This is a genomic window from Ruegeria sp. BB5 (assembly GCF_056539405.1).
The window spans coordinates 57,116-112,854 of record NZ_JBQFUX010000002.1; the positions used below are offsets into that span (position 1 = coordinate 57,116).

The 55,739-nt window shown below is 57.6% G+C and carries 58 protein-coding genes (1 of these 58 cut by a window edge); 34 read left to right on the forward strand and 24 right to left on the reverse strand.

Annotated elements, in window-relative coordinates; translation table 11 throughout:
- Positions 1–524, reverse strand: partial view of a COG4223 family protein gene (locus ACR0DL_RS08255; RefSeq protein WP_480688545.1) — the beginning only. The gene continues 727 nt to the left of window position 1, outside the view; the window shows 524 of its 1,251 coding nt (coding positions 1–524); the start codon lies at positions 522–524; its stop codon lies off the left edge, out of view.
- A gap of 54 nt (positions 525–578) precedes the next feature.
- Complete coding sequence (locus ACR0DL_RS08260; RefSeq protein ID WP_170396910.1) at positions 579–1,292, reverse strand: uroporphyrinogen-III synthase; 714 nt, start codon at positions 1,290–1,292, stop codon at positions 579–581.
- Between the two features lie 97 nt (positions 1,293–1,389).
- Here ACR0DL_RS08260 and tsaD point away from each other — a divergent pair, with 97 nt between their 5' ends.
- From tsaD to ACR0DL_RS08285, 5 genes are all read left to right on the forward strand, one after another.
- Complete coding sequence (gene tsaD, locus ACR0DL_RS08265) at positions 1,390–2,487, forward strand: tRNA (adenosine(37)-N6)-threonylcarbamoyltransferase complex transferase subunit TsaD (RefSeq protein ID WP_480688547.1); 1,098 nt, start codon at positions 1,390–1,392, stop codon at positions 2,485–2,487.
- Entirely contained in the window at positions 2,484–3,446 is a 963-nt protein-coding gene (locus ACR0DL_RS08270; RefSeq protein WP_480688549.1) for an NAD(P)H-dependent glycerol-3-phosphate dehydrogenase, read from the forward strand. The genes tsaD and ACR0DL_RS08270 overlap by 4 nt, the downstream gene beginning before the upstream one ends.
- Before the next feature lies 1 nt (position 3,447).
- Positions 3,448–3,717, forward strand: a complete 270-nt coding sequence (locus ACR0DL_RS08275) for a YciI family protein (RefSeq protein ID WP_170349518.1) — start codon at positions 3,448–3,450, stop codon at positions 3,715–3,717.
- Positions 3,717–4,139 (forward strand): EVE domain-containing protein, encoded by a 423-nt coding sequence (locus ACR0DL_RS08280; RefSeq protein ID WP_480688551.1) that lies wholly within the window; start codon positions 3,717–3,719, stop codon positions 4,137–4,139. The genes ACR0DL_RS08275 and ACR0DL_RS08280 overlap by 1 nt, the downstream gene beginning before the upstream one ends.
- Before the next feature lie 160 nt (positions 4,140–4,299).
- Entirely contained in the window at positions 4,300–5,421 is a 1,122-nt protein-coding gene (locus tag ACR0DL_RS08285) for a hypothetical protein (protein WP_480688553.1), read from the forward strand.
- Between the two features lie 194 nt (positions 5,422–5,615).
- On the opposite strand, the gene ACR0DL_RS08290 is transcribed toward ACR0DL_RS08285, so the two are convergent.
- From ACR0DL_RS08290 to ACR0DL_RS08305, 4 genes are all read right to left on the reverse strand, one after another.
- Positions 5,616–5,957, reverse strand: a complete 342-nt coding sequence (locus ACR0DL_RS08290) for a DUF2853 family protein (protein ID WP_170349521.1) — start codon at positions 5,955–5,957, stop codon at positions 5,616–5,618.
- Between the two features lie 142 nt (positions 5,958–6,099).
- The gene (locus tag ACR0DL_RS08295) at positions 6,100–6,849 is read right to left on the reverse strand and encodes an extensin-like domain-containing protein (RefSeq protein ID WP_480688554.1); all 750 of its coding nucleotides are present in this window, start codon (positions 6,847–6,849) and stop codon (positions 6,100–6,102) included.
- Between the two features lie 13 nt (positions 6,850–6,862).
- Positions 6,863–8,251 (reverse strand): adenosylhomocysteinase, encoded by a 1,389-nt coding sequence (gene ahcY / locus ACR0DL_RS08300; protein WP_170396897.1) that lies wholly within the window; start codon positions 8,249–8,251, stop codon positions 6,863–6,865.
- Between the two features lie 101 nt (positions 8,252–8,352).
- On the reverse strand, positions 8,353–8,667 hold the full coding sequence (locus ACR0DL_RS08305; protein ID WP_170349524.1) for a hypothetical protein: 315 nt from the start codon (positions 8,665–8,667) through the stop codon (positions 8,353–8,355).
- Positions 8,668–8,871: 204 nt separating this feature from the next.
- On the opposite strand from ACR0DL_RS08305, the gene ACR0DL_RS08310 reads away from it, so the two are divergent.
- Entirely contained in the window at positions 8,872–9,465 is a 594-nt protein-coding gene (locus tag ACR0DL_RS08310; protein ID WP_480688556.1) for an HD domain-containing protein, read from the forward strand.
- 57 nt (positions 9,466–9,522) lie between these two features.
- On the forward strand, positions 9,523–10,005 hold the full coding sequence (locus ACR0DL_RS08315) for a hypothetical protein (RefSeq protein ID WP_480688558.1): 483 nt from the start codon (positions 9,523–9,525) through the stop codon (positions 10,003–10,005).
- Between the two features lie 30 nt (positions 10,006–10,035).
- Here ACR0DL_RS08315 and ACR0DL_RS08320 read toward each other — a convergent pair whose 3' ends face one another.
- Positions 10,036–10,590 (reverse strand): ActR/PrrA/RegA family redox response regulator transcription factor, encoded by a 555-nt coding sequence (locus ACR0DL_RS08320; protein ID WP_142637470.1) that lies wholly within the window; start codon positions 10,588–10,590, stop codon positions 10,036–10,038.
- Positions 10,591–10,675: 85 nt separating this feature from the next.
- Positions 10,676–11,296 (reverse strand): SCO family protein, encoded by a 621-nt coding sequence (locus ACR0DL_RS08325; protein ID WP_480688560.1) that lies wholly within the window; start codon positions 11,294–11,296, stop codon positions 10,676–10,678.
- Between the two features lie 92 nt (positions 11,297–11,388).
- Here ACR0DL_RS08325 and regB point away from each other — a divergent pair, with 92 nt between their 5' ends.
- From regB to ACR0DL_RS08375, 10 genes are all read left to right on the forward strand, one after another.
- Positions 11,389–12,786, forward strand: coding sequence for a sensor histidine kinase RegB (gene regB, locus ACR0DL_RS08330; RefSeq protein ID WP_480688562.1), 1,398 nt, complete (start codon positions 11,389–11,391; stop codon positions 12,784–12,786).
- A 64-nt stretch (positions 12,787–12,850) separates the two neighbouring features.
- On the forward strand, positions 12,851–14,356 hold the full coding sequence (locus ACR0DL_RS08335) for a PAS-domain containing protein (protein ID WP_480688564.1): 1,506 nt from the start codon (positions 12,851–12,853) through the stop codon (positions 14,354–14,356).
- Between the two features lie 41 nt (positions 14,357–14,397).
- Positions 14,398–14,871 (forward strand): tRNA (adenosine(37)-N6)-threonylcarbamoyltransferase complex ATPase subunit type 1 TsaE, encoded by a 474-nt coding sequence (gene tsaE / locus ACR0DL_RS08340; RefSeq protein ID WP_170349530.1) that lies wholly within the window; start codon positions 14,398–14,400, stop codon positions 14,869–14,871.
- Positions 14,868–15,872 (forward strand): aminoglycoside phosphotransferase family protein, encoded by a 1,005-nt coding sequence (locus ACR0DL_RS08345; RefSeq protein ID WP_480688566.1) that lies wholly within the window; start codon positions 14,868–14,870, stop codon positions 15,870–15,872. Before tsaE ends, ACR0DL_RS08345 begins: the two co-directional genes overlap by 4 nt.
- Complete coding sequence (locus ACR0DL_RS08350; RefSeq protein ID WP_480688568.1) at positions 15,869–16,555, forward strand: nucleotidyltransferase family protein; 687 nt, start codon at positions 15,869–15,871, stop codon at positions 16,553–16,555. Before ACR0DL_RS08345 ends, ACR0DL_RS08350 begins: the two co-directional genes overlap by 4 nt.
- Positions 16,548–19,475: a double-strand break repair protein AddB gene (addB, locus tag ACR0DL_RS08355; RefSeq protein WP_480688570.1), complete on the forward strand. Its 2,928-nt coding sequence runs from the start codon at positions 16,548–16,550 to the stop codon at positions 19,473–19,475. The genes ACR0DL_RS08350 and addB overlap by 8 nt, the downstream gene beginning before the upstream one ends.
- Complete coding sequence (gene addA, locus ACR0DL_RS08360) at positions 19,472–22,831, forward strand: double-strand break repair helicase AddA (RefSeq protein ID WP_480688572.1); 3,360 nt, start codon at positions 19,472–19,474, stop codon at positions 22,829–22,831. Before addB ends, addA begins: the two co-directional genes overlap by 4 nt.
- 60 nt (positions 22,832–22,891) lie before the next feature.
- Positions 22,892–23,212: a thioredoxin gene (gene trxA / locus ACR0DL_RS08365; protein ID WP_058283354.1), complete on the forward strand. Its 321-nt coding sequence runs from the start codon at positions 22,892–22,894 to the stop codon at positions 23,210–23,212.
- Positions 23,213–23,281: 69 nt separating this feature from the next.
- Positions 23,282–23,632 carry a Lin0512 family protein gene (locus ACR0DL_RS08370; protein ID WP_170376567.1) on the forward strand — a complete coding sequence of 117 codons (351 nt, stop codon included), beginning with the start codon at positions 23,282–23,284 and terminating at the stop codon, positions 23,630–23,632.
- Positions 23,629–23,991, forward strand: coding sequence for a Lin0512 family protein (locus ACR0DL_RS08375; RefSeq protein ID WP_480688574.1), 363 nt, complete (start codon positions 23,629–23,631; stop codon positions 23,989–23,991). Before ACR0DL_RS08370 ends, ACR0DL_RS08375 begins: the two co-directional genes overlap by 4 nt.
- Before the next feature lie 55 nt (positions 23,992–24,046).
- Here the strand turns inward: ACR0DL_RS08375 and ACR0DL_RS08380 are convergent, their stop codons facing one another.
- Positions 24,047–24,241: a DUF1127 domain-containing protein gene (locus ACR0DL_RS08380; RefSeq protein ID WP_170349537.1), complete on the reverse strand. Its 195-nt coding sequence runs from the start codon at positions 24,239–24,241 to the stop codon at positions 24,047–24,049.
- 197 nt (positions 24,242–24,438) lie between these two features.
- On the opposite strand from ACR0DL_RS08380, the gene hslV reads away from it, so the two are divergent.
- Positions 24,439–24,996, forward strand: a complete 558-nt coding sequence (gene hslV / locus ACR0DL_RS08385) for an ATP-dependent protease subunit HslV (protein WP_058283350.1) — start codon at positions 24,439–24,441, stop codon at positions 24,994–24,996.
- Here the strand turns inward: hslV and ACR0DL_RS08390 are convergent.
- Positions 24,988–26,229: an MFS transporter gene (locus tag ACR0DL_RS08390; RefSeq protein WP_480688576.1), complete on the reverse strand. Its 1,242-nt coding sequence runs from the start codon at positions 26,227–26,229 to the stop codon at positions 24,988–24,990. The two genes, hslV and ACR0DL_RS08390, sit on opposite strands and share 9 nt — an antisense overlap.
- A gap of 192 nt (positions 26,230–26,421) precedes the next feature.
- On the opposite strand from ACR0DL_RS08390, the gene hslU reads away from it, so the two are divergent.
- The 3 genes from hslU (at position 26,422) to ACR0DL_RS08405 (ending at position 30,143) form a co-directional block, all read left to right on the forward strand.
- The gene (gene hslU, locus ACR0DL_RS08395; protein ID WP_170349539.1) at positions 26,422–27,729 is read left to right on the forward strand and encodes an ATP-dependent protease ATPase subunit HslU; all 1,308 of its coding nucleotides are present in this window, start codon (positions 26,422–26,424) and stop codon (positions 27,727–27,729) included.
- 99 nt (positions 27,730–27,828) lie between these two features.
- Positions 27,829–28,926: an alpha/beta hydrolase gene (locus tag ACR0DL_RS08400; protein ID WP_254443161.1), complete on the forward strand. Its 1,098-nt coding sequence runs from the start codon at positions 27,829–27,831 to the stop codon at positions 28,924–28,926.
- Positions 28,923–30,143: an MFS transporter gene (locus tag ACR0DL_RS08405; RefSeq protein WP_480688578.1), complete on the forward strand. Its 1,221-nt coding sequence runs from the start codon at positions 28,923–28,925 to the stop codon at positions 30,141–30,143. The genes ACR0DL_RS08400 and ACR0DL_RS08405 overlap by 4 nt, the downstream gene beginning before the upstream one ends.
- On the opposite strand, the gene ACR0DL_RS08410 is transcribed toward ACR0DL_RS08405, so the two are convergent.
- From ACR0DL_RS08410 to ACR0DL_RS08420, 3 genes are read right to left on the reverse strand one after another with little or no spacing between them, the layout of a single operon-like run.
- Positions 30,140–30,727, reverse strand: a complete 588-nt coding sequence (locus ACR0DL_RS08410) for a Smr/MutS family protein (protein WP_170349542.1) — start codon at positions 30,725–30,727, stop codon at positions 30,140–30,142. The two genes, ACR0DL_RS08405 and ACR0DL_RS08410, sit on opposite strands and share 4 nt — an antisense overlap.
- On the reverse strand, positions 30,727–31,767 hold the full coding sequence (mltA, locus tag ACR0DL_RS08415) for a murein transglycosylase A (protein ID WP_170376551.1): 1,041 nt from the start codon (positions 31,765–31,767) through the stop codon (positions 30,727–30,729). Before mltA ends, ACR0DL_RS08410 begins: the two co-directional genes overlap by 1 nt.
- On the reverse strand, positions 31,764–32,423 hold the full coding sequence (locus tag ACR0DL_RS08420) for a Tim44/TimA family putative adaptor protein (protein WP_480688581.1): 660 nt from the start codon (positions 32,421–32,423) through the stop codon (positions 31,764–31,766). Before ACR0DL_RS08420 ends, mltA begins: the two co-directional genes overlap by 4 nt.
- Positions 32,424–32,530: 107 nt before the next feature.
- On the opposite strand from ACR0DL_RS08420, the gene ACR0DL_RS08425 reads away from it, so the two are divergent.
- Positions 32,531–33,022, forward strand: a complete 492-nt coding sequence (locus ACR0DL_RS08425; protein ID WP_480688583.1) for an FxsA family protein — start codon at positions 32,531–32,533, stop codon at positions 33,020–33,022.
- 64 nt (positions 33,023–33,086) lie between these two features.
- Positions 33,087–33,584 carry a protein-export chaperone SecB gene (gene secB, locus ACR0DL_RS08430; protein ID WP_170349546.1) on the forward strand — a complete coding sequence of 166 codons (498 nt, stop codon included), beginning with the start codon at positions 33,087–33,089 and terminating at the stop codon, positions 33,582–33,584.
- A 27-nt stretch (positions 33,585–33,611) separates the two neighbouring features.
- Here secB and dnaQ read toward each other — a convergent pair whose 3' ends face one another.
- Genes dnaQ through ACR0DL_RS08450 form a run of 4 tightly spaced genes read right to left on the reverse strand, consistent with a single transcriptional unit; the run spans position 33,612 to position 36,346 of the window.
- Positions 33,612–34,334, reverse strand: a complete 723-nt coding sequence (dnaQ, locus tag ACR0DL_RS08435) for a DNA polymerase III subunit epsilon (protein ID WP_170550329.1) — start codon at positions 34,332–34,334, stop codon at positions 33,612–33,614.
- Positions 34,327–34,920, reverse strand: coding sequence for a dephospho-CoA kinase (coaE, locus tag ACR0DL_RS08440; protein WP_480688585.1), 594 nt, complete (start codon positions 34,918–34,920; stop codon positions 34,327–34,329). Before coaE ends, dnaQ begins: the two co-directional genes overlap by 8 nt.
- On the reverse strand, positions 34,917–35,750 hold the full coding sequence (locus ACR0DL_RS08445) for a shikimate dehydrogenase (RefSeq protein ID WP_480688587.1): 834 nt from the start codon (positions 35,748–35,750) through the stop codon (positions 34,917–34,919). Before ACR0DL_RS08445 ends, coaE begins: the two co-directional genes overlap by 4 nt.
- Entirely contained in the window at positions 35,747–36,346 is a 600-nt protein-coding gene (locus ACR0DL_RS08450) for a Maf family protein (protein ID WP_170550320.1), read from the reverse strand. Before ACR0DL_RS08450 ends, ACR0DL_RS08445 begins: the two co-directional genes overlap by 4 nt.
- A 404-nt stretch (positions 36,347–36,750) precedes the next feature.
- On the opposite strand from ACR0DL_RS08450, the gene ACR0DL_RS08455 reads away from it, so the two are divergent.
- The 7 genes from ACR0DL_RS08455 (at position 36,751) to ACR0DL_RS08485 (ending at position 44,113) form a co-directional block, all read left to right on the forward strand.
- Positions 36,751–37,200: a CopD family protein gene (locus ACR0DL_RS08455; RefSeq protein ID WP_170349551.1), complete on the forward strand. Its 450-nt coding sequence runs from the start codon at positions 36,751–36,753 to the stop codon at positions 37,198–37,200.
- A gap of 122 nt (positions 37,201–37,322) precedes the next feature.
- Positions 37,323–38,594, forward strand: a complete 1,272-nt coding sequence (rho, locus tag ACR0DL_RS08460; protein ID WP_170349552.1) for a transcription termination factor Rho — start codon at positions 37,323–37,325, stop codon at positions 38,592–38,594.
- A 30-nt stretch (positions 38,595–38,624) separates the two neighbouring features.
- Positions 38,625–39,911 (forward strand): tRNA uridine-5-carboxymethylaminomethyl(34) synthesis GTPase MnmE, encoded by a 1,287-nt coding sequence (gene mnmE / locus ACR0DL_RS08465; protein ID WP_480688589.1) that lies wholly within the window; start codon positions 38,625–38,627, stop codon positions 39,909–39,911.
- Positions 39,912–39,923: 12 nt separating this feature from the next.
- Positions 39,924–41,792, forward strand: coding sequence for a tRNA uridine-5-carboxymethylaminomethyl(34) synthesis enzyme MnmG (gene mnmG, locus ACR0DL_RS08470; RefSeq protein ID WP_480688591.1), 1,869 nt, complete (start codon positions 39,924–39,926; stop codon positions 41,790–41,792).
- Positions 41,789–42,403, forward strand: coding sequence for a 16S rRNA (guanine(527)-N(7))-methyltransferase RsmG (rsmG, locus tag ACR0DL_RS08475; protein WP_480688593.1), 615 nt, complete (start codon positions 41,789–41,791; stop codon positions 42,401–42,403). The genes mnmG and rsmG overlap by 4 nt, the downstream gene beginning before the upstream one ends.
- Positions 42,396–43,199, forward strand: a complete 804-nt coding sequence (locus tag ACR0DL_RS08480) for a ParA family protein (RefSeq protein ID WP_170349556.1) — start codon at positions 42,396–42,398, stop codon at positions 43,197–43,199. Before rsmG ends, ACR0DL_RS08480 begins: the two co-directional genes overlap by 8 nt.
- A 20-nt stretch (positions 43,200–43,219) precedes the next feature.
- The gene (locus tag ACR0DL_RS08485; protein ID WP_480688595.1) at positions 43,220–44,113 is read left to right on the forward strand and encodes a ParB/RepB/Spo0J family partition protein; all 894 of its coding nucleotides are present in this window, start codon (positions 43,220–43,222) and stop codon (positions 44,111–44,113) included.
- Here ACR0DL_RS08485 and ACR0DL_RS08490 read toward each other — a convergent pair.
- The 4 genes from ACR0DL_RS08490 to rph are packed head-to-tail and all read right to left on the reverse strand — an operon-like array spanning position 44,103 to position 46,928.
- Positions 44,103–44,456, reverse strand: coding sequence for a YbaN family protein (locus ACR0DL_RS08490; RefSeq protein WP_170411117.1), 354 nt, complete (start codon positions 44,454–44,456; stop codon positions 44,103–44,105). The two genes, ACR0DL_RS08485 and ACR0DL_RS08490, sit on opposite strands and share 11 nt — an antisense overlap.
- A 3-nt stretch (positions 44,457–44,459) precedes the next feature.
- Positions 44,460–45,614 (reverse strand): radical SAM family heme chaperone HemW, encoded by a 1,155-nt coding sequence (gene hemW, locus ACR0DL_RS08495; RefSeq protein WP_480688597.1) that lies wholly within the window; start codon positions 45,612–45,614, stop codon positions 44,460–44,462.
- Entirely contained in the window at positions 45,604–46,218 is a 615-nt protein-coding gene (gene rdgB, locus ACR0DL_RS08500; RefSeq protein WP_480647532.1) for an RdgB/HAM1 family non-canonical purine NTP pyrophosphatase, read from the reverse strand. The genes hemW and rdgB overlap by 11 nt, the downstream gene beginning before the upstream one ends.
- On the reverse strand, positions 46,215–46,928 hold the full coding sequence (gene rph, locus ACR0DL_RS08505; RefSeq protein ID WP_170349560.1) for a ribonuclease PH: 714 nt from the start codon (positions 46,926–46,928) through the stop codon (positions 46,215–46,217). Before rph ends, rdgB begins: the two co-directional genes overlap by 4 nt.
- Positions 46,929–47,040: 112 nt before the next feature.
- Between rph and hrcA the strand changes: the two genes are divergently transcribed.
- The gene (hrcA, locus tag ACR0DL_RS08510) at positions 47,041–48,105 is read left to right on the forward strand and encodes a heat-inducible transcriptional repressor HrcA (RefSeq protein WP_170361045.1); all 1,065 of its coding nucleotides are present in this window, start codon (positions 47,041–47,043) and stop codon (positions 48,103–48,105) included.
- Between the two features lie 10 nt (positions 48,106–48,115).
- The gene (locus ACR0DL_RS08515) at positions 48,116–48,679 is read left to right on the forward strand and encodes a nucleotide exchange factor GrpE (protein ID WP_170349562.1); all 564 of its coding nucleotides are present in this window, start codon (positions 48,116–48,118) and stop codon (positions 48,677–48,679) included.
- 31 nt (positions 48,680–48,710) lie between these two features.
- Here ACR0DL_RS08515 and mutS read toward each other — a convergent pair whose 3' ends face one another.
- Positions 48,711–51,326: a DNA mismatch repair protein MutS gene (gene mutS, locus ACR0DL_RS08520; protein WP_480688867.1), complete on the reverse strand. Its 2,616-nt coding sequence runs from the start codon at positions 51,324–51,326 to the stop codon at positions 48,711–48,713.
- A 162-nt stretch (positions 51,327–51,488) separates the two neighbouring features.
- Between mutS and ACR0DL_RS08525 the strand changes: the two genes are divergently transcribed.
- Both ACR0DL_RS08525 and ACR0DL_RS08530 read left to right on the forward strand, forming a co-directional pair.
- Complete coding sequence (locus ACR0DL_RS08525) at positions 51,489–53,744, forward strand: NADP-dependent malic enzyme (RefSeq protein ID WP_170506403.1); 2,256 nt, start codon at positions 51,489–51,491, stop codon at positions 53,742–53,744.
- A 3-nt stretch (positions 53,745–53,747) separates the two neighbouring features.
- Positions 53,748–54,617, forward strand: a complete 870-nt coding sequence (locus ACR0DL_RS08530) for a ribokinase (protein WP_480688599.1) — start codon at positions 53,748–53,750, stop codon at positions 54,615–54,617.
- Here the strand turns inward: ACR0DL_RS08530 and msrA are convergent.
- Together msrA and ACR0DL_RS08540 are read right to left on the reverse strand one after the other, a co-directional pair.
- Entirely contained in the window at positions 54,614–55,285 is a 672-nt protein-coding gene (gene msrA / locus ACR0DL_RS08535) for a peptide-methionine (S)-S-oxide reductase MsrA (RefSeq protein WP_170361041.1), read from the reverse strand. The genes ACR0DL_RS08530 and msrA overlap by 4 nt on opposite strands.
- 97 nt (positions 55,286–55,382) lie before the next feature.
- On the reverse strand, positions 55,383–55,664 hold the full coding sequence (locus ACR0DL_RS08540; protein WP_170349566.1) for an SCP2 sterol-binding domain-containing protein: 282 nt from the start codon (positions 55,662–55,664) through the stop codon (positions 55,383–55,385).
- Positions 55,665–55,739: the final 75 nt, after the last annotated feature.

The following is a 55,739-nucleotide window of genomic DNA, read 5'->3' on the forward strand; positions in this document are numbered from 1 at the left end:
AGCGGCGTGACCTGATCAGTCAGGGCCGCGATCTTGCTGTCTACGTCCGAACTGCCGGACTGGGATTCGGATAGGGATTTCGTCAGCGCTTCAATCTGGCTGGCCTGGTCGCTCAACTTCGATTCAAGAGCTGTCAGCGCGTCAGACTGGCCCGAATTAAACATGCCCGCGCTGCCAGCGGCAAAGCCAATCGCCGCGGCGATTGCACCACCGATCAGGGCCGGGACAAAGCCGCCTCGCTTTTCTTCTTTGTGCGCCGCAGGCTCAGCGTGGGTCGGTTCCACGGCCATTTCGGCTTCGGCTTCGGCTTCGGCTTCGGCTTCGGCTTCGGCTTCGGCTTCGGCTTCGGCTTCGGCTTCGGCTTCGGCTTCGGCTTCGGCTTCGGCTTCGGCTTCGGAAAAGCCCTCTTCTACCGGCTCGGCCGCGTCAACAGTAGCTTGTTCCTCAGCAATTGTGGATTCGACCGCTTTGTCCGACTTGGGGTCTTCCACTGGCTTTTGATCGGTTTTCTTCTTACGAGCCACCGCAACATTCCCCTTATCGAATCCAAAATCATATGAATAACAGGCCACTCTAAGTTAATCGGTGGTATCGCTACCCTCAACCCGCATCGCATGTTTCACAAGTTTTTTAACCGCTTTCCGCATTTTCTTGGGGGTTGGCGCTTTGGCGACCCTTAGATGCGCATAGTCCAAAAAATAAAGGGGTTCCGCAGTCGCTTCGCTGATTGCGGCCAGCCACAGGGGCGCTGAACCAGCCCAGATATCGGCAAATTGTCGCGCCGTCCGGGGCGAAAATAACGGTGCGATGACCGGCTCTTTGCCATCGGTGGCGGCTGCGGCCTCGGGTGTCAGCGGTAACAGGCGCTGCTGATAGACGGCCTGTTCGCGCACGGTCAGTCCCGACTCGGTCAGGCGGGTGGCGACATTGCCCCGGCTGTGTTCTCCACGCAAATGCAAAAGCGGGCTGTCGGGCCGATGTTTCAGCAGATAGGCCACCAGTTCTTCGGCCGCTGCGCCAACCATCTGCGCGTTCCAACCAGCACTTTGGGCCGTGCTGGTGGTGGCAGGGCCGACGCAAAAGGCGGGCATGTTCCGAGACAAGCCCAAGGATACGGCAGCATTCACCCCATTGGCCGAGGTGAAAATCAGTCCCCGCACACCACTGGTGTCGACATTGATCGGCAAGGGGTTGATTTCGAGTAGCGGGGAATAGATGACCTTGACCCGGGATCTGGTGCGGGCCGGCAGCTGCGCGACAAACCGTTCTGAGGCGGCGCGCGGGCGGGTCATCAACAAATACAACGGTCGGCGCCTTCCGCCTTGGGATTGTTTGCATCCGCGCAGGGTGATACCCCGCTTGGCAGTCATGGTGTAACGGATCAGGCCAATGGTGCAAACACTTACCATCCTCGGGTTGGAAAGCAGCTGTGATGACACGGCCGCCGCCGTCGTGCGCCAAACCGTTGGTGCAGAGGCCGAGGTTCTGTCTTCTATCGTGCATGGCCAGACCGAGTTGCACAGCGCTTTTGGCGGCGTAGTGCCCGAAATTGCCGCCCGCGCGCATGCCGAAAAACTGGATGTCTGCGTGGTGCAGGCGTTACAGTCCGCAGGGCTGACCCTGGCCGATATGGACGCCATCGCGGTCACCGCCGGGCCGGGTCTGATCGGCGGCGTCATGTCGGGCGTCATGTGTGCCAAGGGGCTGAGTGCAGCATCTGGCCTGCCATTGGTCGGGGTGAACCATCTGGCCGGGCATGCCCTGACACCGCGTCTGACGGATGGGATCGCTTTTCCTTATCTGATGCTGTTGGTCTCGGGGGGGCATTGTCAGTACCTGATTGCCCACGGACCGGAAAAATTCACCCGTCTGGGCGGCACCATCGACGATGCCCCCGGCGAAGCGTTCGACAAAACCGCCCGCCTGCTGGGCTTGCCGCAACCCGGCGGCCCCTCGGTCGAGGTCGAAGCCCGGTCGGGCGATCCCAAGCGGTTCCGCTTTCCCCGCCCACTGCTGGACCGGCCAGGATGTGATCTGTCGTTCTCGGGGCTCAAGACCGCGCTGATGCGGATGCGAGACCAGATCGTTGCCGAAAAGGGTGGGTTGACCCGACAGGACCGCGCAGATCTGTGCGCTGGGTTTCAGCAGGCCATTGTCGACACATTGGCCGAAAAAACGCGCCGGGCGATGGATCTGTATTTGGAGGAAAACCCTGCAGAGCCGGTGATCGCGGTTGCAGGTGGCGTAGCAGCAAATTCGGCCATTCGTTCAGCATTAGAGACTGTTTGCATAGAAAAAGGTGCGCGATTCACGGCCCCGCCGCTGAACCTATGCACCGATAACGCCGCCATGATTGCCTATGCAGGGATGGAGCGGTTTCGTACCGGTGCCCGGGATGGATTGGACCTGACCGCCCGGCCCCGCTGGCCGTTGGATCAGACCAGTCCCGCCATGCTGGGCAGCGGCAAGAAAGGAGCCAAGGCATGAGCGTCGCTGTCCTTGGATCTGGGGCATTTGGCACCGCTTTGGCGATTTCGCTGGCCGGGAACGGATCGGTGACGCTGTGGTCGCGCAACACCGGGCAAGCCAACCAAATGCAAGACAGCCGCGAAAACGCTGCGCGCCTACCAAACGTCGCCCTGCCAGACGAAGTATTGGTGACAGCCGATATACAGGACGCCGTGACCTCTGATGTCTTGCTGCTGGCGGTTCCCATGCAGAAACTGCGCGCGGCTCTGACGGAACATGCCGCGGTTCTGGCCGGAAAGACATTGGTTGCCTGCTGCAAGGGGATCGAACTGTCGTCGGGCCTTGGTCCAATCTCGGTGATCCGCCAGACCATCCCGGATGCGCACCGGGCCCTGCTGACCGGGCCCAGCTTTGCCGACGACATCGCACGCGGGCTGCCCACGGCACTGACGCTGGCCTGCGCGGATGGTGATCTGAGCGAAACGCTGCAGACCGATCTGACCACTGCGAACCTGCGCCTTTATCGCACCACCGACGTGATCGGCGCGGAACTGGGTGGAGCATTGAAAAACGTCATGGCCATCGGCTGCGGCGCTGCCATTGGGGCCGGGCTGGGCGACAGTGCCCGCGCTGCCCTGATGACCCGTGGCTTTGCCGAGATGCAGCGGTTCGCTTTGATGCGCGGTGCGCGTCCCGATACCTTGATGGGCCTGTCTGGATTGGGCGATCTGGTGCTGACCTGCTCATCCGAATTGTCCCGAAATTATCGTTTTGGCCTGTGTTTGGGTCAAAATCGCCCTTTCGACAGCCAAACAACGGTCGAAGGCGTCGCAACCGCGCGCGCCATGGCGGACATTGCCACGGCTGAGGGGCTGGACATGCCCATCAGCGCCACGGTGGCCGACCTGAGCCACGGTACCTATAGTGTGCCCCAAGCCATTCAAACCCTGCTTAACCGACCCCTCAAGGAGGAATAATATGCTCATTGCCCTGATCGCCAAGGACAAGGACGGTGCCCTGCAAACCCGGCTGGACAATCGCGCCAACCACCTGGCCTATATCGAGGAAACTGGCGTTGTTGCACAGGCAGGCCCCCTGCTGGACGGCGACGCGATGATCGGCTCGTTGATCATTCTTGAGGTCGAGGACATGGCTGCTGCGCAAACATGGGCAGACAACGATCCCTATGCCAAAGCAGGGCTGTTTCAATCCGTTGATCTGATCGTATGGAAGAAGGTCGTCGGCTGATGGCATATTGGCTGTTCAAATCCGAACCCTCAACCTGGAGCTGGGACCAGCAGGTTGCCAAAGGGGATGCGGGCGAAGAGTGGGACGGCGTGCGCAATTATCAGGCGCGCAATTTCATGCGTCAGATGGCAATCGGTGACCGCGGGTTTTTCTACCACTCGCAAAAGGACAAGGCGATTGTCGGCATTGTCGAGGTCTGCGCCGAGGCCCACCCCGACAGCACCACAGATGATGAACGCTGGGAATGTGTGGATATCAAGGCTGTACGCCCGTTCACCACAGCTGTCACTTTGGGGCAGATCAAGGCAGATGAACGTCTGGACGAGATGGTGCTGGTGAAAAACTCGCGCCTGTCCGTTCAACCTGTGACTGATGAGGAATGGGCAACCATCTGTGCGCTGGGGGCCACCCAACCGGATTGACGGAATCAACGTCTAAGGGTGCAAACCTTCTCAAACCACCAATAAAATGGTATATTTTTAGGGCTGCACCATGTGGGGGCAATGGCGGCCGCAGTTTCAGTGGTCGTCTGTCTTTTGGTGATGCTCGATCTTTGGTTGATCAATTCGAAAGCAAGAACCCATGTCTGACGTTGAAGGCAGCGGTGGGAAGAACGAAGACATTGCTGCTGAGCTGAGTTCAAAATGCTGGGAAGCGCGCCTTGAGATTGCGCGAAAACAGCGCGCCGCTGCGCTGGCCGATGCGCAGCAATCAGGTCACCCGGAAACGTCACTGGAAATCGAGATTGAAACGCCGCAGGAAGACAGCCCCGCGGACCCCGGTGAATTCAAATTTGAGCAGGTTGTGTTCAAAAGTTCTCAGTCGAAACACCCAATGCAACCGCCCCGAAAACAGCGCGTCAATCGCATGTATCCGATCGTTTTTGGTGCAATGCTCTGTGGCGCTGCCCTGCATTGGGCCGCAACAAGTGTTTTCGCAGGATGGCGAAACCCCGACGCGGTGGTTCAAACCAGCTTATCTATTGATACAACAGCAGAAATCGACGCAAACGTAAATCCGACGGCGGGTGATCCAAATGACGGTGATACGACCCTGTCAAGCTTGGGATCAGACGCCGCAAAACCGGTTTCGCGGTTTGCCAAAGTGTCGCACAAGACCTCCACTGCAACTACGGAGCCAGAGTCAGTAGGGGGCAACTCACATTTTCCAATGGACTATGCGCCTGCCTGGGGTGAGACTCTATTGGCACCAGTGATACAAGGCTCTTACGAACCGGTGGCTCCGCTAACAACCGTACCTGACCTCGTGATCGCCCGAGCCACCGCACCGAGATCGGTTCTCGTGATCCCCGAAAAACATGACAGCCTGCCTAATCATGACCAGCCGGCTGAAACAGGGGTATCTCTTTTTGTACCCGTTGGCGTGTCGAACGAAACCAGCATCGCCGTGCTTGAGGTTTTGACCTCGGACCAGACTGACGTGATTGCAACGGCGCGGGTAAATTATGCCGTGAAGGCGACTCAGGTCCGATTCTATCACCCCAAGGACGCGCAAATTGCGGAACTGACAGCAAGTTTGCTTGGCGGTATCTCTCGGGACTTTACGAAGTCCGGTCCAAAAACGCGACCGGGTCATATTGAGGTTTATTTGGCCGGTAAGGGGGGTGGAAGAAAACGCCAACCAAATCGAGGGCCAGATTCAGTGGAACGGTTTGTTGCCCGAATTATTGAAGAGTTCCAATAAAAATGCGGGAAGGTTCCGACGATGCAGAACCTTCCCTACCCCCGCGTGCTCCCTACTCACCACACGCGTCTGGAAATCTTTGGCTCTGACCGTACTGGTCTCTCTTAGATATTAGTCGAGTTCTGGTGGTCAGCACAAACACCAAGTGCTTAAAATTGAAAACGCCCGCCAGTGGCCTGACGGGCATCAAGGGATCAGCCGTAGACCGACTCTTTGCCGAAATGCTTGGTCAGCATGTAATAGACAACGGCGCGGTATTTGTTACGCTCAGACATGCCATAGGTTTCAAGCGCAGTGTTGATTGCGCCCGTCAACTCTGGCCCGTCTGACAGGCCCAGCTTCTTGATCAGAAAGTTGTTCTTGACCGTCTCGATCTCACCTTCTTGCGTGGCAGCCACGGTCGACGCGTCGGCGTCATAGATCGCCGGACCACATCCGATTGTGACCTTGGTCAGCAGGTCCATATCAGGGTCCATTCCGCATTTGTTTTTCAGATCATCTGCGTATTTTGCGATCAGCTCGTCGCGTTTTCCCATGTCCCAATCTCCCTAAGTTACAATGAAACGGCACCCTTACCGTCTTCATTAAGGTTAGCCGCGACAGATATTTTTCCGAAAGGAAAAAATTAAGGGATTTCTCCCCCTAATGCCGATAAGGGCGCAAAGCGGCCCGGCTGGCCTAGCGGCAAAAGCCCCAACCCGGACCCTGCAGGTGGAAATGGTCGGCGTGCAAGCGATTGTAATCTGGCCCCAAAACAACCCGGAACCAGTCACAAGCACCACGTCCAATCCGATGCAAAAACGCGGCCTCGGGTCCGGGCGTGTCCCAATCTGTCAGCAGGGTCAGGGATCGGCCATCCCCCAGTTGCAGGCCGATTATATCAATCGCGTCCGCGGTGGCGTGGCTGCTCCAGCCGCTGTCCTGCCCCTGCGCAGTGCGCACCCGGCGGCAATTGTAGCTGCCCACGTGGCGTAAGGCGCGCACGTTGGTGCCCAGGACCTCGCGCGCGGCGGGCTGCACCACGTGATGTTCCCATAAGGCCAGCCGCAATGTTGTGGTGCAGCTGGTTTCGACCGCTTCGATCCGTGCGGTGGTCAGACCAGACAAAAGGACCCGACCGGCAATGCCACAGTTCCGATCCACCACCAGCTCGTCCATCGGCTCAAAAACCACTCCGGCTGCGGACAGGGCGGCCCGGCACTGTGCCTCATCCCCCAATGCGCGGCGCAGCTGATACGCGGTAACCGGTGTGACCGGCGCTGTGACAGTCAAATCCCGCAGGGGGTTCCAATGTGGCGGCACCGGAGTTTGCGGATGCGACAACACCCACCACCCGCCGCCGCCCACGACGATCAGCAAGGCAACGAGTGTAAAAAACAAAGACGCCGCCAGATACAAAATCCGGCGGCGTCCTGTGCGTTTGGTCATACCCGTTCCGAAATCAATAGCGGTAATGCTCGGGCTTATAGGGGCCTTCGGGTTTCACGCCGATATAGGCCGCCTGTTCGTTGTCCATCTTGGTCAGTTTCACACCGATACGGTCCAGATGCAGACGGGCGACTTTCTCATCCAGATGTTTGGGCAGGATGTAGACGTCGTTTTCATACTGATCACCCTTGGTGAACAGCTCGATCTGCGCCAGAACCTGGTTGGTGAACGACGCCGACATTACGAATGAAGGATGCCCGGTGGCGTTGCCGAGGTTCAGCAGGCGACCTTCGGACAGCAAAATGATGCGGTTGCCCGAGGGCAGCTCGATCATATCCACCTGTTCCTTGATGTTGGTCCATTTGTGGTTCTTCAGGCTGGCCACCTGAATTTCATTGTCGAAGTGACCGATGTTGCCAACGATAGCCATGTCCTTCATCTCGCGCATATGCTCGATGCGGATCACGTCCTTGTTGCCGGTGGTGGTGATGAAGATATCAGCGCTGGCGACTTCGTCTTCCAGCAGGGTGACCTCGAACCCGTCCATTGCGGCCTGCAGGGCGCAGATCGGGTCAACCTCGGTCACTTTTACACGGGCACCCGCACCGCGCAGCGACGCGGCCGAGCCTTTGCCCACGTCACCATAACCACAAACGACAGCAACTTTACCGGCCATCATCGTGTCGGTGGCACGACGGATGCCGTCGACCAGCGATTCCTTACAACCGTATTTGTTGTCGAATTTCGACTTGGTGACACTGTCGTTCACGTTGATCGCCGGGAACGGCAGGTGGCCGTCCTTCACCAGCTGATACAGGCGGTTCACACCGGTGGTGGTTTCCTCGGACACGCCCTGGATCTGATCACGCATCTTGGTGAACCAGCCAGGGCTTGCCGCCATTCGCTTGGCGATCTGGGCCTTAATGACTTCTTCCTCTTCCGAGCCCGGAACGGGGATGATGTCTTCGCCGGCTTCGGCACGTGCGCCCAGCAGGATATACAGCGTTGCGTCGCCGCCATCATCCAGAATCATGTTCGGGCCGTCTTCGAACAAGAAGGATTTGTCCAAATAATCCCAATGCTCTTCCAGCGTCTGACCTTTGATCGCAAAGACCGGAATACCAGCCTCGGCAATGGCCGCCGCCGCGTGATCCTGGGTTGAGAAGATGTTGCACGACGCCCAGCGCACATCCGCGCCCAACGCCACCAATGTTTCGATCAGAACAGCCGTCTGGATGGTCATGTGCAGCGAACCGACGATCCGCGCACCTTTAAGGGGTTTTGCGTCACCGTATTCCGCGCGCAGGGCCATCAGGCCCGGCATCTCGGTTTCGGCGATGTCCAGCTCTTTGCGGCCAAACCCGGCCAGCGCAATGTCTTTGACGATATAGTCCCCGGCCATCATATACTCCATTCCGGTAAGCAGGTCCGGGCTGCCCCCTAGCATCCCTTGGGGCAGGTAGCAACGCAGATGGCCGAAAACAGATTATTTGGCAGCAAAAATCAGCTGGGCTCACCCTTTAGTGTAATCTTCGGGATCGCTTCAAAAAAATCGGTGCCAACGGCGACAATACAACTAATGCCGTTCGCTTGGGTCACCAGAACCGTGTAGCTTCCGGTTTCCTTCGAGGTCCAAACCTCCATAACCGCCTGCGCACCACGCGTTTTCTGCAATCCACCAAAGACCAGCTCTTCTGAATAGCTGTCTTGCAGCTTGGCGATCACATGCTCGCGTTGCGCACAACCTTGGGCAAATGCAGGGGGGGCAGTGGCGGCCATTCCAAAGGCCAGGGTAATTCCAAACAGTCGCTTAAACATAGTAGCTCCTTCCGATACGAGTTACGTTCCGAGAGGGGCACACCAGGAGGAGCATGCACCCCCCTCAGCACAGATGTCGGTATCACCACGCGCCAATTCAAAGCACGTCTGGTCAAGAAAAAGTTGGCAGCTGGTGATCTCGACAGGTACATCATAACACAAAAACGCAAATCTTACGTGAGCCACTTCACAGGGCATGGCATAATGGCAACACAAGCACGAGCATGGCAAAGAATGCTGTCGGGGCGCAGGCTGGATCTGCTGGATCCGACCCCCGTGGACATCGAAATCGAAGATATCGCCCACGGATTGGCCTTTGTGGCCCGTTGGAACGGCCAAACTGCAGGTGATTTCGCCTATTCCGTGGCCGAACATTCGCTGCTGGTCGAAGAGCTTTTTGGCCGAATTGCCCCCAAAGCGCAGGTGAAATGGCGCCTCGCGGCTTTGTTACACGATGCGCCGGAATATGTGATCGGAGATATGATCTCGCCGGTCAAATCCGCCGTCGGCCCCGATTACGGCGCTTTGGATGATCGGCTGGCGGCGGCGATCCACATCCGGTTCGGTCTGCCCGCTGCGGTGCCGAAAACGGTGAAACGGCAGATCAAAAAGGCCGATAAGATCAGCGCGTGGATGGAGGCCACCCAAATCGCGGGGTTTTCCGAGGCTGAGGCCAGCAAGTTCTTTGGTCGGCCGGATAAGGCAGTGATGGAGGGGTTAGAGATCACATTGCGCCCGCCGGTTGAAGTGCGGCGAGCGTATTTGACGCGGCATGAAGATTTATTGTCAAAGCTCTAATTGGAAGCTTTTGAACTTTAAGTTGACTTCCTTTCGCAAATAACAACTTTCCAGGCTATGAATCAGCACTATTCGTCAACGCGTGAAGGAATAAAAACAACTAAAAGTGATTTTGAAATGCAGCCCAAAGGAACTGAACCACACTTCGTCTTGCCTCTTGAAGTCTATGAAAAATATCGAGAGCTTATCGACGAAGTTACCAATGGCGAATTTAACCCACATGCTATGTACAACGTCGCATTCCTGTACACCGATCCAGAAATGGCGCAACAAGCACGAACCGTTATGTACGGGACAGAAATCGACGGCTTATTTGTAGCTTATTCAAATTTCTTAGACAAAATTGCTCAGGAACCAAGCGAAGAAGAACGCGCGAAGATGTTCCGAGGGGCTCACTCATATTTTAGATCTGCCTTATGTATTGGTGATACCGACGGGACGAGAGACCCCTGCGCCAGCAAAAATCCGAATCCCGAAAGCAACGTAAAGCTCACAAAAACCACAAAGAAAAAATGGTGGAATATCTTTGGGTCCGCATAGCTTTGATGCTGCGCGGCCCTTGGTGAAGCGCTACCGAGGACTGCGTTTCGCCAAAATCCGCTGCAGCGTCCGGCGGTGCATGTTCAAGCGGCGGGCGGTCTCGGAAACGTTGCGGTCACACAGTTCATACACCCGCTGAATATGTTCCCAGCGCACGCGGTCCGCGCTCATGGGGTTTTCCGGCGGTGGCGGCAGTTCGTCACCTTTGGCCAGCAGCGCATTGGTGATGTCGGTGGCATCGGCGGGTTTTGACAGGTAGTCGGTCGCGCCGATCTTGACGGCGGCCACGGCGGTGGCAATCGCGCCATATCCGGTCAGAACCACAACCCGGCTGTCGGGGCGTTTTTCGCGCAAAACTTCGACCACATCCAGACCGTTGCCATCCTCAAGCCGCAGGTCGACAACGGCATATGCAGGGGGGCGGGCTGTAGAAATGGCGCGGCCTGCGGCGACGGAACCTGCGGTCTCAACTTCGAACCCGCGCTTCTCCATGGCTTTGGCCAGACGTCTCAGAAACGGCTCATCATCATCCACCAAAAGCAGGGATTTATCGGGGCCGATATCCAGGTCAGAGCTGTCCGCCATATTCTGTTCTTTCCGTAATTTTACGTCTTTGGCTTAAACATGAGTAATAGCAGCGCCATTTCAAAGGTCAAATCGACTGTGCGCCCTATATCTGATCCAGGAAGCACCCGACCTTGTCGGCCATCTGCTCCGCCGTGTCGTCGCGGTTGAAGAATTCCAGGAATCCATGCTCGGGCGTCATCAGGTAAGTAAAGGTGGAATGGTCGACCAGATAGAATTCGTCGCTTTTGTCATGAGCCTTGTAATAGGTCTTGTAGGTTTGGCTGGCAGCCTTGACCTGCTCGGGCGTGCCGGTCAACGCGATAGTCTTGCCGCCCAGGTTGAACGCGTAATCAGCCATCACTTCGGGCGTGTCGCGATCCGGATCGATCGAGATGAACAGCGGCGTCACAGACTGGCCACGCTCGGCCAGAATATCCACGGCCTCGGCATTGCGCGACATATCGAAGGGGCAGACATCGGGGCAGAAGGTATAGCCGAAATAAACTAGTGTCGGCTCGGTGATCACATCTGTGTCGGTAACGGTCTCACCCTTGCCGTTGATCAGCTCGAACGGGCCGCCAATCGCGGCTGAGCCACCGGCGATCTGGCCAGAACGGCATTGCGCGAACTGATCGTCCGACCGGCCCCCCAGCGTCAGCAGCCACATGGCGCCCAGGCCAACGGCCAAAACAACGGTTGCGAGGATGGCATAAAGGCGGGTCATGACATCAATCCTGAAATGAGAGGGGTTGTTGATCGTTTTCGCCGGGACACCTATCAAGATGAACAGCCGATGCAACAGGACATAATAGACCGATGGCAAATTCCAACATCACTTCGTGGACCGGTCAGGAAGGCAGCAGTTGGATTCGGCTACGCACGCTGATCCTGTTGCGCTGGGTGGCCATCATTGGCCAGTTCACGGCCATAACCGTGGCGCAGCGGTATTATCACGTGCAGCTGGAACTGGCCCTGTGTTATCTGGCCATTGGAGTTTCGGTCATGGGCAACATGACGGCCATTCTTCTATTCCCGCAAAACAAGCGCCTGACCGAGTTCGAGAACTTCTTGATGGTTCTGTTCGATCTGCTGCAACTAGCCATTCTGCTGTATCTGACCGGTGGTCTGAACAACCCGTTTGCGTTGCTGCTGCTGGGGCCGGTGACCATTTCGGCCAACGTGATGAGTACGCGTTCAACCCTAATCGTGGGGGGGGTTGCGATTGTTGTGGCATCCTTGCTGGCTGAGTTTCATCTGCCGCTGCGCACGGATCAGGGCGAGGCTTTGCTGATCCCCGACATGTTGTTATTCGGAAACTGGGCCGCGATCGTGATCGCAATCGTGTTCATTGGCGCCTACTCACACCGCGTCAGTTCCGAGGTCCGATCCATGTCCGAAGCGCTTGCAGCCACCCACATGGCCCTGGCGCGCGAACAGAAGCTGACCGATCTGGGCGGTGTGGTCGCCGCCGCCGCGCATGAGCTGGGAACGCCATTGGCCACGATCAAGCTGACCAGTTCCGAGCTGATTGAAGAGCTGGATGACCGCCCCGACCTGAAAGACGACGCCGCGCTGATCCGCGAACAGGCCAATCGTTGCCGCGATATCCTGCGCGATATGGGCCGCGCCGGCAAAGATGATCTGCATCTGCGGCAGGCTCCTCTGTCCACCGTGGTGCATGAAGCCGCCGAACCGCATATTCATCGCGGCAAGACGGTGCATTTTGACGAAGGGCCTGCCGGGGACGGTGATGTGCAGCAACCCTCGATCCTGCGCAAGCCCGAGATCATTCACGGATTGCGCAACCTGATCCAGAATGCGGTGGATTTCGCCCGCGCCAATGTCTGGGTCGAGGCCGAATGGACCACCGATCAGATCACCATCAACATCATGGATGACGGGCGCGGGTACCCTTCGCAGATGATTGGCCGTATCGGTGATCCCTTCATGCGCCGCCGCCGAGCCGAATCCGATCAGCGGACCCGCCCGGGGTATGAAGGCATGGGGCTGGGGTTGTTCATTGCCAAAACCCTGCTGGAACGCAGCGGGGCAGAGCTTCAATTCGCCAACGGTTCAGATCCCTATCAGAACCTGAGCGACAAAAAAGACCGGCGGGGCGCAATCGTACAGGTTTCCTGGCCGCGAAATCTGATCGACGCGCAAACCGGCGACACGCCTGTCCCGTCGGGTGCGAACCAGCGTATCCAGGTCTGAGTTAAGACCCCGTTAACCATTAACGGGCATAGTTCCTTCTCGTGATGTCAGTACCGAGGAGAGCATGGTCGACTGGATCATTCTGGCCGCTATCAGCCTGGTATCCGCCAGCCTGGCGGTGCAATGGCTTTTGCCCCGTCGTCGGCAGCGGGGCGATAGTTTCGGTCTGTCCTCACCCGCGTCGCTGTTCGATGCAGTGTTTCTGTTCGATGAGGACCGCCTTATCAGCCATTCCGATATTTCTCTGGAAGGGTTTCAGGCAGTCCGCGACTGGCCTGATCTGCGCCGCCTGCTGCAACGGGACTTTCCGACCTTTCCGGAAACACCAGACCGTATTCGACGCGAAGGTACCCTGGTCATTCCTGCCATCGACTGCACCATCGAACGCGATGTCCTGTGTGAATGGATCGACGGGATCGTGCGGGTGCAACTGCGCGACAGTACCGACCGCCCCGACCCGGTGCAGCGCGACCCCCAAGACCCGATCCGGCTGGCGATGGAACAGGCCCCCTATCCGGTTTGGCTGCTGGATCATCAAGGTAACGTGCGCTGGTGCAATGCCGCCTATGTCTCACTTGTGCGCAAGGTCCGTGGTCAGGATACTGATTTGACCGCACCGATGTTCCCCGGCGCTGATGAAGACGCACGGTTGGGGGCAAAAAGCCGCATCTCAATTTCGTCCGAAGGCAGCGGCAACAAGCTGTGGTTCGATCTCACTCTGGTGGATCACCCCGAGGGGCACCTGTGCTATGCCGTCGATATCAATGCCATCGTCGCCGCAGAGACCGCTCAGCGCAAGTTCGTCCAGACAATGACGAAAACCTTTGCTCAATTGTCTATCGGGCTGGCCATATTTGACCGCAACCGACAACTGGCCTTGTTCAACCCGGCGCTGATCGATTTGACCACCCTGCCCCCGGATTTCCTCAGTTGCCGCCCCAGTCTGTCCAGCTTTTTTGACCGTCTGCGGGATCAACACATGATGCCGGAACCCAAGAATTATCGCGGGTGGCGCAACCAGATGAACGACCTGCTCGAAGCGGCCGAGGACGGGAATTACCAGGAAACCTGGTCGCTGCCATCGGGGTCAGTATATTCGGTCAGCGGGCGGCCCCATCCCGACGGCGCCGTAGCTTTTCTGTTCGAAGATATCACGGCCGAGATTACCCTGACCCGGCGCTTCCGCTCGGAAATGGATCTGATGCAATCGGTTCTGGATAAGTTGGCCGATGCCATCGCGGTGTTTGGTGATGACGGAACACTGGCATTTACCAATCGCACCTATCAACAATTGTGGGGGGATTCTGGTGAGGCCGGGTTCGAACCGGATTCCGTGCTGGATGTGACGCGTGGCTGGCAGGAACAATGCGTTGCCTCACCGATCCTCGGCGAGATTCGCGATTTCGTGGAAATGCGCGACAACCGTGCTGAATGGTCCAACGACCTAAAGCTGCGGAACGGCACCCAACTGTCCTGTACGGTCAGTCCCATGCAGAACGGCGCAACGATTGTGCGGTTCTCGGTCGAGGATGCGCCGTCAACCCTGCCGATCCGTCAAATCAGCGCCTGAACCGGGTTGCAGCCGCCCGGGCGTAAGGTCATTGTGGCGCCATGACGTTGCACGCCCGTTCGATCACCCTGAATTCGCCCGAAGAAACCGCCGATCTGGCCGCACGGCTGGGTGCAAAATTGCGCCCTGGCGACATCTTGTTGCTTGAGGGTGAGATCGGCAGCGGTAAGACCCATTTTGCGCGCAGCCTGATCCAATCACTGATGTCTGTGCCCGAGGACGTGCCTTCGCCCACCTTCACGCTGGTACAAGCCTATGACACCCTACCTGGCGAGATCTGGCACTGCGATCTGTACCGGCTAAGCGCCTTGGAAGAGATCGAAGAACTGGGGCTGTCCGACGCTTTTGAAACTGCCATTTGCCTGATTGAATGGCCGGACAAGCTGGGTCCGCTGACCCCTGCCACCGCCCTGACCTTGCATTTGAAAACAGACCCTAACACGACGGGTTTGCGATATCTGACCCTTTCGTGGTCCGATCCGAAATGGCCCCAAATACTGGAGAGTGCCGCATGACGAACCGGGCTGTGCTGGCCGAGGCGCTGATTGCACAAACACCATGGTCCAACGCCACGCGCGCACCGCTGGCCGGGGATGCCTCGAACCGCCGGTACGAACGTTTGACCGATCCCGACACTGGCCGCACGGCGGTTTTCATGGACTCACCTCCTGGCAAGGCCGAACCGGTTGAGGCTTTTGTCCGCATGGCTAACTATCTGCGGGAAATCGGGCTTAGCGCACCCGAAATCTATGCCGAGGACACAGAATTCGGCTTTCTGTTGCTGGAGGATCTTGGCGATGAGCTGTTCGCCCGCGTCCTGAGGCAAAACCCTCGGATGGAGCGCGAATTGTATGAGGCTGCAACCGACGTTCTGATTGAGCTGCACAAGGCACCTACCCTGTCACTGCCGTCTTATGATCCGACAATGATGACCGAATTGGCTGCGTTGTCCTTCACCAAATACGCCCAAGCGGTATTGGGGGAACATGATGCAGACGCTCGGATACGGTTTGAAAACCGCTTTGCGGATATTTTGCACCAAGAAACCTCGGGCCGCAAAGTGGTGATCCAACGTGACTATCACGCGGAAAATATGATCTGGTTGCCGGACCGTGACGGGGTCAAGCGGGTGGGATTGCTGGATTTCCAGACCGCGATGCTGGGCCACCCGGCCTATGACCTCGTGTCGATGTTGCAAGATGTGCGCCGTGATGTGGCACCGGGGACCGAGATGCGGATGGTAAACCGATACATCGATGCAACCGGCGAAAAGGATCATGACTTTCGCACTGCCTACGCCGTGTTAGGTGCGCAACGAAACCTGCGCATTCTGGGCGTGTTCGCCCGATTGGCGGTGGACTATGGAAAACCGCAATACATCGATCTGATCCCGGCCACATGGGCGCATCTGATGCGCGATCTGGACCATCCTGCGCTGGTCTCTGTTGCTGATCTTCTGCGCGGCGCCCTGCCCGCCCCAACCCCGGAAAACCTGGACAGGCTCAGACAGACATGACCCGACACCCCGACGCCGTGATGTTGTTTGCCGCCGGGTTTGGCACCCGTATGGGCGCTTTGACTAAAGACCGGCCCAAACCCTTGATCGAGGTCGCAGGCCGCCCGCTGATCGATCACGCGCTGGATCTGACGGACGATCTGCCCGCTGATCGAGTGGTTGCTAACCTGCATTATTTGCCCGACCAGCTTGCAGCGCATCTGACCCCCAAGGGTGTGCTGACCTCTTTGGAAGAGCCGGAAATTCTGGAAACAGGCGGTGGGCTGCGTGTTGCTCTGCCCCTACTGGGGCTGGATCCGGTATTTACCTTGAATACGGATGCAATCTGGTCCGGGCCGAACCCTCTGACCCTTTTGCGCAAAGCGTGGGACCCCAACCGAATGGATGCGCTGCTTATGTGTGTTCCCATCGCCCAGACCATCGGGCATGCCGGACCGGGCGATTTCACGGCAGATGCCGAGGGCCGGATCACCCGTGGCCCCGGATTGGTCTATGGCGGGGCGCAGATCATCAAGACCGAAGGGCTGGCAGCCATATCGGAACAGGCATTTTCGCTGAACTTGCTGTGGGATCAGATTCACAAACAGGGCCGTCTGTTCGCGGCCACCTACCCCGGTCGCTGGTGCGACGTGGGCCGCCCCGAGGGGATTGCCCTGGCCGAGGGGTTAATTGCCGATGTTTGAACCCAGCGCCGCGCCCCGCGTCTTTGCCGTGCCTCCGGGCGCAGATTTTCCAAAGGCTCTGGTGGATGGCCTGCGTCAACGCGCCAGTAACCAACCGCCCGAGGCGCTGGCCCGGGTCCAATTGGTGGTCAACACGCGCCGTATGGCCCGGCGCGTACGCGATCTGTTCGATCAGGGCTCGGCCTGCCTATTGCCACGCCTATCGCTGGTGACCGATCTGGGCGAAAGCGTCGATCTGGCGCAAATCCCGCCCGCCATCCCCGCATTGCGACGCAAGTTGGAGCTGACGCAACTGATTGCCAAGCTCTTGGAACAACAGCCTGATCTCGCTGCGCGATCCTCATTGTTCGATCTGTCCGACAGTCTGGCGGCGCTGATTGACGAAATGCAGGGCGAAGGTGTTTCGCCAGACGCGATCCGGCAGCTGGATGTCAGCGACATGTCTGGCCACTGGGCGCGTGCGCAGGCCTTTATAGGGATTGCTGACCATTTTATTGACTCTGGCCCTGATGCTTTGGACGCGCAGGCGCGGCAACGACGTGTGGTGGAAAATCTGATTGATCGCTGGCAGGTGGCACCTCCGCAGCATCCGGTAATCCTTGCGGGCTCTACCGGCTCGCGTGGCACCACATTGATGCTGATGGAGGCCGTCGCCCGCCTGCCGCAAGGGGCGCTGATCCTGCCTGGTTACGATTTCGATCAGCCTGACCATGTCTGGCAGGGATTGGACGATGCGCTAGCCTCAGAAGATCACCCGCAATACCGGTTCCGAAAACTGATGACCCGGCTTGAGATAAAGCCGAGGCAGATCGAACGTTGGACGAACAACCCTGCCCCGTCCCCTGCCCGTAATCGGCTGATTTCACTGGCGTTACGCCCAGCGCCGATCACTGATGCCTGGATGTCCGAAGGTCCCCAGCTAACCGATCTGGATGGCGCCACCAAGGACGTCACCCTGGTTGAGGCGCAATCCCCCCGCGCCGAGGCATTGGCCATTGCCCTGCGTCTGCGTGAAGCGGCAGAAACCGGCCAGACCGCCGCGTTGATCACGCCTGATCGGATGCTGACTCGTCAGGTCAGCGCCGCATTGGATCGGTGGAACATACTGCCGGATGACAGTGCGGGTCTACCATTGCAGCTATCGCCTCCGGGCCGGTTTCTGCGCCATGTGGCTGGGCTGTTCGCCCGGAGGCTCGAGGGCGAGGCGCTGCTGACCCTGCTGAAACATCCGCTTTGCCACGATGGCGGCGATCGCGGTGCGCATCTGCTGCATACCCGTGATCTGGAACTGGATTTGCGGCGACACGGCCCTCCGTTCCCCGAAAGCGCCAGCCTGGCCGCTTTTGCCATCCGCAAAGAGGTGCCAGAGCAGTGGATGCAATGGCTGGTGGCGCAATTCTGCGACCAGCACGTGACGGGTGAATTACCTCTATCCGAATGGGTGACCCGCCTGCGCAATCTGGCCGAGGCGATATCGGCTGGCAGTGAAGGCGACGCCGGAACGCTGTGGGACAAGAATGCGGGCCAAAAGGCGTTGTCGATTCTGACCGCGCTTGAGAACGAGGCCGAACATGGCGGCCCGATGACGGCCCATGATTTCGCCGACCTGCTGGGCGCGCTGCTGGCGGGGGAAGAGGTTCGCGACCGGGACGCGCCACATCCGCATATCATGATCTGGGGAACGCTTGAGGCCCGGGTTCAGGGCGCTGATCTGTTGATTCTGGGCGGCCTAAATGAAGGCAGCTGGCCCGAGGCCGCAGCACCTGACCCTTGGCTGAACCGACAGATGCGCGACAAGGCGGGGCTGTTGCTGCCCGAACGCCGCATTGGCCTGTCAGCGCATGATTTCCAACAAGCCGTCGGAGCGCCCGAGGTCTGGTTGACCCGCGCAACCCGATCCGATGACGCCGAAACCGTGCCATCGCGTTGGCTGAACCGGATGACGAACCTGTTGCAGGGCTTGCCGGGGCAGGGTGGTCCCGAAACGCTGGCTTCAATGCGCGCTCGTGGCCAGCAATGGCTGCGCTGGTCGGAACAGCTTGAGGTCGCGCCGAAGATCGAACCGGCCGCGCGCCCATCGCCGCGCCCGCCGGTCGCCGCACGCCCACGCCGTCTGAGCGTGACCGAAATCAAACGCCTGATCCGCGATCCCTATGCGATCTACGCCAAACATGTGCTGCGCTTGCGGCCACTGGACCCCATGGTCCAGGCACCAGACGCTTTGCTGCGCGGGATCGTCATCCACGAAATCCTTGAACATTTCGTCAAGGACAGTGTTTTGGACAGCGCTTTGCTGACACGCGAGAATTTCCTGAAACGCGCTGAGACGCTGTTGGACCAGCATGTCGCGTGGCCGACCGCCCGCAAACTGTGGCTGGCACGGCTTGAGCGGGTTGCCGATGACTTCCTCACTGCTGAAACCGCCCGACGTGGCGATGGCGGGCCAGTGGCGTTTGAGGCCGCGATGAAGCTGGTGCTATCGCCACTGGATTTCACCATCGCCGGACGAGCCGACCGAATCGATCACAACAGCCGTGGCGCGCTGCGGATCGTGGATTACAAGACCGGCACGCCTCCGACCGAAAGCCAGCAAGCCAAGTTCGACAAACAATTGCTGATCGAGGCCGCCATGGCCGAGCAGGGCGCCATCGAAGGCATCGATCCGTTACCGGTTGCCGAGGCTGTATTCATCGGCATGGGCGGCACTTACAAAGAGGTCGCGGCCCCATTGGCCAAGGAGCCGCCTGACAAGGTTCTGACCGAGCTGAAAGAGCTGGTTTCTGCCTATTTAGAGCCTGATCAAGGCTTCACCGCGCGCCGGATGCTGCACAAAGACACGGATGTTGGCGACTATGACCACCTCGCCCGGTTCGGCGAATGGGACCGCACTGACGAAACCACACCCGAGGTGTTGAAATGAACGCTCGCAATGATGCAACCGAGCGGCAGGTGCAGGCGGCGCGCCCAGATGCCTCGACCTGGTTGGCGGCCAATGCGGGGTCGGGCAAGACGCGGGTTCTGACCGACCGGGTGGCACGGTTGCTGCTGGGTGGCGTGCAGCCGCAACATATCCTCTGTCTGACATACACCAAAGCCGCCGCCAGCGAGATGCAGAACCGGTTGTTCAAACGGTTGGGTGAATGGGCGATGCTGGAGGATGACAGCTTGCTGGCGCAGCTGACCGATCTAGGCGTGCCGGGCGTGATCGACCCTGACAGGCTGGCGCAGGCCCGCACCCTGTTTGCCCGCGCCATCGAAACGCCGGGTGGACTAAAAATCCAGACGATCCACTCATTCTGCGCTTCGCTATTGCGGCGATTTCCTTTGGAGGCCGGGGTTAGTCCTCAGTTTTCCGAGATGGAGGACCGGGCCGCAGCGCTATTGCGCGAAGAGATCGTCGAAGATTTTGCCGATGGTCCGCAGGCCGCACTGATTGAGGATGTCGCCCGTTTCGTCACAGATACCGGCTTTGACAATCTAACCGCCGCCGTCACGCATAAACGCAACCTCTTCTCTCAGCCAATAGAGTGGCCTGATCTGCTGCAACGTTTCGATCTGCCCGACGGGTTCGACGAAAACGCCCTGCTAGTCCGCGTGTTTCTGGGTGGTGAGGTCGACCTGATCCGCGCGATCCTGCCTGCACTGACCGAAAGTGGCGGCAATAACGCCAAGGCTGCGGCCAAACTGGCGGCGTTCACTGAGGCGCGCATTGGCAGCTTGCCGCTGTTGGAGAGCGTGTTTCTGACGGGCAAATCGGCCAAAGAGCCTTTTACCGCCAAGATCAACAGTTTCCCCACCAAAGCCCTGCGGGAAGGCGTGTTGGCTGGTCATATGCCTCAGCTGGAAGCCCTCATGGTTCGGATCGAGGCCGCTCGCGAACACCGGCTGGCTCTGGTCGCGGCACGCAAAACACATGTTCTGCACCGTTTTGCTGCTGCCTTTTTGCCAGAATACGAACGCCGCAAGCTGTTGCGCGGCTGGCTGGATTTCGACGACCTGATCCTGCGCGCACGGCAAGTGCTTAACGATCCGGCCGTGGCGGAATGGGTGCTGTACCGTCTGGATGGCGGCATCGACCACATTCTGGTGGATGAGGCGCAGGATACCAGCCCAGATCAATGGGATGTTGTTGAAAAGCTGGCTCAGGAATTCACCAGCGGGGAAGGGGCGCGATCCGGGGTCGAGCGGACTATTTTCGTGGTCGGCGACAAGAAACAGTCGATCTATTCCTTTCAGGGCGCTGACCCGCAGGCCTTTGACCGGATGCAGCAGGAATTTGGGCGTCGATTGGAACAATCAGGCTCTAAACTGTGGGATTCGACACTGGAATACTCATTCCGATCCTCCAGTGCGATCCTGTCTCTGGTCGATATCCTGTTCGAAAACCGTGCCGAGGCTGGGTTTCACAAGGATAGCCTGCACCGCGCATTTAAGGCCGATTTGCCAGGCCGCGTTGATTTGTGGCCGGTGGTTGAAAAGGTCGACGAAGATGATGATGGCGACTGGACCGATCCGGTGGATCGACCCGGCGCGCGGCACCACACCGTCATTCTGGCCGAACAGGTAGCCCGCTCGATCAAGACCATGATCGACACCGGCGAGACGATCCCCGAGGATGGTGACCGGCCCGGCACTTTCGTTCGGCGCAAGGTGCAACCGGGGGATTTTCTGATCCTCGTCCAACGCCGTTCAGACCTGTTTGCCGAGATCATCCGCGCCTGCAAGGCCGAAGGTCTACCCATTGCCGGGGCCGACCGTTTGAAAGTGGGCGCGGAACTAGCGGTCAAGGATCTGGCGGCGCTGTTGAGCTTTCTGGCCACGCCCGAGGACAGCCTGTCACTGGCCACAGTGTTGAAATCGCCTTTGTTCGGGTGGGGTGAACAACAATTGTTCGACCTGGCGCATCGGCGGCAGGAACAGTTTCTGTGGGCCGCTTTGCGACAACGGGCCGAGGAGTTTCCCGAAACGCTAGGCATCCTCAACGATCTGCGCGGTCAGATCGACTTTCTGCGCCCTTATGACCTGATCGAACGCATTCTGACCCGGCATGACGGGCGGCGGAAACTATTGGGCCGACTGGGGGCCGAGGCCGAGGATGGTATCAACGCACTGCTGTCACAGGCACTGGCTTATGAGCGCACCGATATTCCCAGTCTGACCGGGTTTTTGATCTGGATGCAAACCGACGATCTGGAAATCAAGCGGCAGATGAGCGGTGTCGGCAACATGATCCGCGTGATGACGGTGCATGGCTCCAAAGGGCTTGAGGCCCCGATCGTGATCCTGCCGGATACCGGCAAGCGACAAGCCCCGCGTGATGCCGAGATCATGGTGGGTGAGGGCACACCGCTGTGGAAAGTACCCGCGGATGCCTCGCCAACCTTGATCGCCCGAGCACGGGCCGAGGCGCGGACGCGGGAAGAAAATGAACGGCTTCGACTGCTATATGTGGCTCTAACGCGGGCCGAAAAGTGGCTAATCGTCGGCGCCGCCGGGGATGTCGGCAAAGACGGAACCAGTTGGTACCAGATGGTCGAGGCTGCGATGGCACGGGCAGGGGCCGCACAGGTCCCTGGCTCGGAAACCCTGCGTCTGTCACATGCAGATTGGGACGCGTTACCTCTTGTCGAACATGTGGAGCCTGAGATTGCCGCGACTCCGCTGCCCAACCAGTTCCTTTCCCCAGCGTCCGTGCCAGAACAGGCGCCCGAGACGCTCAGCCCGTCTGATTTAGGTGGGCCCAAAGCGTTGCCCGGAGATACCGGCCAGGATGAAGAGGCCGCCAAATTGCGTGGCACGCGCCTGCACTTGTTGTTGGAACACTTACCATCCGTTGCGCCCGAGAATTGGCCGCAGCTTTGCGCCCGGGTTCTACCTGATATGCAACAACCTGACCGGCAGGAACTGCTAGATGAAGCGCAGGCCGTTCTGGCGGCTGACCATCTGAAATTCGTGTTCGCCAAAAACACACTAGCCGAAGTACCAGTGACCGCCAATCTGAACGGGCGTCGCATGCATGGGGTGATCGACCGTCTGATCGTGGCCGAGGCGGATGTTCAGGTGATTGATTTCAAATCAAATACCACGGTTCCTGACAGCGCATCAGCCTGCCCCGAAGGTCTGTTGCGACAGATGGGGGCCTATGCCCAAGCGTTGGCGCAGATCTATCCGGGTCGACAAGTTCGCACGGCGATCCTGTGGACGCGCACTACCGATCTGATGTGGTTGCCACACGATCTTGTGACGGATGCATTGACCCGCACCCAGATATCTTGACCTTGGGCGGTGCCGACCCTACGTTCTGTTCCCGAGCTTACCCCATTCAGGAGACAGAATATGTCGACCGTAGCCGTGACCGACGATACCTTTGACGCCGAGGTTAAGAATTCCGACATCCCCGTTGTTGTCGATTTCTGGGCCGAATGGTGTGGCCCTTGTAAGCAGATCGGCCCCGCCCTGGAAGAGCTGGCCGCTGAATACGGCGACAAGGTGAAAATCGCCAAGGTTGACGTAGACAGCAACCCGAACGCCGCCGCCGCCATGGGCGTGCGCGGTATTCCGGCCCTGTTCATCTTCAAGGACGGTCAGGTCGTCTCGAACCGCGCAGGCGCGGCGCCGAAGGCGGCACTGCAAAGCTGGATCGACGAATCCATCTGATCCAACGTGATCAGCAAGTCATCAAAGGCGCCTTGAACCGGGCGCCTTTTTTATTGCCAGGAGGATCAGATGGCAAAAACACGGGTACTTGTGGAGTTCGGCATGGGGACGTCTTTGCGCCGCGAGGATTATACCGAGGCCGCGCTGCGGGCGATCAAAGATGCGCTGTGGCACAATTCGGTCAACATGGCCGAGCTGTTCGATTTTCCAAAAGAGGCGATGATCATCGACGCCGAAATTGGGGTTCAGCAGCCTGAAAAGGTGGATCGAGACGCGCTGACTGCCATTTTCCCCTATGGGCAACCCAATATCACCATCACGCAAGGTGGGCTGGATATTGAAAAGCCGCATACCGAGGGTCGGACCGTCATCGCCAATGCCGCCATCATCGTTTCCTTTGACATGGAGCCCGTGACATGACCGAAGAACGTATCATTCTGGAAATGGGCACCGGCAACGATCTGTACGGGCAGGATTACACTAAGGCAGCACGCCGGGCGGTGCAGGATGCGCTGCATCATTCGTCGATCACGCTGTTCTCGAAACTGGGTGTGGACCATACTGAAATGCACGTGAGCGTCACCATAGGTGTGCAGAACCCTGACCGGGTGGATTGCGATCTTGTTGCCGCTGATCTTCCCCGCGGACGGGCCGAGGTGCGGGCTGTCAAAGGTGGGTTGGATATCGACGATACTGAGGCCGGCACGAGACATGTGGTGGCAACCGCCGCGATCGAGGCTTTCCTGCCCGACCTGTCCGGCCAATACAAACTGTCCTGACAAAGAAAAAGCCGCTCGGACGAGCGGCTTGCATTCTTTTTGCACTGGGCGCGGATCAGACGTTCCTGATGTCCGCGCGGCACAGGCCGATATCTTCTAGCTGTGCGTCGCTCAGCTCCGACAGGGCTTTGCGTGTCTTGCGGGATTCATTCCACGCGATTGCTTTGTCATAGGTTCCGTAGAACGCGTCCACTACGTGCAGAATGGTAGCTGCTCCGAGCGGCGCATGGGTTTTAGCGATGGTTGCCATTTGCGCAGTCCTTTTATGTGAAACAGCCGACCCGTTGTCGGTTGTGAGGCTCATGTAGGACGTCAGGCTGAGTCTCACAATTGCTAGTCCGGTAACCCCGCATTGCGATTCCTGCATATCTTTTAGGCAGTTCGTGACCTGTTGCGCTGCGGACAGGTCCGGCCCATATAGGACGGCAGTTGAAAACGGAGGCTTTTATGGCGGATAGCGATTTTCCCGGATGGCACGGCACAACCATCATTGGCGTCAAAAAGGGCGGTCAAGTGGTGATTGCCGGTGACGGACAGGTCAGCCTGGGCCAAACCGTGATCAAGGGAACAGCACGCAAAGTGCGCCGCCTGTCGCCCGGCGGGTTCGAAGTTGTCGCCGGTTTCGCCGGGTCAACCGCCGATGCCTTCACCCTGCTGGAGCGTCTGGAAGCCAAGCTTGAGGCCACGCCCGGCCAGCTGGCGCGCGCCTCGGTCGAACTGGCCAAGGATTGGCGCACAGACAAGTATCTGCAAAAGCTTGAGGCGATGCTGATCGTCACCGACGGCAAGGACCTGCTGGTGATCACCGGGGCAGGGGATGTGCTGGAGCCCGAACACAACGTGGCCGCCATCGGCTCAGGTGGGAACTTTGCCCTCGCCGCAGCCCGCGCCATGATGGACAGCGACAAACCCGCCGAGGACGTGGCGCGCGAGGCAATGGCAATTGCTGCCGATATCTGCGTCTATACCAACGGTAACCTGACGGTCGAGACGATCTCAGGCTAACAGCGCCTTGATTTCTTTTCCTTTCCAGCGCAGGTGCATGCCGACCAGCCCCATCAGGGCCGTCGCGATGACGATGTAGTAGGGCAGGCGGATATCAAAGCTCATCAATCCGCCGCCGATCAGAGACATGACCCCACCCGCCAGACAGAAGACAGCGGTGGTCACACCCATGACCCAACCCTGATCGGTCTCGGCAACGGCCGAAGAAAACAGCCCCAACAGGGTTGGGTATGAGACGCCGAAGAAGAAATAGAAGAAGAAAACCGGCACGTAACTCAGCGCACCGCTGGGGCTGAAGGCAAAACCGAACCCGCAAATCACCATCACCACCAGCGAAGTGTAGATGATCTGGTGCTTGCTGAACCTCTCTTGCGCAGGCTTCACCAGGAAGGTGCTTGAGAACGCCAGCGCAAAACCGATCACCACCATCGCCATGCTACCGCCAATGACTCCGTATCCCCAGGCGCTGGTCAGGAAATTATCAACGAAGACATAGAAGGTGACATTGGCGATCATGAACAGCGCATAGACTGGCAGGATTTTCAGAACCATCGGGTGTTCTCGCACAGCAATCAGGCTGTCGGTCACGTCCCGCGGGCGGAACACAAAAGCCGTACGCTCGGTCCGGGTGTCCTTGAAAAAGGTCAGCACAAGGAAGATGGCGATCAACACCAGAATAAATGCGCCATAGAACGGGGTTTTCAGCGTGGCAAAGCTGCCCAGCAGGTTGGCATCGGACAGAACCGCGCCAATGATTGGGCCGCCGACAAGGCCAAAGCTGACGCCGGTTATGATGTAACCCATGTTGCGGTCGCGATCCGCCGCGTCGGTACTGCCGTCAATCATCGCCGCCTGCGCGATGGGCTGGTTCCCTGCGGTGAACCCGGTGATCGAACGGCCTATGATCAGCAACAGCAAGCTGTTCATATACAGCGCAGCAATGGTCAACGCATACCCTACCAGTGCCCCGCTCAGACAGACCAGCAGCGCATTCTTACGCCCGATGGAATCCGAGACCTTGGACACATAGACCACACCCAGAAACCACGACAAAAAGAAACAACCAATTACCAGCCCGTAATACAGATGGCGGCGACCATCCGGCGTACTCTCGGGCAGGAACCCCGATTTCGTCTCCATGATCAGCGAGTTGATGATGGGAAACACCAATCCTTGCCCGATCAGGTCCACAAACACCACGAACAGCAAGGTGATCTTGGCAATTTTCGTCACTTTCACACTCCTGACCGTCAACACCTTGAAATCACTGTAACAGAGGGCGCGCGTTTCACCTATGGAAAGCGTTTGCAAACCGGATGGGCCATTGCTAACCAACGCTGCCAATGAAAAGGGCTTGGTTGTTTTCGCGATTGCGGTGATTACCTAAGCCCAAGTTTAGCCATGCCGACCGAAAGGACTGCCCCTGTGACCGACCTGACCCCGCGCGAGATCGTCTCGGAACTGGACCGCTTTATCATCGGGCAGAAAGACGCCAAGCGCGCCGTGGCCGTGGCGCTGCGCAACCGCTGGCGGCGCAAGCAACTAACCGATGACATCCGGGATGAGGTCTATCCCAAGAACATCCTGATGATCGGTCCCACCGGTGTCGGCAAGACCGAGATCAGCCGCCGTCTGGCAAAACTGGCCCGCGCGCCCTTTATCAAGGTCGAGGCCACCAAGTTTACCGAGGTTGGCTATGTCGGGCGCGACGTGGAACAGATCGTGCGCGATCTGGCGGATGCCGCCATCATCCAGACCCGCGAATACATGCGCGAAGACGTCAAGGCCAAGGCTCATCAGGCCGCCGAAGACCGCGTAATCGAAGCCATTGCCGGCACCGATGCCCGCGAAGGCACGCGCGAGATGTTCCGCAAGAAACTGAAAGCCGGCGAACTGGACGATACGGTGATCGAGCTGGAACTGTCCGACACCTCGAACCCAATGCCGATGTTTGACATTCCCGGCCAGCCTGGCGGCCAGATGGGGATGATGAATCTGGGTGATATCTTCGGCAAAGCGTTTGGCGGGCGGACCGTCAAGAAACGTCTGACCGTTGCCGAAAGCTATGATGCGCTGATCGGGGAAGAGGCCGACAAGCTGCTGGATGATGAAACCGTCAACCGGGTGGCGCTGGAATCGGTGGAACAGAACGGCATCGTGTTCCTGGATGAGATCGACAAGGTCTGTGCGCGGTCCGACGCCCGCGGTGGCGATGTCAGCCGCGAAGGGGTGCAGCGCGACCTGCTGCCTTTGATTGAGGGCACCACCGTGTCAACCAAGCATGGTGCGGTGAAAACCGACCATATCCTGTTCATCGCCTCGGGTGCGTTCCACATTGCCAAGCCGTCGGACTTGCTGCCCGAATTGCAGGGCCGGCTGCCGATCCGCGTAGAATTGCGCGCCCTCACCGAAGAGGATTTCGTTCGCATCCTGACCGAGACCGACAACGCCCTGACCCGCCAATACACCGCATTGATGGGTACTGAAGAGGTCACTGTCAGCTTTACCGAGGACGGCATCGCGGCCCTGGCCAAGATTGCAGCGGATGTGAACCAAAGCGTCGAAAATATCGGCGCGCGGCGGCTGTACACAGTGATGGAGCGGGTGTTCGAGGAGCTTTCGTTCACCGCACCTGACAAGGCCGGGTCCGAGATCACCGTCAACGCCGATTTTGTCAGCGAAAATTTGGGCGAATTGACCAAGTCGACGGATCTGAGCCGTTACGTTCTGTAACGTCTTCAGCCAGAAATTGCCGCTGATCCTACCCCATGTCGCTGGACGTGGGGCAAGAATTCGATAGCTTAGCGCAAAAGGCCGTTAGGACCCTGTTTGATGCGCTACCTGATTATTCTATTTATGACTTTGTCTCTGAGCGCCTGTGTTGACAGGACGGTCTCGGAAATTGTGCCGTCGGCTGCGTCCATAGGAACGACGAAAACCGTATTTGCCAGTACGACCAGGGCCCGCGAAGCAGACGGATCATTTGGTTTCAAACGCAGTGAAAAACTGCAGTTTCTGGAAACCACCGTGTCCATACCGCCAACACACACGCCGGGAACCCTGAAGTTCTCTTATGCAAATCCCAACCCGCAAAAAGAGTTCGTTCTGGCTGATGTGACCGAATTGAACGGGCCTCAGGGACTGCGGCAACATCTACGTGGGCAGGACGAAGTGACGATCTTTGTGCATGGCTATAACTCGACCCAAACCGAAACCATCTTTCGCGCGGCGCAGCTGTCGCATGACATTGGTCTGCCCGGATCGATCCTGGTGTATTCCTGGCCCAGTCGTGCGACGGGATATGGGTACGCATACGATCTGGACAGCATGCTTTTTGCCCGCGACGGTTTGGAACAGACCATTCGTGAATTGAAATCGATGGGCGTAAACCGGGTTCTGCTTGTGGCGCATTCCATGGGCAGTGCCCTGACGATGGAGATGATGCGACAAACCGAATTGCAGGAACCGGGTTGGGCCAAAAGAAATATCGAAGGTGTGGTTCTGATCTCTCCTGATCTGGACGTGGATTTGTTCCGTTCGCAGATGGACAGGATCGACAATCCACCCGACCCGTTCATTGTCATGGTCTCGCAAAAGGACAAAATCCTGAACATTTCAGCCCGTCTGCGAGGCACGGACGAGGGCGAACGGCTGGGCAATATCAGTTCGATCAAAACGCTTGAGGACTTTCCTATCAACGTGATCGACACGACCGCATTCAACAGCGATGCCGAATCTTCGCATTTCGTTGCTGCTACATCTCCGGCTTTGCTGGCGATCCTCAACTCGATCCGGCGGGTCAACAATACATTTGGCCCTGACGAGCGTCCGGCTATCGACATTCTGGTCCCCCCCAGCGAACGCAACCCCACAGGCGCGACCGGGATCGTGTTGACGGAAACGGGACAGGCGCAGGTGTCCAACCCGTGACACGGGTTAAATTGCGTCATTTTCTTTTTCATAATGCCTCTTGGTTGAGCGCCGGGGTTCTGCTGACGTTTTTGTCCAGCTTTGGGCAGACCTTTTTCATCTCGGTCTTTGCCGGTGAAATCCGTGCAGCGTATGGGCTGAGTCACGGGGCCTGGGGAGGGCTTTATTCCCTAGGTACCACCGTTGCGGCTGTGGTGATGATCTGGGCCGGCGGGTTGACCGATATCTTTCGTGTTCGGGTTCTGGGGCCGTTGGTGCTGGCTGGTTTGACGCTTGCGGCGCTGTCGATGGCGTTGAACAATAGACTGTTCCTTTTGCCTATCGTGATCTTTCTGTTGCGCCTTTTCGGGCAGGGGATGAGCACCCATCTGGCGCAAGTGGCCATGGCGCGCTGGTTCACCGCGACACGTGGCAAGGCGCTGTCGATCGCCTCGCTGGGATACGCGGCCGGAGAGGCGCTGTTGCCGGTGATTTTTGTCGCCGCGATGGTGTTTCTCGACTGGCGATTGTTGTGGGTGGTGGCCGCAGGTGTGACGGTATTGGGTATCCCGGTTCTGATGCGTCTGCTGCGTCTGGAGCGCACGCCGCAAAGCCTGTCAGGGGATCACATTGCCACTGGCATGCAGGATCATCACTGGACCCGGAGCGAGGCGCTGCGCAATTCGCTGTTTTGGTTCATGGTTCCCGCAATCCTTGCACCATCTGCCTTCATCACCGCGTTTTTCTTTCATCAGGTCCATCTGGCGCAGGTCAGGGACTGGCCGCATATTCAACTGGTGGCGCTGTTCCCTGTATTCACCGGCGTTTCGATCCTGTCGATGTTTGCCGCTGGTTGGGCGCTGGATAAATGGGGCACCGCGCGGATCATGCCGTATTATCAACTGCCGATCGGTGTGGGCTTTGCTATTCTCTCTGTCACCAACACCATAACCGGCGCCCTGATCGGCCTGATCTTTCTGGCTCTGACGGTCGGTGCGAACAACACATTGCCTAGCGCCTTTTGGGCCGAGTTTTACGGCACTCGCCATATTGGCGCGATCAAGGCACTGGCGACCGCGGTCATGGTGCTGGGTTCGGCCATTGGTCCAGCTCTAACTGGGGTGCTAATCGACTACAACGTCACGCTTGGTACTCAATTTATGTGGATCGCTGTGTTCTTTGTTGTAGTCAGTGGTTTGGTCTGGACCGGCATTCACCGCGCGAAAACCGCGTTTTAACGACCCCGGCGCAGATACACGTAATAGGCCCCGTCGCCGCCGTGGCTGATATGGGCGGGTGTTACCTGTAACACAGCCTGCGCCAGCGGTGGGATGGACAGCCAGTGTGGCACCTGATTACGCAGTACGCCGCGTGGGGTCGGGATGGGGCCGGGTTCGTCACGGTCCTTACCCTTGCCCGTGATCACCAGCACCAGCCGCTTGCCCTGTGCCTGCGCCGTCAACACAAACCGCACTAGCGCCGGATGCGCCGTGTCGATCCGCATACCGTGCAGATCAATCCGACCTTCGGGTTTCAGCTTGCCGCGCTTCATCCGTCCAAAAGCCTTGGTGTCCATCTGCACCGGGCTGGCGCGCAGGCTGTCAGTGACCGAGGGCTTCAACGCATGACGCGCCACTTTGGCGGGCGCGGTCTGACCGATCTCGAACCCGTCCAGCCGCATCTTTGGTGTTTTGGTTGGTTTCGGTTTGGGCAGGGTGGTGGGATGAACCGATTGCGGCAGCTCAGGATGCAGACGTTCAGCCTGTTTGGTGACCTTTCGCCACAGCTCGATCTCTTCTTCGGTCAGTTTGCGCCGGGTCATCAGAACTCATCCGGGATCAGGGCATAGGCGCGTTGGATTGGCAACAGGATCACCATGCGGCCCGGATCTTTCAGACGCCCGGCGGCCTGCCCAGCGGCATCACCGGTGCCAAAGAAAATATCCGCTCGCTGAGCACCCTTGATGGCCGCGCCCGTATCCTGCGCGATCATCAATCGGCGCATCGGGTCCTTGCCGTCTTTTTCCACCCAGACCGGAGACCCCAGCGGCGTATATTCAGGATCCGCGGCAATGCTGCGCATGGTGGTGACAGATCGGTTCATCGCTCCCAGCGGGCCAAGTTCGGGCGCAACGCGGGTGACTTCACGAAAAAAAACGTAAGAAGGGTTATGAAGTAACAGTTCAGACCCGGCCTCGGGGTTTTTGCGCACCCAGGCTCGGATCATCTGCGCGCTCACCTCATGCGCGCCTAACGCACCGCGGCGGATCAATTCGGCCCCGATCGAACGATACGGATGCCCGTTCGCGCCGCCATAGCCCACGCGTAAGCCACCACCATCGGGCAGACGAATACGGCCCGAGCCCTGGATCTGCAAAAAGAACAGCTCGACCGGGTCATCAACCCAGGCGATCTCAAGCCCCCGGCCAGTCATAGCATCCCCAGTAAGGATGTCCCGGCGGCTCAGCCAAGGCCCTTCGGCGCGTGCTTCGGGTGGCATTTTGTAGATTGGGTATTTGAACCGGTCGGTCCGGCTGCGCGATCCATCCAGTTCGGGCTCAAAATAGCCGGTGAACAGCGCATCTTTACCGTCTTCAACCAAAACCGGACGGAAGAACAGCTCGAAAAACGCCCGCGCTGCATCCCCTTCATAGGTCCGGGCCACAGCGCATAGGGCACGCCAATCCGGATCATTCAGATCGCCACACGTATTCAGAAAAACCGAAAGGGCCGCCCCGTGATCGTCAGCGGCCCAGCCCTCAAGGTCATCAAACGACAGGATCGAGCGCGTCGCCTCAGCTCCGGCGGCGCTAGCGGTGGTCATCGCACCCACCAGAAAAAGCGACCGGAGTGCGGCAATCATGCGTCCGTGGCGACAAGCAGCCAGTTCGGATCGTCCGCGCCCATGACACGGGCAAAGGTCCAGCTGTCCTTTTGGCGTTTGACGGTGTTTGGGTTACCTTCGATGATATCGCCGCCGCGATCACGCACAACCGAGGTCAGCTCACCCACGAATTTCATGGTGATCTCGGCCTGATTGGTATCTTTGTCGAATTTCACGTCGGCCAATGTGGTTTCACGCACGCCGATAAATTCGGCCTCGATGGTCAGGCCCTGATCTTCACGGGCGGCCACGACGGACACAAACGTATCGAACACCTCTTCGGACAGGAAGGGTTGGATTTCGTCCAGATTACCCTTTTCGAAACCCATAACGATCATCTCATAGGCACCGCGCGCGCCCTGCACGAATTCGGTGACGGAAAAGCTGGGCTCGATCCGCTTCATCGCAGCAAGCGTTTGTGCCTGTTCGCTGTCTTCGGCAACATGGTCTGTGATGTCGTAATCAGGACCACCTTCAATCACCTCAAACCCGCGGCGGGCACTGTGCCCGTCGGGTTGTTCCTGAATAGGAGGTTTCTCAAAACCTTCACGCGTACCCAGCACGCTTTTCAGGCGCAGGATCAGGAAAACGGCTATTCCGGCCAGGACCAGCAACTGGATCATCGGTTCGTTCATTTCATCCTCTTTTCAGACCGCGACTTTGTATACGCGGCCTCATGCCACTATGTAGGTGACAGTTCGTGGCAAGTCCACTGCCCGACCACTGGTAAAGGATAACGCATATGTACCTGTTCTTGGCATTTTTATTGGTTCCGATCATCGAGATTGCCCTGTTCATTCAGGTGGGTGGTCTGATCGGCCTGTGGCCAACCCTTGCAATAGTGGTGCTTACCGCTGTTCTGGGCACTGCGTTGGTCAGGACACAAGGTCGCATGGCGTTGGCAAACCTGCAGCGATCCTTTGCCGAGTTGGACGATCCGACAGAACCCCTGGCACATGGGGCGATGATCCTGTTGTCCGGCGTTCTGTTGCTGACGCCTGGGTTTTTCACCGATGCAGTCGGCTTTGCCCTGCTTGTTCCGGGTATTCGCGTGGCCGTGTTCCGGTACCTGAAATCGAAGGTGACGATCACCCAGTTCCAGATGGGCAATGGGGCACAGTTCCGGTCTGGTCCTGCACCATTCGAGCAAGATGACGTGATTGAAGGCGAATTCACCGAAGTTCGTCCCCGTCAGGACCCTTCGAAACCATCGAAATGGGTTGAAGGACCGTGACCTGCATTGAGGTGCCGCGCCCAACTTGCTAAGCAGTGTCGAATTTCATTTTTGGAGTAGATCCATGGCCGAAGAAAACGCTGCAGAAAACACGGCAGCCCAAGCCGCCCCCCAGGTACAAATGCGAGTGCTGGGGCAATTCATCCGCGATTTGTCCTTTGAAAACGTGATGGCACAAAAAGGTGTGTCCGGTGACGTTCAGCCCGAAATTGCCGTTCAGGTGAATCTGGATGCAAAAAAGCGCGCGACGGAGCATCAGTATGAAGTTGCAGTCAAACTGAACCTCAAGTCGAAGGCAAAAGGACTGGAAGACGTTCTGTTCCTGTGCGAGATCGACTATTGCGGCCTGTTCCACATCGAAGGCGTGGCCGAGGACCAGTTGCATCCGTTCCTGATGATCGAATGCCCGCGCATGTTGTTCCCGTTCCTGCGCCGCATCGTCAGCGATATCACCCGTGACGGTGGCTATCCGCCGGTCAATCTGGACAATATCGACTTTGTCGCGCTGTACCGCAACGAACTATTGCGTCGTCAAGCCGAAGCGCAGAAGGCGAACGCCTAATCGATTTGACCCGCGCCGGGTTTCACCTCAGGCGCGGGTCCACAAGGCGTTTTCGCCCAATTTCTCTACAAATGCTTTATGCGCCGCGCGTTCTTCGTCGGTGATCTTTGACGCCAATGGTGTCGGACGCGCCGCCGGGCGCCAATCGTCCTGACCGCCCGCGGCCGAGGAAGCAGTCGCGGACAAGCCGAAATCCGGCTGCCGCCCCCCGATCAGTTCCAGATAGACCTCGGCCAGAATTTCCGAGTCGAGCAACGCCCCGTGCAGCACCCGGTTCGTGTTGTCGATATTGAACCGACGGCACAGCGCATCCAGTGACGCAGGTGAGCCCGGAAACCGTTTGCGCGCAACCGCCAGCGTATCCAGCGCCTGATCCATCGGGATTTGCGGCAATCCCATCCATTTTAGCTCTGCGTTCAGGAATTTCATATCGAAGGATGCGTTGTGGATCACCAGCTTCGAATCCTGGATGAAATTGAGAAAGCCCTGACCCACCTCGGCAAAGACCGGCTTGTCCTTCAGCGTGACCTCACCCTTTTCCGGCGGGCGCGGGTTTTCCAGCAGGTCGGGGCCGATCCCATGCACGCCAAACGCCTCTTCGGGCATCGAGCGCTTAGGGTTGATATAGACGTGATAGGTCTCGCCCGTGGCGACGTGATTCCACAACTCAACCGCGCCGATCTCGACAATCCGGTCGCCGCTTTCGGGATCAAACCCCGTGGTTTCGGTATCGAGTACAATCTCACGCATTTGCCATCCCCGCCCGTATTTGCCTGACCACATCCTGCACCTGCGTGCGGGCGTGGTCCAGAGTATCGGTCACGATCACATAATCTGACCGCGCACATTTTTCGTCATTCGGCATTTGCTTGGCGCGGATCTGTTCAAACTGTGCCTCAGTCATCGTCCCGCGCGCCATCACGCGACGCTTTTGTTCGTCCGCCGGAATCGAGACACAGGCCACCGCATCCATCGCTGCATCACCACCGGTTTCAAACAACAGGGGGATGTCGAACACCAGAATATCCGCGGTCGCGTATTCCCGAAAAGCAGCGCGATCTGCGGCAACAAGCGGATGTACGATGGCCTCAATCTGTTTCAGCGCGGCGGGGTGCTGCGCGATGACTTGTTTCAGGGCGTCACGACTGACAGACCCATCGATGATGGCATCTGGAAAAGCAGCGCGCATCGGCGCGACGGCCGCTCCTTCCCTCGAATAGAGTCTATGTACGGCTGCATCCGCATCCCACAGCGCACAGCCTTCTTCGACGAACATCTGCGCCGTGGTGCTTTTGCCCATCCCGATCGAACCGGTTAAACCAAGCGCGAAACTCATCCCAAAACCGCCGCGCGCAGGTCATCGGTCACCTCGGGGCGGGTGCCGAACCAGCGTTCAAAACCGGGCACCGCCTGATGCAGCAACATGCCAAGACCATCGACCGTGGTACAGCCTGCTTCCTCAGCCGATTTCAGAAGATGCGTTTGCAAAGGTGCGTAGACCAAATCAGTCACAACCGCACCCGCTTGCAACCCATCCAAGGGCACCCTCAGTTCCGGTTGTCCCTGCATGCCCAATGAGGTCGTGTTGACCACCAGTTCAGCTTCTTCAATGACATTGCCGGCCTGTAACCAGTCCACAACGGTGATGCGGTCGCCAAATTCATCTTTCAACTGATCCGCCCGGGCGCGCGTGCGGTTGGTCAGCATGATCTGGGGCACGCCCGCGTCCAACAAACCCTGCAACACCGCCCGTGCTGCGCCACCCGCACCAAACACCACCGCCGGGCCATCCGACGGAGCCCAATCCGGCGCGCCGCTGCGCAGGTTCTGCATAAACCCATAGCCATCGGTGTTGTCCGCGTGGATTGTGCCATCATCCTGAAACACCAAGGTATTTGCCGCCCCGATGACCGATGCGCGTTCCGTTACGTGATCGGCGATACGCAACGCCGCTTCTTTGTGGGGCACGGTCACATTCGCCCCGACAAACCCCGCCTTCGGCAGGGTGCGTAAAACCGTCTCAAGATCCTCGGGCGCCACGTCCACGGGAATGTAATGCCCGGCCAGCCCATATTTCTTTAACCAATGGCCATGCAGTTGGGGCGACTTGGAATGCGCAATCGGGTGTCCGATTACTCCGGCCAGCGGAATTCGGTTATGTGTCATTGGTCGATCACCCCTTTGACGGCCAGAAAATTGAGCAGTTCCAACAGGGGCATACCCAAGACATTAAAATAGTCGCCGTCAATGGTGGCGAACAGGCGCACGCCTTCTTCTTCCAGCTTATAAGCCCCCACCGCGTGCCGGATACTGTCCCAATTGCGGTCGATATAGTCGCGCAGGTACGCGTCCGAACTCATCCGCATGCGCAAACGCACCTGCCCGACATGGCGCCAGATCGGCTCGCCATCCTGATAGATCACCGCCGCCGACAACAGCATGTGCCGCTTGCCCCGCATCGCCTTGAGCTGCGCCAGCGCCTCCTGGGGCGTTTCCGGTTTCGACAACAGCTTCCCGTCGAAATCCAACACCTGATCGCACCCCAGAACCATCGCACCTGGTTTTTTGTCGCTGACCTTGCGCGCCTTCATCTCAGCCAGTGCATCGGCGATTTCCCGAGGGGATGCTTCTTCAGCCAGCAACGCGCGTTTCATGGTATCCTCGTCCACGCGCGCGACCTGAACGGAAAACGGCACGCCTGCGTTTTCCAGCAGCTGCGCACGTATGGATGAGCCTGAGGCCAGGATGATGGGGACAGACATGTGGACAACCCCGTGTGCAAATCGTTGAGCGTTCTTGAATGGTTTGTATGGTTTTCCGATTGACACGCAACCCCGGGATATTCGCGCAGATCTTCCCTGAGTCGCTCGAACGCTGTCCTTCCGGGACAAGGATAAGTCGGAATGACGGGATAAGCGGGAACTCCACATATACTCAGAAACTTATCCCCTGAGCATCTTTTGCAGACATACCTTAACAAACTGATTTAATTATATTATTTTTACTATTAACAGAATCATCGCTTTGACGCGTAGAAATGTCCACCTGGGGAAAACACATGTGTAAAAAAGTAATCCACGAATTTTGTTCGCCCTACAAAACCATCTTCCTTTTTCTTTTCTTATTTTTTTATTAGGGAGAGTTCCGAGCAACCCCCGGAGACAGGATGACCGATCTTCTTTTCACGATTTACCCGTGGGTGAAGTCTTTACATATCATGGCCGTGATCTCGTGGATGGCCGGTTTATTCTATTTGCCCAGACTGTTCGTCTATCACGTAGAAAAGGCGCAAGCCGTCGATGGTGCCGAAACCATTTTCTTTGAAATGGAAGAAAAACTGCTGCGCGTGATTATGCGCCCGGCAATGATCGTGGCGTGGGTGTGTGGCCTGATCATGGTATTCACACCAGGCATTGTCGGTTGGGATTTTGCATGGCCCTGGGTTAAAGGTTCTGCCGTGATCGGCATGACCTGGTTCCATCACTGGCTGATGGCGCGGCGCAAAGACTTCTTAGAGGGCCGAAATACGCTCACTGGGCGCCAGTACCGCATGATGAATGAGGTTCCCACCATTTTGATGGTTGCCATCGTTCTGGCGGTCATTTTGAAATTCTGAGGGCCTGTTTGACTCCGCAGTCAGCCGCGCTTATGTAGAGATCAACACGCCCGTCCGGGCGGCGTATCTTCCGTACTGAAATTCCACTTCGTGCCGCGATGCCTGCGGCGAAGGTATATATCATGACAACTGACACCCTGAATCTGGCTGACCTTAAGGCCAAAAGCCCCAAAGACCTTCTGGCGATGGCCGAAGAGCTGGAAATCGAAAACGCCTCGACCATGCGTAAGGGCGAGATGATGTTCCAGATTCTGCGTGAACGCGCCGATGAAGGCTGGACCGTTGGCGGTGATGGCGTGCTTGAAGTGCTGCAGGACGGCTTTGGTTTTCTACGTTCACCCGAAGCGAACTATCTGCCGGGCCCAGATGACATCTACGTTTCACCGGATATGATCCGTCAGCATTCGCTGCGCACCGGGGATACGGTCGAAGGTGATATCAAGGCACCGGATGAGAACGAGCGGTACTTTGCGCTGATCAAAGTCACCAAGATCAACTTTGAAGAGCCTGAAAAAGCCAAACACAAGATCCTGTTTGACAACTTGACGCCTTTGTATCCCGATGAACGTCTGAAGATGGAGATCGAAGATCCCACCATCAAAGATAAGTCGGCCCGGGTGATTGATCTGGTCTCACCTATCGGTAAAGGACAGCGGTCTTTGATCGTGGCGCCGCCGCGGACTGGTAAGACGGTGATCTTACAAAACATCGCGCATTCTATCGAACAGAACCACCCGGAGTGCTATTTGATCGTTCTGCTGATCGATGAACGCCCCGAAGAGGTGACCGACATGCAGCGCTCAGTAAAGGGTGAGGTTGTGTCCTCGACCTTCGACGAGCCGGCAACGCGTCACGTCGCCGTATCCGAGATGGTGATCGAAAAAGCCAAACGTTTGGTCGAGCATAAACGAGATGTTGTTATTCTTCTCGATTCGATCACAAGACTTGGTAGAGCGTTTAACACTGTGGTCCCCTCATCCGGTAAAGTTCTGACCGGTGGTGTGGATGCAAACGCTCTGCAACGGCCCAAGCGCTTCTTTGGTGCTGCGCGGAATATCGAAGAGGGCGGATCGCTGACCATCATCGCCACCGCGCTGATCGATACCGGCAGCCGGATGGACGAAGTGATCTTTGAAGAATTCAAAGGCACGGGTAACTCGGAAATCGTTCTGGATCGTAAGATCGCAGACAAGCGCGTGTTCCCGGCGATCGACATCCTCAAATCCGGCACCCGGAAAGAGGACCTGCTGGTCGACAAAGGTGATCTGGCCAAGACCTTTGTTCTGCGCCGTATCTTGAACCCGATGGGCACCACTGATGCGATCGAGTTCCTGTTGTCTAAGTTGAAGCAGACCAAGACCAACGGTGAGTTCTTCGACTCGATGAATACCTGATACAGGTCTTAACCGACGCGAGGCCTTCGAATGGATACGATATTCGCCTTGGCCAGCGCCCAGGGTAAAGCAGGGGTGGCGGTCATCCGCCTCTCGGGCCCTTTGGCGCATTCAGCCGCAACCGAGCTGACCGGCAGCCCGCTACCGCCCCGCGGTATGCGGGTTCGGTCTTTGTGTGCAGCTGATGGGTCGCGCTTGGATGATGGTTTAGTTCTGACCTTCCAGGCCCCGGCGAGCTTTACCGGTGAAGACGTCGCAGAGTTGCAGATACACGGCAGCACGGCTTCGGTTAATGCGGTAATGCGCACTTTGTCCGATACGGTTGGGTTGCGGCTTGCGGAACCCGGGGAATTCACGCGCCGTGCATTGGAAAACGGCAAGATGGACCTGACGCAGGTCGAAGGTCTGGCCGATCTGATCGATGCCGAAACCGAGGCGCAGCGTAAACAGGCCCAGACCATCTTAGCCGGAGAGCTGGGTGGCTTGGCCGAACGCTGGCGCCGTGACCTGATCCGGGCGGCGTCTCTGCTGGAAGCCGTGATAGATTTCGCCGATGAAGAGGTTCCAACCGACGTGACACCTGAGGTCTGCACATTGGTGACCGGCGTCATGCAAGACCTGCAACGCGAAGCGGACGGTGTAAAAATTGCCGAACGTATCCGGACCGGGTTCGAAGTTGCCATTGTTGGCCTTCCAAATGCAGGCAAGTCGACCTTGCTGAATGCGTTGGCAGGTCGAGAGGCCGCGATCACGTCGGAATATGCCGGCACAACTCGTGACGTTATTGAAGTTCGCATGGATCTCGGTGGTTTGCCTGTGACTTTGCTGGACACCGCAGGGTTGCGCGAAACCGAAGATCACGTTGAAAACCTTGGGATTAAGCTGGCCCGTAAACGTGCGGACGCGGCTGATTTGCGGGTATTTCTGACCGAAGACCCGTCAGATCTTCGTGTTCCCATGGTCGAAGGTGACATTCAGCTTTTTCCGAAATCTGACCTGCGCGGGGATGATAAGGGCGGGATTTCCGGGAAAACCGGTCATGGAATTGATCAGCTAATTTCCCATATATCGTGTGTATTGGGTGAGAGATCCACAAGCCATGGTATTGCAACCCGTGAACGCCACCGAGTCGCACTGAATGAATCCAAGGCAGCTTTGGTCGCGGCGATGACAGTTCTGGAATCAGGCCCGGACCTGTATGATATCGCGGCAGAAGAGTTGCGGACGGCTATCCGCGCCCTTGAAACATTGGTCGGCAGAATAGGGGTCGAAGACCTTTTGGATGAGATATTCTCCAGTTTCTGCCTGGGTAAATAAGGAGTGTTTCACGTGAAACATTCAAAGTTCGATGTTGTTGTGATTGGCGCCGGACATGCCGGAACCGAGGCCGCCCATGCCGCTGCACGCATGGGGGTTGAGACGGCATTGGTGACGCTGTCTGCGTCCGATATTGGAGTGATGTCCTGCAATCCTGCCATTGGAGGTTTGGGGAAAGGCCACCTGGTTCGCGAAATCGACGCGATGGATGGTGTCATGGGCCGCGTTGCGGACCAGGCCGGTATTCAATTTAGATTGCTGAATCGCCGCAAAGGCCCAGCTGTGCAGGGCCCAAGGACTCAGGCAGACCGGGCACTGTATCGTGATGCCATGCAGAAAGTGACACAGGCGCAAGAGCATTTATCCGTGGTGGTCGGGGAGGTCACAGATTTTCTGACAGATGGACCTCGTATCGTCGGAATACAATTGGCAGATGGGTCCGAGATTCATGCCTCGGCCGTGATACTTACATCCGGGACCTTTCTGCGTGGTGTGATTCATATCGGAGACGTTTCCCGACCCGGCGGGCGAATGGGGGACCGACCTTCTGTCAAACTGGCAGAGCGATTGGACAGCTTAAACCTTCCAATGGGGCGATTGAAAACAGGTACACCACCCCGGTTGGACGGTCGAACCATTGATTGGTCAGATCTAGAGCGGCAGGATGGAGACGAAGATCCGACGCTATTCTCGTTTTTGTCTGAGTCAGCTGTCGCACCCCAAATCTCGTGCGGAATTACGCATACGAATGCGCGTACACATGAGATAATTGAAAGAAATCTGTCACGGTCGGCAATGTATGGCGGTCATATTGATGGGGTCGGGCCCAGATATTGCCCTTCGATTGAGGATAAGATTGTTCGGTTTGCCGAGAAAGAATCCCATCAAATTTTCCTTGAGCCCGAAGGGGTCCATGATCACACGATCTATCCAAACGGGATCTCAACTTCGCTTCCGCAGGACGTCCAGCATGACTATGTGCGGTCGATCAAAGGCCTGGAAAAGGCGGAAATCCTGCAACCGGGCTATGCAATTGAATATGACTATATCGATCCCCGTGTTCTGACGTCGTCCTTGTCCTTGCCTGATGCCCCGGGGCTATATCTTGCCGGACAAATTAACGGGACCACAGGATATGAGGAAGCAGCCGCACAAGGGCTTGTCGCTGGACTGAATGCAGCACTTGCTGTCCTGGATCGGGAACCCGTTTATTTCACGCGTGCTGACAGCTATATAGGCGTTATGATCGATGACTTGACTACGCGAGGGGTTGCAGAACCTTATCGTATGTTCACCTCTCGGGCAGAGTTCAGGTTGTCTCTTCGGGCTGATAACGCTGATCAGCGATTAACACCTCTTGGAATTGACCTTGGATGTGTTGGTGATACGCGGGCTGAAAGATTTCATGAAAAGATAGAGAAACTTACAGCTGCTAAGTCAATTCTGACAGACCGGACCTATACACCAAAGGAGGTCCGTGCAGTTGGAATCAATGTCAATCAGGACGGAAATCGCCGAGATGGCATGGCTTTGCTGGCTTTTCCTGATGTTACGTTCAATGATCTGATTCCGCTTGAGGCGGGTTTGCAAGATATTGAGGAAGATATCCGAAGCCAGGTCGAACGGGATGCGCTTTATGCGAACTATATTGCGCGCCAGAAAAAAGACGTTGAAGCCATGAAACGCGATGAATCCTATGAAATACCGCGCGATTTCGATTATTCGGCGTTGGAAGGCCTGTCCTCTGAGATGAAACAAAAACTGTCTGAGGCAAAGCCGATTAATATTGCTCAGGCCGGGCGGGTAGAGGGCGTGACGCCCGCCGCTTTGACCTTACTGCTGGCCAAGTTGAGGCGAGAGCAAAAGGTCCGAAAGGCATGAGCTATGAGGTGTTTAAAGGTTTAGATGTTTCACGTGAAACATTTAGCCGTCTTGAAACCTACGTAGAACTGGTTCGGCGCTGGAATCCCAAGATAAATCTGGTGTCGCGCAACAGCCTGAATGACATCTGGTCACGGCATATTCTGGATTCAGTGCAGGTATACCGGTGTTCGGATGTGTTCCATAATTGGGTAGACTTGGGCAGCGGCGGTGGGTTCCCTGGCATGGTTTGCGCGATCATGGCTATAGAAGAAGCGCCAGCGGCGCGATTTACACTTATAGAAAGCGATCAGCGTAAATCTGCCTTTCTGCGTAGCGTTGCACGGGAATGCGGGGCAAACTGTTCTATTGTGTCAAAAAGGATAGAATCCGTGGATCCGTTGAACGCCGATATTTTGTCTGCCCGCGCCCTTGCGGATCTGCCCACGTTATTGTCCTTTTGTGACAGGCATTTAAAAGAGTCCGGTACGGCGCTGTTGCCGAAAGGCGCAAGCTGGAAAAAAGAGCTGAATGACGCGCGCAAGGAATGGAATTTCGACTGCGAGCCGATTACAAGTTTAACTGAGCCCCAAGCTGTTATTCTAAGGATCAAAGGAGTATCGCGTGGTTGATCTGTCTCGTCCCTCAGGGCCCCGGATAATTGCGGTCGCCAATCAAAAGGGTGGGGTGGGAAAAACAACAACTGCGATCAACCTTGCGGCCGGTTTGGCAGAAGCAGGAAGCAGGGTTCTTGTTGTGGATCTGGATCCGCAGGGGAACGCGTCAACCGGTTTGGGTGTTGAGGACAGGGACTGGACCACATACGATTTGATCCTGGACGATGCACCGCTTGAAGCTGTGGTACAAGAGACAGAAATTGGCGGGTTGCTGGTAATACCGGCAACCGTTGATCTAAGCTCGGCGGATATCGAACTGATTTCCAATGAAAAACGCAGTTATTTGTTGCATGACGCCCTGCGTCAGACCTCGATCGACCAGTTTGAGCTTGATTTTGTGCTGATCGACTGCCCACCATCTCTGAACTTGCTGACTGTGAATGCGATGGTAGCTGCCCATTCCGTTCTGGTTCCCCTGCAAAGTGAATTCTTTGCACTGGAGGGGCTTTCGCAGTTGATGTTAACGATCCGAGAGGTCCGGCAAACTGCGAATCCGGACCTGAGAATCGAAGGTGTTGTGTTGACCATGTATGACAACCGCAACAACTTGTCCCGCCAGGTTGAAAAGGATGCACGTGACAATCTGGGTGAGATGGTATTTAAAACCAAGATACCCAGAAATGTGCGGGTCAGTGAGGCGCCGTCATACGCCTTGCCGGTCTTGCAGTATGACTCGGGATCGTTGGGTGCGATGGCATATCGACATTTGGCGCGTGAAGTCATTCACAAGAACAAAAATGCCGCTGCCTGAGCGGCAGTGAGGAGGGCGCAGTGGCCGTCAAAAAATCAAAACCCAGAGGTTTGGGCCGGGGATTATCTGCCCTGATGGCAGATGTAACGCAGGAAGCCGAAGGTCTGGTGACTACAGAACCGCGTCGTCCGGACATGAAAGTTCCGATTGAAAAGCTGCAGGCCAACCCAAACCAGCCGCGCCGTACATTCTCAGCGGATCAATTGGAGGAACTGGCAGCCTCGGTCAAAGAAAAGGGCATTATTCAACCGCTGATTGTGCGGGAAATCAGCAATGGCGGATATGAAATCGTGGCCGGGGAACGGCGTTGGCGCGCTGCTCAGATGGCGCAGTTGCATGATATTCCGGTTATTGTGCGTGAGTTTGACGACACAGAGGTGTTGGAAGTCGCCATTATCGAAAACATACAGCGGGCTGACCTGAATGCGGTCGAAGAAGCTGCTGGCTATAAGCAGTTGATGGACCGTTTCGGGCATACTCAAGAGAAGTTGGCCGAAGCCTTGGGGAAAAGCCGCAGTCATATTGCGAACCTATTGCGCTTGCTGTCGTTGCCCTTGGACGTTCAGACGCTGGTCATCGAAGGTAAGCTGTCTGCTGGGCACGCACGAGCGTTGATAACGGCCGAAAACCCATCAGAACTGGCGAAAATCGTAGTACGGGATGGGCTTTCGGTTCGCGCAACCGAAGCGCTGGTGAAAAAACAACAGGCAGATCCGGCGAAAGCTGCCCCGCGTTCCCGAAACCTGGATGCGGGTAAAGACGCTGATACGCGAGCCTTGGAAAAAGACCTGTCGGCAATTCTGGCGATGAAAGTTGCGATCAATCACAAGGCTGGAACAGAAACCGGGCAAGTGGTGCTGACCTATGAAAACCTGGATCAGTTGGACGATCTGTGCGCCAAGCTTAGCCGTTAGGCCGGGTCCAGATAAACAGCATCACCGCGCCCAAAACCACGGCCTGAATGATCAGGACATGAGACGGCAGGGACAACAGAACCGATAGCCCGAACACGGCGGCAACCGAAATGGTGGCCGCCTTTTTTGCCCCAGGTCGGATAGCGCCGGACGTTTGCCAGTCAAGGATCAACGGGCCGAAAGTGCGATGTGTAATCAACCAGTTGTGCAGGCGAGAAGACGACCGTGCAAAGAAAAACGCGGCCAGCAGCAAAAAGGGAACAGTAGGCAATAAGGGTAGAACGATGCCGACCACCGCGAAGCCAACGCAAATCAAACCCAGGGTGGCCCAAACATATTGCATCATCTATCCCAAAAGTTCCCGGATCACCGCATTTAAAACGGCGCGCCCATCTTTGGTGGCAATCAATCGGCCATTTGTCTGTTTGATCATCCCAAATTCCGTCAGATCGGCCAATTTGTCCTGCGGCAACGGGTGATCTGCCAGGGCATTATATCTATCAATATATAGACCCTCTACAACTCTTAACCCCATCATAAGGTATTCTTTGGCCTGCTCTTGCGCTGATAGGGGCGAGCGTTCTTTTTCTCCGTTGCCTTTTCCGACAGCAGTTAGCCAAGCGTTTGGGGACAGGTAGGTTTCTGTAGCCAGTTTTTGACCATTCAAGGTGACGCGCCCATGGGCACCAGGCCCGATGCCGACATAGTCGCCATAGCGCCAATAGATCAGGTTGTGCTGTGATTCAGCGCTGGGGCGTGCGTGGTTGGAAATCTCATAGGTCAGCAGGCCATGTGCCTCGCAGATGGCTTGTGTTTCCAAATACATGTCGGCAGCGCTGTCATCTTCGGGTAGGCCACGCAGTTTACCAACGGCATAGCGATCCCCAAAGGCGGTTCCGTTCTCGATGGTCAGTTGGTACAGCGACAGGTGGTCGACAGCCATCGAAAGGGCTTCGGTCAGTTCGGCTCGCCAGTCTTCGGGGGTTTGGTGTTGGCGGGCGTAGATCAGGTCAAAACTGACCCTATCAAAGCAATTTCTGGCAATATCAAAGGCAGAACGTGCCTCAGCCACAGTGTGAATGCGACCCAATCGACGCAAATCTTCGTCATTAAGCGCCTGAATCCCCATCGAGATGCGGTTCACCCCGGCGTCCCGATATGCGGCAAAACGGCCAGCCTCGACCGAGCCCGGATTGGCCTCAAGCGTGATTTCCATGTCATTGGCCGGATGCCAGAGGGCCCGGGCCTGATCGATCACAGCGGCGACAGTGTCTGGGTCCATTAACGACGGCGTGCCGCCGCCGAAAAAGATCGTGTTTAAAACCCGGCCTGGTGTTTCGGCAGCCGTGCGGCGCAGCTCATCCAAATATGCATTAAGCCATTGTTTTTGATCGATATTACGTGAAACATGGCTATTGAAGTCGCAATAAGGGCACTTGGCCTCGCAAAAAGGCCAATGCACGTACAGGCCGAAGCCCCCGTTGCGCCAATCATCCGCCAAAGCAGCCCTTCACGAACATTTCCACAGCGCGGCCGCGATGGCTGATCTTGTTCTTTTCCCAGCGATCCATCTCGGCAAAGGTAATGTCGTACCCGTCAGGGACAAACATTGGATCATAGCCGAACCCGTCCTTGCCACGGATGGGCCAGACCAGTTGACCAGGGGCGATGCCTTCGAATACCTCGTCATGCCCATCGGGCCAGGCCAGTACCAGAGTGCATCGGAACTGCGCCGTGCGGGGATGGGCGGCGCCTTTAGCCTCTAGCTTATCGTGGGCGCGGGTCATGGCCATCAGGAAATCGCGACCATCACCGGTTTCGGCCCAATCAGCGGTGTAAACACCCGGAGCGCCATCCAGCGCATCAATGGTAATCCCGGAATCGTCCGACAGGGCAGGCATGCCAGTGGCTTGGGCGGCAGCATGGGCCTTGATCCGGGCATTGCCGACGAACGTGTCCTCAGTTTCATCCGGTTCGGGCAGGTCCATCTCAGCCGCGCCAACAACGGTCACGCCGAAGGGTTCAAGGAGATGTTTCATCTCCTCAAGCTTTCCCTTGTTGTGCGTGGCCACCAGCAGCCTGTTGCTGTCGAACTTGCGGGTCATGCGGTTGCGGCTTTCTGGGCTGCGGCCAGCTCGGCCACACCTTTTTCGGCCAGATCCATCAGCTGATCCATCTGCGCGCGGCTAAAGACGGAACCCTCGGCGCTCATTTGCACTTCGATCAATTTGCCCGAACCGGTCATGATGAAATTGCCATCCACGCCTGCTTCGCTGTCCTCTGGGTAGTCCAGATCCAGTACGGGCTGGCCGGCATAAATACCGCAAGAAACCGCTGCAACAGGGTCTATCAACGGATCCGAGATTACGTCCCCGGCCTTCATCAGTTTGTTCACCGCCAGCCGCAGTGCAACCCAACCACCAGTGATCGAAGCACAACGAGTGCCCCCATCAGCTTGGATCACATCACAGTCCACAGTGATCTGACGCTCGCCCAGGGCTACCCGGTCCACACCGGCGCGCAGGGCACGACCGATCAGGCGCTGGATTTCAACGGTGCGCCCACCTTGCTTGCCCGACGCCGCCTCGCGCCGCATCCGAGTGTTAGTGGCGCGGGGCAGCATACCGTATTCAGCCGTAACCCAGCCCAGGCCCGAGCCTTTGATGAAGGGGGGTACGCGATCCTCGATCGTGGCGGTGCACAGTACATGGGTGTCACCCATTTTGATCAGGCAGGAACCTTCGGCATGTTTGGTGAACTCCGTTTCGATTGAAACGGCGCGCATTTCGCTTAAATCTCGTCCTGAGGGTCGCATGGAAAATCCTTTGTTTGCTGGGTTGGGGATAACGCCCTCATGGCTTACGATGCAACCCCGATTGACCTTTCATATGCCTGCGATTTAATGACGGCCCAGCAGGGGACCGCTGATGAGCGAAGCGAGCAAAATTCTGAACGAGATGAACGACCGGTCACGTGAGGTGTTCCGGCTGATCGTCGAAAGCTATTTGGACAGCGGTGAGCCTGTTGGCAGCCGCACTCTGACCCGCACATTGTCGGAAAAAGTCAGCGCCGCCACCGTGCGCAACGTCATGCAGGATCTGGAGTTTCTGGGCTTGCTCGACAGCCCCCATGTCAGTGCGGGGCGCATTCCGACGCAGCAAGGCTTGCGTATGTTTGTCGATGGTTTGCTTGAGGTTGGCGATCTGGGCGCCGCTGATCGGCAGAAGCTGGACGAAACATTAGGGTCTAACGCAGGCGATGTGGGCGGGATGCTGGATCGCGTGGGTTCGGCCTTGTCACACGTGACACATGGTGCCTCCTTAGTTTTGACTCCCAAGCAAGAATCCGAGATCAAGCATATCGAATTTGTTTCGTTAGCTCATGACCGTGCATTAGTGGTGTTGGTTTTTGCTGACGGGCACGTTGAAAACCGCCTGTTTACACCGCCACCGGGGCAGACACCCAGTTCGATGCGCGAAGCGGCGAATTTTCTAAACGCACTGATCGAAGGCCGCACGCTTGGCGAAGTGCGCCGTCAGATGCAGGCGCAGATTGACGCGCGTAAACAAGAGATTGACGTGCTGGCACGGGAAATGGTCGAAAGCGGCATGGCGGCTTGGGACGGGGATGGGGGCGACTCGGCCCGTCTGATTGTGCGCGGGCGGGCGAATCTGCTGGGTGAACCGGGTGAAGTTGAGGAGCTGGACCGAATCCGCTCCCTGTTTGATGATCTGGAACGCAAACGAGACATCGCGGAATTCCTTGAATTGACCGAAGAAGGCGAGGGTGTGCGCATTTTTATCGGCTCTGAGAACAAACTTTTCTCACTTTCGGGTTCCTCTTTGGTGGTGTCTCCATATATGAACGCTGATCGAAAGATAATCGGCGCGGTCGGGGTCATCGGGCCCACGCGTTTGAATTATGGACGGATCGTACCGATCGTGGATTATACGGCGCAACTGGTCGGCAAGCTGATATCCGACCGGAGCTAGAGGGTAAGAGATGGCAGAGCCCAAGGACGAAGATTTTCTGGACAATATCGCAATGGCAGAGGCTGAAGAGCTGGCTGAAGAAATCGCTGAGTTCAGCGATGAAGCGCTAGAGCTGGATGAGTTGCGCGCGGAGCGCGACGACTACAAGGACAAATTCATGCGTGCGCTGGCGGACGCGGAAAACGCCCGTAAGCGTGGCGACAAAGCGCGGCGCGATGCCGAACAATACGGTGGCTCGAAACTGGCGCGTGATATGCTGCCGGTCTACGACAACATGAAGCGCGCACTCGAAGCTGCGACCGATGAGCAAAAAGAAGTGGCCGCCGGTCTGCTGGAAGGGATCGAGCTGACCATGCGGGCGCTGAAGGATGTGTTCCAAAAACACGGGATCGAAGTGATCACGCCCGAGGTTGGTGATCGATTTGATCCAAACGTGCATGAGGCGATGTTCGAAGCGCCGGTTCCTGGAACCCGCGCCGGTGACATCATTCAGGTCTCGGCCGAAGGCTTCATGCTGCATGATCGTCTGCTGCGACCGGCGCAAGTGGGTGTGTCGTCGACACCTGCAAGCTAAGCGGCTTTAAAATCAAAATTTTTTGAGGCGGTCAGGATCTGGCCGCCTCTTTCAGTTTATAGATCAGGTCCAGTGCCTCGCGCGGGGTCAGCTCATCAGGCAGCACGTCGTCCAGCATATCCGTGACCGGCGATGCCTTGGGTGCAGGTGGCGGGGGCGGCGGAGCGGCGGAAAATAGCGGCAGGTCGTCGATCAGCGCCTTTTGTTTGCCGCCTTCGCGTTCGGTTTTTTCCAACTGGTCCAGTACGACGCGGGCTCGATCCACCACCGATGCGGGCAGACCGGCAAGCTGCGCGACTTGCACCCCATAAGAGCGGTCGGCGGCCCCCTTGTGGACTTCGTGCAGGAAAATAACCTCACCTTCCCATTCTTTGACTGCCACGGTGGCGTTGTCGACACCCTCCAACTTGCCGGCCAGGGCGGTGAGTTCGTGGTAGTGGGTGGCGAACAGCGCGCGGCATTGGTTGGCGGCGTGCAGATGTTCCAGCGTGGCCCAGGCGATGGACAGGCCGTCATAGGTGGCCGTGCCACGGCCAATTTCATCGAGAATCACCAGCGCGCGGTCGTCGGCCTGATTCAGGATGGCGGCAGTCTCGACCATTTCCACCATAAAGGTTGAACGGCCTCGGGCCAGATCGTCGGATGCGCCGACGCGGCTGAACAATTGGCTGACCACACCAATATGCGCCTGTTCAGCGGGAACATAACTGCCCATCTGGGCCAGCAGGGCAATCAAGGCGTTCTGACGCAGGAAGGTCGATTTACCTGCCATGTTGGGACCGGTCAGCAGCCAGATCGCCGCGCCCTGATCCGCGCTGAGATCGCAATCATTGGCAATGAAGGCATCGCCGCCTTGTTGGCGCAGCGCGTGTTCCACAACCGGATGACGTCCACCCTGCACGTGGAAGGCGCGCGATGTGTCGACCTGGGGACGGCACCAATTTTCTCCGCGCGCCAGATCGGCCAATGCGGTGGTCAAATCCAGCTCGGCGAGCCCCCGGGCGGCTTGGTTGAGACGCGCGGCGCGGTCCAGAATCTCGTCAGAAAGCCTTTGATAGAGCCTCTTTTCTATTTCCAATGCCAAATTACCGGCGTTCAGGATGCGGGTTTCGATCTCGGACAGTTCGACGGTTGTAAACCGCACCTGATTGGCAGTGGTCTGGCGGTGGATATAGGTCTCAGAAAATGGCGGGTTCAGCATCTTCTCGGCATGGGTGGCCGTGGTTTCGATGAAATAACCCAGCACGTTGTTATGCTTGATCTTCAGCGAAGCAATGCCGGTGTGTTCTGCGTATTTCTGTTGAAATCCCGCAATGACGGATCGGCCTTCGTCGCGCAGGGTGCGGGCCTCATCCAATTCCGTGTCAAAACCCGGAGCGATGAAACCGCCGTCACGGGCCAGCAGGGGTGGTTCTGCCACAAGGGCCTCATCCAACAAGGTCAAAAGATCGTCAAACCCGATCAAGTTCTGCACTGCGGTGGCCAGCAGAACCGGCAAATTCTGTGTGTCACAGATACCTGCAATAGCAGCTGCCTGCGTCATTCCGTTGCGGATGGCGGCCAGATCACGAGGGCCACCCCGTTCCAGCGACAGGCGCGACAGGGCGCGGTCCAGATCAGGGGTTTTGCGCAGGGCATCGCGCAGGTCTGAGGCGGTCAGACTGTCCTCAGCTGCAAAACTCACAGCATCCAGCCGGTCATGGATCACGTCCAGATTGCGCGAGGGGCTGGACAGGCGCTGTTCCAGCAACCTTGCCCCGCCCGGAGTGACGGTGCGATCGACCACCGACAATAGGGATCCGGCGCGACCACCCGACAAGGAACGGGTCAGTTCAAGATTGCGGCGTGTGGCGGCGTCGATCTGGACAACGCGATCCTCTGATTCCTTCAAGGGGGTCTGCAGCAGGGGCAGTTTGCCCTTTTGCGTGATCTCAAGATAGTCGATCAAGGCACCCATTGCCGAAACCTCGGCCCGACCGAAATTTCCAAACGCATCCAAAGCGCCCACGTGGAACAATCCGCAAATACGTTTTTCGGCGGCCGTGCTGTCAAAACTGGCGCGGCCGATGGGGGTTAGCGAAATTCCCAAATCACGGACCGGTTCCTGCAAAGCCTGTTCCGATCCGTCGGCAACGATCAGTTCGGACGGGGCAAGCCGTGCCAGTTCGGGGCTCAGCCGCACGGTTGTCAAAGGCATCACGTGAAACGCCCCGGTAGAGATATCAGCCCAGGCCAAGGCGGCCTCATCCCGCACTTCGGCATAGGCGGCCAGAAAGTTGTGGCGGCGGGCTTCCAAAAGGGCATCTTCGGTCAGTGTGCCGGGTGTCACCAGACGCACGACATCGCGCTTTACTACTGATTTAGAGCCTCTTTTCTTCGCCTCGGCCGGGCTTTCCATCTGCTCGCAGACTGCCACGCGAAAGCCCTTGCGGATCAGGGTCAGCAAATAACCTTCGGCGGAATGAACAGGTACACCGCACATCGGGATGTCGGTGCCGTTATGCTTGCCGCGTTTGGTCAGGGCGATATCCAACGCCTCGGCTGCGTTGACGGCATCTTCGAAGAACATCTCGTAGAAATCGCCCATACGGTAGAACAGCAGGGCATCGGCGTGGGCCTCTTTGATTTCGAGATATTGCGCCATCATCGGCGTGACTGTGGACAAGGCTGACCCCTTTTGGCGTGTTCCGGGCGCGACCTTACAAATCCCGCATCTTCTGTAAAAGCCGAAAACTCATTCTCGTTGAGGCGCGCGTTTTCCTGCGCTATGAGGCGACAGCCCAACAGATGTAAAGAAACGACATATCAGATGCCCAAAGCGAAAATTACCGACGAAGAAGCCCTGGCCTTTCACCTGGACCCCACTCCCGGCAAGTGGGAGGTGCAGGCCACGGTTCCAATGACAACCCAGCGTGATCTGTCGCTGGCCTATAGTCCCGGTGTCGCTGTTCCATGTGAAGCAATCGCGGAAAACCCCGAAACGGCCTATGACTATACCAACAAGGGCAATCTGGTCGCGGTAATCTCGAACGGCACGGCGGTTCTGGGTCTTGGAAATCTGGGCGCGTTGGGCTCAAAACCGGTGATGGAGGGGAAGTCGGTCCTGTTCAAACGGTTTGCCGATGTGAACTCGATCGATATCGAGTTGGACACTGAAGACCCAGATGAATTCTGCCGCGCAGTGAAGCTGATGGGGCCGACCTTTGGCGGCATCAATCTGGAAGACATCAAGGCGCCCGAGTGTTTCATCATCGAACAGCGCCTGAAGGAAGAGATGGACATTCCCGTCTTTCACGATGATCAACACGGCACGGCGGTGATCTGCGCGGCAGGTCTGCTGAACGCGCTGCATATCTCGGGCAAAAAGATCGAGGATGTGAGGATCGTTCTGAACGGTGCAGGTGCTGCTGGGATCGCCTGTATAGAACTGCTCAAGGCAATGGGTGCGCGGCATGAAAACTGCATCGTCTGCGACACCAAGGGCGTAATCTATCAGGGCCGTACCGAAGGGATGAACCAGTGGAAATCGGCACACGCCATCACCACTGATCTGCGCACGCTGGAAGACGCTATGAACGGCGCGGATGTGTTCCTGGGCGTGTCGGTCAAAGGTGCGGTCACGCAGGACATGGTCGCCAGCATGGCCGACAACCCGGTGATTTTCGCCATGGCCAACCCCGACCCTGAAATCACGCCGGAAGAAGCGCATGAGGTGCGTGTGGATGCCATCGTCGCCACCGGACGCAGCGATTATCCGAACCAGGTCAACAACGTGCTGGGCTTCCCCTATCTGTTCCGGGGTGCGCTGGACATTCACGCCCGTGCCATCAATGACGAGATGAAGATTGCCTGCGCCCATGCGCTGGCCCGTCTGGCGCGCGAGGATGTGCCGGATGAGGTTGCGATGGCTTATGGCAAATCGCTGACCTTCGGTCGCGATTATATCATCCCGACACCGTTTGATCCCCGACTGATCCATCGTATCCCACCTGCCGTGGCCAAGGCGGGCATGGATACCGGCGCAGCGCGGCGTCCGATCATCGACATGGACGCCTATGAGCTGAGCCTCAAATCCCGCATGGACCCGACCGCCAGCATCCTGCGCGGTCTGAACGCCCGTGCGCGCCAAGCGCAAAGCCGCATGATCTTCGCCGAAGGTGACGATCCACGTGTACTGCGCGCTGCTGTGACCTATCAGCGGTCTGGATTCGGCAAGGCCCTGGTTGTCGGTCGCCCCGATGACGTAAAACAAAAGCTGGAAGAGGCCGGGCTGGGCGATGCCGTGCGCGAGTTGGAGGTGGTGAATGCCGCCAACACCACGCATCTCGAGACCTATACCGATTTCCTGTACAAGCGCCTGCAGCGCAAAGGTTTTGATAGCAAGGATATTTACCGCCTAGCGGCGCGTGACCGGCATGTGTTCTCATCCCTGATGCTGGCGCATGGGCATGGTGATGGCCTGGTAACCGGGGCCACGCGCAAATCGGCGCATGTGCTGGACCGGATCAATCACGTGTTCGACGCGGACAAAGCGCATGGTGCGGTAGGTGTGACCGCGCTGTTGCACAAAGGCCGGATCGTACTGATCGGCGATACGCTGGTGCATGAATGGCCGGATGAGAATGACCTGGCCAATATCGCCGAACGCTCGGCCGCAGTGGCACGTCATATGGGGCTTGAGCCGCGCGTGGCCTTCGTCAGTTTCTCGACCTTTGGGTATCCGGTGTCGGAACGGGCCGAAAAGATGCACCGCGCGCCTGTCGTGCTGGATAAGCGCAAAGTGGATTTCGAATACGAGGGCGAGATGACCGTGGACGTTGCCCTGAACGAGGATCAGCAGGCAGGCTATCCGTTCCAGCGCCTGACCGGCCCGGCGAATATCCTGATCGTTCCCGCTCGGCATTCGGCGTCGATCTCGACCAAGCTGATGCAGGAAATGGGCGGGTCCACGGTGATTGGCCCGATCCTGTCTGGTGTCGACAAGCCGATTCAGATCTGTTCGACCGGCTCAACGGCGAATGATATCCTGAACATGGCCATCCTCGCCTCGTGCGATATCGCTTAAGCCATGACGATCTGGAACCTCGGCTCGATCAACGCGGACATGATTTATGACGTGCCGCACCTGCCCGGACCGGGAGAGACGCTTTCAGCCAATCGGCTGGATCGGTATCTGGGTGGCAAAGGGGCAAATATGTCTGTGGCCGCCGCTCGAGCCGGGGCGCAAGTGGCGCATATCGGGGCCGTGGGGCCGGATGGGCGCTGGGCGCTGGATCGTATGACCGAATATGGCGTGGACACGCGCCATATCACTGGAGTCGAGGTTCCGACCGGTCATGCCATCATTGCGGTGGACGCACAGGGTGAGAACAACATCATTCTGTTCCCCGGTTCAAACCACGCGATCACTCAGGGTCAGTTGGGGCAAGCGCTGTCCTCGGCCCTGCATGGTGATGTGCTGGTGATGCAGAATGAAACCAACCTACAGGTCGAAGCCGCAAAGATGGGGCGCGATCTGGGGCTGACTGTCTGCTATGCCGCCGCACCGTTCCAGGCTGACGCGGTTCAGGCCGTGTTGCCGTATCTGGATTTTCTGATCCTGAATGAGATCGAGGCTGAACAACTACAGCAGGCAACCGGGCAATCCGTTACCGACCTTGAGGTCGAGCATGTGATCGTCACTTTGGGGTCAAAAGGAGCGCGGTATTACCATCGCGGCGCCGCTACGGATTTTCCGGCGCACAAGGTAAAGGCCGTGGATACCACTGGCGCAGGGGATACTTTCACCGGCTATGTTCTGGCAGGAATGGATCGCGGGATGCCAATGGCACAGGTGATTTCACAAGCAAACCGTGCCGCGGCCTTGATGGTCACGCGGCACGGCACAGCTGATGTTATTCCCGATCTCAAAGAGGTGCGCGAAGCGCGGCTCGATTAAGACCCCGCGAACGGTGCGTCACTGCCCCAAAGCTGCTTGACCCGGTCATCACGGCCGCAGGCTTTGCGATAGGCTTTGTACGCGCTGTGCTGGCGTTTGGGGCCAAAGCGGGTCAGGACCAGCTTGTTCCCCTTATAGTAATCCTGGTGATAGGCCTCAGCCGGGTAGAATGCCCCCTGCTGCAGGATTGGCGTCACAATCTGTTGCCCCAGCGCGTTCTGGGCACTTGTCTTGGCTTGCTGAGCCAGGGCTTTTTCCCCAGCGTTAGAGACGAAAATGGCCGTGCGGTAGCTGTCACCCCGGTCACAGAACTGACCGCCCGCATCCGTTGGGTCGACCGAACGGAAGAACATACTCAGCAGGGTTTCACGGGAAACGCGGGCCGGGTCAAAGGTGATCTGAACCGCCTCGTAATGGCCGGTTCCGCCTTTGGTGACCTGATCATAGGTTGGATTGGCGGTACTGCCACCGGTGAAACCCGACACGGCGCCAGTCACGCCCGGAACGGATTCGAAATCGGATTCGACGCACCAGAAACAGCCCCCTGCAACCGTCAGGGTTTCGGACCCGGCGGCGGGTGCCGGGGCGGCACGCAGCAGGGCGACAAGAGCGATCAGCGTGAACTGAAGCGTAGGTTTGAAAAAATCGAGATAGGCGATGCGGGTCATGGCAGGTCTCCTTTTCGGGATAAGGCTGCCCTGACTTATGCGTTGGCGCAATCCGCTGACATGGTTTGTCACGGGGTGGTGAGACGAGTTTATCGTCTTAACCTAGCAGCTGTCCCAGCTTCATCGCCACACCCATATTGCCCGAAATCTTGAGCTTGCCCAATGCTACGCCGGTCATCGGGTTCAGCTTGCCCGTCAGTAATTTGGTCAGGTTGTCCTGCGAAATGCGGATGGTGCAATCGGTGTCGCGATCCTGTGTGCTGGCCCGATTATCGGCCAGAACGATGACCCCATCCTCGCCACAATCGAATTTCAGCGAGCCCTCAAAGCTTTTGCCATCCAAGCCTTGCTGAATGCCGTTGGCGATGTCCTGCAGCATCTTTGTCCCCTTCACAATTTGCCTATGCGTAAAGAGAATGGGCGTTCTTGTGCAAGGGTGACCCAACTGGACCCT

Bases quoted from the DNA above. Each gene is read 5' to 3' on its own strand.
- ACR0DL_RS08260 (WP_170396910.1), bottom strand. From the start codon at position 1,292: ATGACCCGCCCGCGCGCCGCCTCAGAACGGTTTGTCGCGCAGCTGCCG.
- tsaD (WP_480688547.1), top strand. From the start codon at position 1,390: ATGGTGCAAACACTTACCATCCTCGGGTTGGAAAGCAGCTGTGATGAC.
- ACR0DL_RS08270 (WP_480688549.1), top strand. From the start codon at position 2,484: ATGAGCGTCGCTGTCCTTGGATCTGGGGCATTTGGCACCGCTTTGGCG.
- ACR0DL_RS08275 (WP_170349518.1), top strand. From the start codon at position 3,448: ATGCTCATTGCCCTGATCGCCAAGGACAAGGACGGTGCCCTGCAAACC.
- ACR0DL_RS08280 (WP_480688551.1), top strand. From the start codon at position 3,717: ATGGCATATTGGCTGTTCAAATCCGAACCCTCAACCTGGAGCTGGGAC.
- ACR0DL_RS08285 (WP_480688553.1), top strand. From the start codon at position 4,300: ATGTCTGACGTTGAAGGCAGCGGTGGGAAGAACGAAGACATTGCTGCT.
- ACR0DL_RS08290 (WP_170349521.1), bottom strand. From the start codon at position 5,957: ATGGGAAAACGCGACGAGCTGATCGCAAAATACGCAGATGATCTGAAA.
- ACR0DL_RS08295 (WP_480688554.1), bottom strand. From the start codon at position 6,849: ATGACCAAACGCACAGGACGCCGCCGGATTTTGTATCTGGCGGCGTCT.
- ahcY (WP_170396897.1), bottom strand. From the start codon at position 8,251: ATGGCCGGGGACTATATCGTCAAAGACATTGCGCTGGCCGGGTTTGGC.
- ACR0DL_RS08305 (WP_170349524.1), bottom strand. From the start codon at position 8,667: ATGTTTAAGCGACTGTTTGGAATTACCCTGGCCTTTGGAATGGCCGCC.
- ACR0DL_RS08310 (WP_480688556.1), top strand. From the start codon at position 8,872: ATGGCAACACAAGCACGAGCATGGCAAAGAATGCTGTCGGGGCGCAGG.
- ACR0DL_RS08315 (WP_480688558.1), top strand. From the start codon at position 9,523: ATGAATCAGCACTATTCGTCAACGCGTGAAGGAATAAAAACAACTAAA.
- ACR0DL_RS08320 (WP_142637470.1), bottom strand. From the start codon at position 10,590: ATGGCGGACAGCTCTGACCTGGATATCGGCCCCGATAAATCCCTGCTT.
- ACR0DL_RS08325 (WP_480688560.1), bottom strand. From the start codon at position 11,296: ATGACCCGCCTTTATGCCATCCTCGCAACCGTTGTTTTGGCCGTTGGC.
- regB (WP_480688562.1), top strand. From the start codon at position 11,389: ATGGCAAATTCCAACATCACTTCGTGGACCGGTCAGGAAGGCAGCAGT.
- ACR0DL_RS08335 (WP_480688564.1), top strand. From the start codon at position 12,851: ATGGTCGACTGGATCATTCTGGCCGCTATCAGCCTGGTATCCGCCAGC.
- tsaE (WP_170349530.1), top strand. From the start codon at position 14,398: ATGACGTTGCACGCCCGTTCGATCACCCTGAATTCGCCCGAAGAAACC.
- ACR0DL_RS08345 (WP_480688566.1), top strand. From the start codon at position 14,868: ATGACGAACCGGGCTGTGCTGGCCGAGGCGCTGATTGCACAAACACCA.
- ACR0DL_RS08350 (WP_480688568.1), top strand. From the start codon at position 15,869: ATGACCCGACACCCCGACGCCGTGATGTTGTTTGCCGCCGGGTTTGGC.
- addB (WP_480688570.1), top strand. From the start codon at position 16,548: ATGTTTGAACCCAGCGCCGCGCCCCGCGTCTTTGCCGTGCCTCCGGGC.
- addA (WP_480688572.1), top strand. From the start codon at position 19,472: ATGAACGCTCGCAATGATGCAACCGAGCGGCAGGTGCAGGCGGCGCGC.
- trxA (WP_058283354.1), top strand. From the start codon at position 22,892: ATGTCGACCGTAGCCGTGACCGACGATACCTTTGACGCCGAGGTTAAG.
- ACR0DL_RS08370 (WP_170376567.1), top strand. From the start codon at position 23,282: ATGGCAAAAACACGGGTACTTGTGGAGTTCGGCATGGGGACGTCTTTG.
- ACR0DL_RS08375 (WP_480688574.1), top strand. From the start codon at position 23,629: ATGACCGAAGAACGTATCATTCTGGAAATGGGCACCGGCAACGATCTG.
- ACR0DL_RS08380 (WP_170349537.1), bottom strand. From the start codon at position 24,241: ATGGCAACCATCGCTAAAACCCATGCGCCGCTCGGAGCAGCTACCATT.
- hslV (WP_058283350.1), top strand. From the start codon at position 24,439: ATGGCGGATAGCGATTTTCCCGGATGGCACGGCACAACCATCATTGGC.
- ACR0DL_RS08400 (WP_254443161.1), top strand. From the start codon at position 27,829: ATGCGCTACCTGATTATTCTATTTATGACTTTGTCTCTGAGCGCCTGT.
- ACR0DL_RS08410 (WP_170349542.1), bottom strand. From the start codon at position 30,727: ATGACCCGGCGCAAACTGACCGAAGAAGAGATCGAGCTGTGGCGAAAG.
- mltA (WP_170376551.1), bottom strand. From the start codon at position 31,767: ATGATTGCCGCACTCCGGTCGCTTTTTCTGGTGGGTGCGATGACCACC.
- ACR0DL_RS08420 (WP_480688581.1), bottom strand. From the start codon at position 32,423: ATGAACGAACCGATGATCCAGTTGCTGGTCCTGGCCGGAATAGCCGTT.
- ACR0DL_RS08425 (WP_480688583.1), top strand. From the start codon at position 32,531: ATGTACCTGTTCTTGGCATTTTTATTGGTTCCGATCATCGAGATTGCC.
- secB (WP_170349546.1), top strand. From the start codon at position 33,087: ATGGCCGAAGAAAACGCTGCAGAAAACACGGCAGCCCAAGCCGCCCCC.
- dnaQ (WP_170550329.1), bottom strand. From the start codon at position 34,334: ATGCGTGAGATTGTACTCGATACCGAAACCACGGGGTTTGATCCCGAA.
- coaE (WP_480688585.1), bottom strand. From the start codon at position 34,920: ATGAGTTTCGCGCTTGGTTTAACCGGTTCGATCGGGATGGGCAAAAGC.
- ACR0DL_RS08445 (WP_480688587.1), bottom strand. From the start codon at position 35,750: ATGACACATAACCGAATTCCGCTGGCCGGAGTAATCGGACACCCGATT.
- ACR0DL_RS08450 (WP_170550320.1), bottom strand. From the start codon at position 36,346: ATGTCTGTCCCCATCATCCTGGCCTCAGGCTCATCCATACGTGCGCAG.
- ACR0DL_RS08455 (WP_170349551.1), top strand. From the start codon at position 36,751: ATGACCGATCTTCTTTTCACGATTTACCCGTGGGTGAAGTCTTTACAT.
- rho (WP_170349552.1), top strand. From the start codon at position 37,323: ATGACAACTGACACCCTGAATCTGGCTGACCTTAAGGCCAAAAGCCCC.
- mnmE (WP_480688589.1), top strand. From the start codon at position 38,625: ATGGATACGATATTCGCCTTGGCCAGCGCCCAGGGTAAAGCAGGGGTG.
- rsmG (WP_480688593.1), top strand. From the start codon at position 41,789: ATGAGCTATGAGGTGTTTAAAGGTTTAGATGTTTCACGTGAAACATTT.
- ACR0DL_RS08490 (WP_170411117.1), bottom strand. From the start codon at position 44,456: ATGCAATATGTTTGGGCCACCCTGGGTTTGATTTGCGTTGGCTTCGCG.
- rdgB (WP_480647532.1), bottom strand. From the start codon at position 46,218: ATGACCCGCAAGTTCGACAGCAACAGGCTGCTGGTGGCCACGCACAAC.
- rph (WP_170349560.1), bottom strand. From the start codon at position 46,928: ATGCGACCCTCAGGACGAGATTTAAGCGAAATGCGCGCCGTTTCAATC.
- hrcA (WP_170361045.1), top strand. From the start codon at position 47,041: ATGAGCGAAGCGAGCAAAATTCTGAACGAGATGAACGACCGGTCACGT.
- ACR0DL_RS08515 (WP_170349562.1), top strand. From the start codon at position 48,116: ATGGCAGAGCCCAAGGACGAAGATTTTCTGGACAATATCGCAATGGCA.
- mutS (WP_480688867.1), bottom strand. From the start codon at position 51,326: ATGATGGCGCAATATCTCGAAATCAAAGAGGCCCACGCCGATGCCCTG.
- ACR0DL_RS08525 (WP_170506403.1), top strand. From the start codon at position 51,489: ATGCCCAAAGCGAAAATTACCGACGAAGAAGCCCTGGCCTTTCACCTG.
- ACR0DL_RS08530 (WP_480688599.1), top strand. From the start codon at position 53,748: ATGACGATCTGGAACCTCGGCTCGATCAACGCGGACATGATTTATGAC.
- msrA (WP_170361041.1), bottom strand. From the start codon at position 55,285: ATGACCCGCATCGCCTATCTCGATTTTTTCAAACCTACGCTTCAGTTC.
- ACR0DL_RS08540 (WP_170349566.1), bottom strand. From the start codon at position 55,664: ATGCTGCAGGACATCGCCAACGGCATTCAGCAAGGCTTGGATGGCAAA.